This is a genomic window from Sediminispirochaeta bajacaliforniensis DSM 16054 (genome assembly GCF_000378205.1).
Classification (GTDB): domain Bacteria; phylum Spirochaetota; class Spirochaetia; order DSM-16054; family Sediminispirochaetaceae; genus Sediminispirochaeta; species Sediminispirochaeta bajacaliforniensis.
Window position 1 is genome coordinate 1 of record NZ_KB899424.1, and the last position, 57,671, is coordinate 57,671.

General features: G+C 49.5%; 48 protein-coding genes and 1 tRNA gene (1 of these 49 running past the window's edge). 17 read left to right on the forward strand and 32 right to left on the reverse strand.

The genetic code is table 11. The features are described 5' to 3' along the window. The first annotated feature begins 202 nt into the window (after nucleotides 1–202). Nucleotides 203–1,705: an asparagine synthase B gene (gene asnB, locus F459_RS0116745; protein ID WP_026295080.1), complete on the forward strand. Its 1,503-nt coding sequence runs from the start codon at nucleotides 203–205 to the stop codon at nucleotides 1,703–1,705. Here asnB and F459_RS0116750 read toward each other — a convergent pair whose 3' ends face one another. The 3 genes from F459_RS0116750 to F459_RS0116760 are packed head-to-tail and all read right to left on the reverse strand — an operon-like array spanning nucleotide 1,706 to nucleotide 3,723. Next, a complete protein-coding gene (locus F459_RS0116750; protein ID WP_020613866.1) occupies nucleotides 1,706–2,740 on the reverse strand; it encodes a sensor histidine kinase in 1,035 nt (344 codons plus the stop codon). It lies immediately after the preceding gene. Continuing rightward, the gene (locus tag F459_RS0116755) at nucleotides 2,737–3,351 is read right to left on the reverse strand and encodes a hypothetical protein (RefSeq protein WP_020613867.1); all 615 of its coding nucleotides are present in this window, start codon (nucleotides 3,349–3,351) and stop codon (nucleotides 2,737–2,739) included. The genes F459_RS0116750 and F459_RS0116755 overlap by 4 nt, the downstream gene beginning before the upstream one ends. Before the next feature lie 6 nt (nucleotides 3,352–3,357). Further along, entirely contained in the window at nucleotides 3,358–3,723 is a 366-nt protein-coding gene (locus tag F459_RS0116760; protein ID WP_013254896.1) for a response regulator, read from the reverse strand. Between the two features lie 93 nt (nucleotides 3,724–3,816). Here F459_RS0116760 and trhA point away from each other — a divergent pair, with 93 nt between their 5' ends. Both trhA and F459_RS23690 read left to right on the forward strand, forming a co-directional pair. Then, nucleotides 3,817–4,485 (forward strand): PAQR family membrane homeostasis protein TrhA, encoded by a 669-nt coding sequence (gene trhA, locus F459_RS0116765; RefSeq protein ID WP_020613868.1) that lies wholly within the window; start codon nucleotides 3,817–3,819, stop codon nucleotides 4,483–4,485. 90 nt (nucleotides 4,486–4,575) lie between these two features. Continuing rightward, entirely contained in the window at nucleotides 4,576–4,794 is a 219-nt protein-coding gene (locus F459_RS23690) for a hypothetical protein (protein ID WP_211214021.1), read from the forward strand. Between the two features lie 26 nt (nucleotides 4,795–4,820). On the opposite strand, the gene F459_RS0116780 is transcribed toward F459_RS23690, so the two are convergent. From F459_RS0116780 to F459_RS0116795, 4 genes are read right to left on the reverse strand one after another with little or no spacing between them, the layout of a single operon-like run. Continuing rightward, a complete protein-coding gene (locus tag F459_RS0116780) occupies nucleotides 4,821–5,468 on the reverse strand; it encodes an alanyl-tRNA editing protein (RefSeq protein WP_020613871.1) in 648 nt (215 codons plus the stop codon). A 12-nt stretch (nucleotides 5,469–5,480) separates the two neighbouring features. After that, entirely contained in the window at nucleotides 5,481–6,272 is a 792-nt protein-coding gene (locus tag F459_RS0116785; RefSeq protein WP_020613872.1) for an ABC transporter ATP-binding protein, read from the reverse strand. Next, nucleotides 6,269–7,165 (reverse strand): ABC transporter permease, encoded by an 897-nt coding sequence (locus F459_RS0116790; protein ID WP_020613873.1) that lies wholly within the window; start codon nucleotides 7,163–7,165, stop codon nucleotides 6,269–6,271. The genes F459_RS0116785 and F459_RS0116790 overlap by 4 nt, the downstream gene beginning before the upstream one ends. 21 nt (nucleotides 7,166–7,186) lie before the next feature. After that, entirely contained in the window at nucleotides 7,187–8,215 is a 1,029-nt protein-coding gene (locus F459_RS0116795) for an ABC transporter substrate-binding protein (protein ID WP_020613874.1), read from the reverse strand. A gap of 149 nt (nucleotides 8,216–8,364) precedes the next feature. Here F459_RS0116795 and F459_RS0116800 point away from each other — a divergent pair, with 149 nt between their 5' ends. Continuing rightward, nucleotides 8,365–9,075 (forward strand): HAD family hydrolase, encoded by a 711-nt coding sequence (locus F459_RS0116800; RefSeq protein ID WP_020613875.1) that lies wholly within the window; start codon nucleotides 8,365–8,367, stop codon nucleotides 9,073–9,075. An 87-nt stretch (nucleotides 9,076–9,162) separates the two neighbouring features. On the opposite strand, the gene F459_RS0116805 is transcribed toward F459_RS0116800, so the two are convergent. The 9 genes from F459_RS0116805 to rnhA all read right to left on the reverse strand — a co-directional run bounded on the left by F459_RS0116805 (nucleotide 9,163) and on the right by rnhA (nucleotide 23,588). Next, nucleotides 9,163–10,563, reverse strand: coding sequence for a glutamate synthase subunit beta (locus F459_RS0116805; RefSeq protein ID WP_020613876.1), 1,401 nt, complete (start codon nucleotides 10,561–10,563; stop codon nucleotides 9,163–9,165). A 1-nt stretch (nucleotide 10,564) separates the two neighbouring features. After that, complete coding sequence (gene gltB / locus F459_RS0116810; RefSeq protein WP_020613877.1) at nucleotides 10,565–15,094, reverse strand: glutamate synthase large subunit; 4,530 nt, start codon at nucleotides 15,092–15,094, stop codon at nucleotides 10,565–10,567. 240 nt (nucleotides 15,095–15,334) lie between these two features. Next, nucleotides 15,335–16,963 (reverse strand): DEAD/DEAH box helicase, encoded by a 1,629-nt coding sequence (locus F459_RS0116815; RefSeq protein ID WP_020613878.1) that lies wholly within the window; start codon nucleotides 16,961–16,963, stop codon nucleotides 15,335–15,337. A gap of 123 nt (nucleotides 16,964–17,086) precedes the next feature. Beyond that, nucleotides 17,087–17,560, reverse strand: a complete 474-nt coding sequence (locus tag F459_RS0116820) for a GNAT family N-acetyltransferase (protein WP_020613879.1) — start codon at nucleotides 17,558–17,560, stop codon at nucleotides 17,087–17,089. Nucleotides 17,561–17,675: 115 nt separating this feature from the next. Further along, nucleotides 17,676–17,957 (reverse strand): RNA recognition motif domain-containing protein, encoded by a 282-nt coding sequence (locus F459_RS0116825; RefSeq protein ID WP_020613880.1) that lies wholly within the window; start codon nucleotides 17,955–17,957, stop codon nucleotides 17,676–17,678. 276 nt (nucleotides 17,958–18,233) lie between these two features. After that, nucleotides 18,234–20,231: an excinuclease ABC subunit UvrB gene (gene uvrB / locus F459_RS0116830; RefSeq protein WP_020613881.1), complete on the reverse strand. Its 1,998-nt coding sequence runs from the start codon at nucleotides 20,229–20,231 to the stop codon at nucleotides 18,234–18,236. A gap of 5 nt (nucleotides 20,232–20,236) precedes the next feature. After that, entirely contained in the window at nucleotides 20,237–21,469 is a 1,233-nt protein-coding gene (locus tag F459_RS0116835; protein ID WP_020613882.1) for a S1C family serine protease, read from the reverse strand. A gap of 63 nt (nucleotides 21,470–21,532) precedes the next feature. Next, a complete protein-coding gene (locus F459_RS0116840) occupies nucleotides 21,533–23,068 on the reverse strand; it encodes a YifB family Mg chelatase-like AAA ATPase (RefSeq protein ID WP_020613883.1) in 1,536 nt (511 codons plus the stop codon). Between the two features lie 58 nt (nucleotides 23,069–23,126). Further along, nucleotides 23,127–23,588 (reverse strand): ribonuclease HI, encoded by a 462-nt coding sequence (rnhA, locus tag F459_RS0116845; RefSeq protein WP_020613884.1) that lies wholly within the window; start codon nucleotides 23,586–23,588, stop codon nucleotides 23,127–23,129. 84 nt (nucleotides 23,589–23,672) lie between these two features. Between rnhA and F459_RS0116850 the strand changes: the two genes are divergently transcribed. From F459_RS0116850 to F459_RS0116860, 3 genes are read left to right on the forward strand one after another with little or no spacing between them, the layout of a single operon-like run. Next, nucleotides 23,673–25,430, forward strand: a complete 1,758-nt coding sequence (locus tag F459_RS0116850; RefSeq protein ID WP_026295081.1) for an ATP-binding protein — start codon at nucleotides 23,673–23,675, stop codon at nucleotides 25,428–25,430. Between the two features lie 22 nt (nucleotides 25,431–25,452). Then, entirely contained in the window at nucleotides 25,453–26,484 is a 1,032-nt protein-coding gene (locus F459_RS0116855; protein WP_020613886.1) for an aldose epimerase family protein, read from the forward strand. A 42-nt stretch (nucleotides 26,485–26,526) separates the two neighbouring features. Further along, the gene (locus F459_RS0116860; RefSeq protein ID WP_020613887.1) at nucleotides 26,527–27,384 is read left to right on the forward strand and encodes an MBL fold metallo-hydrolase; all 858 of its coding nucleotides are present in this window, start codon (nucleotides 26,527–26,529) and stop codon (nucleotides 27,382–27,384) included. Here F459_RS0116860 and F459_RS0116865 read toward each other — a convergent pair. The 10 genes from F459_RS0116865 to F459_RS0116910 form a co-directional block, all read right to left on the reverse strand. Then, the gene (locus F459_RS0116865) at nucleotides 27,381–28,328 is read right to left on the reverse strand and encodes a SufB/SufD family protein (RefSeq protein ID WP_020613888.1); all 948 of its coding nucleotides are present in this window, start codon (nucleotides 28,326–28,328) and stop codon (nucleotides 27,381–27,383) included. The genes F459_RS0116860 and F459_RS0116865 overlap by 4 nt on opposite strands. Then, nucleotides 28,321–29,091 (reverse strand): ATP-binding cassette domain-containing protein, encoded by a 771-nt coding sequence (locus F459_RS0116870; RefSeq protein ID WP_033301968.1) that lies wholly within the window; start codon nucleotides 29,089–29,091, stop codon nucleotides 28,321–28,323. Before F459_RS0116870 ends, F459_RS0116865 begins: the two co-directional genes overlap by 8 nt. A 3-nt stretch (nucleotides 29,092–29,094) precedes the next feature. Further along, entirely contained in the window at nucleotides 29,095–29,661 is a 567-nt protein-coding gene (gene cyaB, locus F459_RS0116875) for a class IV adenylate cyclase (RefSeq protein WP_020613890.1), read from the reverse strand. Nucleotides 29,662–29,664: 3 nt separating this feature from the next. Beyond that, entirely contained in the window at nucleotides 29,665–30,438 is a 774-nt protein-coding gene (locus F459_RS0116880; RefSeq protein WP_020613891.1) for a hypothetical protein, read from the reverse strand. Between the two features lie 32 nt (nucleotides 30,439–30,470). Next, nucleotides 30,471–31,748: an MFS transporter gene (locus F459_RS0116885; RefSeq protein WP_020613892.1), complete on the reverse strand. Its 1,278-nt coding sequence runs from the start codon at nucleotides 31,746–31,748 to the stop codon at nucleotides 30,471–30,473. Nucleotides 31,749–31,898: 150 nt separating this feature from the next. Continuing rightward, the gene (locus F459_RS0116890) at nucleotides 31,899–32,354 is read right to left on the reverse strand and encodes an L-2-amino-thiazoline-4-carboxylic acid hydrolase (protein WP_020613893.1); all 456 of its coding nucleotides are present in this window, start codon (nucleotides 32,352–32,354) and stop codon (nucleotides 31,899–31,901) included. 146 nt (nucleotides 32,355–32,500) lie between these two features. Continuing rightward, nucleotides 32,501–33,214, reverse strand: coding sequence for an RNA polymerase sigma factor (locus F459_RS22515; protein ID WP_169517958.1), 714 nt, complete (start codon nucleotides 33,212–33,214; stop codon nucleotides 32,501–32,503). A gap of 145 nt (nucleotides 33,215–33,359) precedes the next feature. Further along, on the reverse strand, nucleotides 33,360–33,866 hold the full coding sequence (locus F459_RS0116900; RefSeq protein ID WP_245540210.1) for a hypothetical protein: 507 nt from the start codon (nucleotides 33,864–33,866) through the stop codon (nucleotides 33,360–33,362). Nucleotides 33,867–34,413: 547 nt separating this feature from the next. Beyond that, nucleotides 34,414–35,625, reverse strand: coding sequence for an MFS transporter (locus F459_RS0116905; protein WP_020613896.1), 1,212 nt, complete (start codon nucleotides 35,623–35,625; stop codon nucleotides 34,414–34,416). A gap of 125 nt (nucleotides 35,626–35,750) precedes the next feature. Continuing rightward, nucleotides 35,751–35,823, reverse strand: a tRNA-Met gene (locus tag F459_RS0116910). An 81-nt stretch (nucleotides 35,824–35,904) separates the two neighbouring features. Here F459_RS0116910 and F459_RS0116915 point away from each other — a divergent pair. After that, nucleotides 35,905–36,303: an acyl-CoA thioesterase gene (locus tag F459_RS0116915; RefSeq protein WP_020613897.1), complete on the forward strand. Its 399-nt coding sequence runs from the start codon at nucleotides 35,905–35,907 to the stop codon at nucleotides 36,301–36,303. A gap of 3 nt (nucleotides 36,304–36,306) precedes the next feature. Here F459_RS0116915 and F459_RS0116920 read toward each other — a convergent pair whose 3' ends face one another. Next, complete coding sequence (locus F459_RS0116920) at nucleotides 36,307–39,225, reverse strand: tetratricopeptide repeat protein (RefSeq protein ID WP_051086183.1); 2,919 nt, start codon at nucleotides 39,223–39,225, stop codon at nucleotides 36,307–36,309. A gap of 86 nt (nucleotides 39,226–39,311) precedes the next feature. Here F459_RS0116920 and F459_RS0116925 point away from each other — a divergent pair, with 86 nt between their 5' ends. Together F459_RS0116925 and F459_RS0116930 are read left to right on the forward strand one after the other, a co-directional pair. Continuing rightward, nucleotides 39,312–39,809, forward strand: coding sequence for an ATP-binding protein (locus F459_RS0116925; protein ID WP_245540211.1), 498 nt, complete (start codon nucleotides 39,312–39,314; stop codon nucleotides 39,807–39,809). Then, complete coding sequence (locus tag F459_RS0116930; RefSeq protein WP_020613900.1) at nucleotides 39,809–40,144, forward strand: PilZ domain-containing protein; 336 nt, start codon at nucleotides 39,809–39,811, stop codon at nucleotides 40,142–40,144. Before F459_RS0116925 ends, F459_RS0116930 begins: the two co-directional genes overlap by 1 nt. A 9-nt stretch (nucleotides 40,145–40,153) precedes the next feature. Here the strand turns inward: F459_RS0116930 and F459_RS0116935 are convergent, their stop codons facing one another. Further along, nucleotides 40,154–41,413 carry a PilZ domain-containing protein gene (locus F459_RS0116935; RefSeq protein WP_245540212.1) on the reverse strand — a complete coding sequence of 420 codons (1,260 nt, stop codon included), beginning with the start codon at nucleotides 41,411–41,413 and terminating at the stop codon, nucleotides 40,154–40,156. Further along, the gene (locus tag F459_RS0116940; protein ID WP_020613902.1) at nucleotides 41,346–41,960 is read right to left on the reverse strand and encodes a hypothetical protein; all 615 of its coding nucleotides are present in this window, start codon (nucleotides 41,958–41,960) and stop codon (nucleotides 41,346–41,348) included. The genes F459_RS0116935 and F459_RS0116940 overlap by 68 nt, the downstream gene beginning before the upstream one ends. A gap of 113 nt (nucleotides 41,961–42,073) precedes the next feature. Between F459_RS0116940 and F459_RS0116945 the strand changes: the two genes are divergently transcribed. From F459_RS0116945 to F459_RS0116960, 4 genes are read left to right on the forward strand one after another with little or no spacing between them, the layout of a single operon-like run. Further along, nucleotides 42,074–44,020: an aconitate hydratase gene (locus F459_RS0116945; RefSeq protein WP_020613903.1), complete on the forward strand. Its 1,947-nt coding sequence runs from the start codon at nucleotides 42,074–42,076 to the stop codon at nucleotides 44,018–44,020. After that, entirely contained in the window at nucleotides 44,020–45,297 is a 1,278-nt protein-coding gene (locus F459_RS0116950) for an HD domain-containing protein (RefSeq protein WP_020613904.1), read from the forward strand. Before F459_RS0116945 ends, F459_RS0116950 begins: the two co-directional genes overlap by 1 nt. Before the next feature lie 3 nt (nucleotides 45,298–45,300). Continuing rightward, complete coding sequence (locus F459_RS0116955) at nucleotides 45,301–46,095, forward strand: ATP-binding protein (protein WP_020613905.1); 795 nt, start codon at nucleotides 45,301–45,303, stop codon at nucleotides 46,093–46,095. 42 nt (nucleotides 46,096–46,137) lie between these two features. Then, complete coding sequence (locus F459_RS0116960; protein ID WP_013254932.1) at nucleotides 46,138–46,878, forward strand: late competence development ComFB family protein; 741 nt, start codon at nucleotides 46,138–46,140, stop codon at nucleotides 46,876–46,878. Between the two features lie 14 nt (nucleotides 46,879–46,892). On the opposite strand, the gene F459_RS0116965 is transcribed toward F459_RS0116960, so the two are convergent. From F459_RS0116965 to F459_RS0116975, 3 genes are read right to left on the reverse strand one after another with little or no spacing between them, the layout of a single operon-like run. Continuing rightward, the gene (locus tag F459_RS0116965) at nucleotides 46,893–47,183 is read right to left on the reverse strand and encodes a DUF503 domain-containing protein (RefSeq protein WP_020613906.1); all 291 of its coding nucleotides are present in this window, start codon (nucleotides 47,181–47,183) and stop codon (nucleotides 46,893–46,895) included. A 10-nt stretch (nucleotides 47,184–47,193) separates the two neighbouring features. Then, nucleotides 47,194–48,315, reverse strand: coding sequence for an ion transporter (locus F459_RS0116970; RefSeq protein WP_020613907.1), 1,122 nt, complete (start codon nucleotides 48,313–48,315; stop codon nucleotides 47,194–47,196). 2 nt (nucleotides 48,316–48,317) lie between these two features. Continuing rightward, on the reverse strand, nucleotides 48,318–49,235 hold the full coding sequence (locus tag F459_RS0116975) for a hypothetical protein (protein WP_020613908.1): 918 nt from the start codon (nucleotides 49,233–49,235) through the stop codon (nucleotides 48,318–48,320). Nucleotides 49,236–49,282: 47 nt separating this feature from the next. On the opposite strand from F459_RS0116975, the gene F459_RS0116980 reads away from it, so the two are divergent. The 3 genes from F459_RS0116980 to F459_RS0116990 all read left to right on the forward strand — a co-directional run. Then, nucleotides 49,283–54,121 carry a hypothetical protein gene (locus F459_RS0116980; protein WP_020613909.1) on the forward strand — a complete coding sequence of 1,613 codons (4,839 nt, stop codon included), beginning with the start codon at nucleotides 49,283–49,285 and terminating at the stop codon, nucleotides 54,119–54,121. Nucleotides 54,122–54,223: 102 nt separating this feature from the next. Beyond that, the gene (locus tag F459_RS0116985) at nucleotides 54,224–55,579 is read left to right on the forward strand and encodes a hypothetical protein (protein WP_020613910.1); all 1,356 of its coding nucleotides are present in this window, start codon (nucleotides 54,224–54,226) and stop codon (nucleotides 55,577–55,579) included. 14 nt (nucleotides 55,580–55,593) lie between these two features. Next, on the forward strand, nucleotides 55,594–57,671 hold the 5' portion of the coding sequence (locus tag F459_RS0116990; RefSeq protein WP_020613911.1) for a FecR domain-containing protein. 160 nt of this gene lie beyond the right edge of the window; only the first 2,078 of its 2,238 coding nucleotides appear in the window; the start codon lies at nucleotides 55,594–55,596; the stop codon falls past the right edge of the window.

The window sequence follows — 57,671 nt, forward strand, 5'->3', positions numbered from 1 at the left end:
TGAGGAGTCTGTATACCAGGCGGAGGTTTTTCCTACGGAACCAGCCCATGAATCGGAGTGGAAGGGAGCTGTGGGTCAGGTGTATTCCCACGGCCTTACGGTGGATGATTGACTATCTGCCTTCTTATGCATGGGCTTAAAGGTAAAGGAATCACCACGATTCCGGACAGTAGTAGTATACTATCGTAGTGAGGTGATTTTAATGTGTGGAATATGCGGCATATGGAATGCAGAAGAAAGACCAATGGTGGAAACAATGGTAGAGCGTATGCGCCATAGGGGGCCAGATGAAGACGGATTTTACGACTGCGAAAATGGCACGCTCGGCCATGCACGTCTTTCAATTATGGATCCGACAGGTGGACGCCAACCTATTTTTAACGAAGACAAAAGTTTAGCGGTCATTGCAAATGGAGAGATCTACAATTATCCGAAACTAAGGCAGAAACTTACCGGCAAGCATAGCTTCAAAACCAATAACGACAGCGAAGTGCTGCTGCATCTTTTCGAAGAAAAGGGTCCCGAAATGGTGAAACTGCTTGACGGAATGTTTGCCTTTTGCATCACCGATGGGAAGTCGATCTTCTTAGCTCGAGATCCCATCGGCATAAAACCTCTTTACTGGGGTCGGAAGAAAACGGGAAAAGTACTATTCACATCTGAGCAAAAAACAAGTGCAGGAGAGGATTGCCTCCTCTCAGAATTTCCTCCTGGTTGTACCTATTCCACGACAAGGGGGATGGAACGATATTTCACCCTGGCTTCAAAACAAGCCGAGCAGCTTCCCATTGAACAACATGTATCACTGCTGCGCAATGATATAGATAAAGCAGTACATAAGCGACTGATGAGCGATGTACCAGTGGGTTGTTTTTTATCCGGGGGACTCGATAGTAGCATCATATCGGCTGTAGTTGCCCAGGAAAAGCCGGATCTCCACACTTTTTCGGTTGGCCTTGAGGGAAGCAGCGATCTTGAAGCCGCTCAACTGGTTGCCTCACATATAGGATCGAAGCATCATCAATATATCATCACCAAAGAAGAAATCGTGGCTGAGCTGCCACGTATTATCTATCATCTGGAATCATTTGACCAGGACCTGGTACGAAGCTCTATTCCCACCTATTTCACCGCAAAGCTGGCCGCTCAAGAGGTCAAGGTGATTCTGACAGGGGAAGGAGCCGATGAACTTTTCGGAGGCTATACCTATTACAGGTCGATTGCCGATCATGCACAACTTCATAAGGAACTACTGCGGTCGATCAAAACGCTTCACAATATCAACCTACAACGGGTTGATCGTATTACCATGGCCCATTCTATCGAGGCAAGAGTTCCCTTTCTTGATTTGAAAGTAATCGAAACGGCACAGCGTATTCCCGTAGAGCTGAAATTGAATGGAACTCCCCCGGCCGAAAAGTGGATATTACGAAAAACATATGAAAAACTCTTACCAGAAAAAATCGTATGGAGACCAAAAGAACAATTCGACGAAGGGACGGGAATGACCGACCTTTTACCGCAACTGACATCCGAGCTTTTCTCGGATGAACAAGCAGGAAGGCTCATAAAAAAACATCCGGAGGCTCGGCTACGATCGAAAGAAGAGGCATATTACTTCCTCCTCTTCCAGGATCTTTTTCGTCACGATGAACAAATGGTGCGGCAGGTCGCCCGCTGGGGAGAACGTCCCGATCTTGAGTAATTAGGGATCTCCGGGAAAAAGGAGACGAAAACGGGTTCCCCTTTCTTTATTTCCTTCCCACCAGCAGTTACCCCCAATTTGTTTGGCCAAGCCGTTAATGACCACAACGCCGAAGGTATTACCATTTTGTACTTCGAAATCGCGGGGGAGCCCCTGACCGTCGTCATAAACAGAGAGTTCTATCTCATGTTCCGAGGGGGATAGGAGTTGGACGCCTATATTCCCTTTTTCCCCATCGGGAAATGCGTGTTTGAGCGCATTGGTAAACAGTTCGACGGCGATAAGACCAAGAGCAATGGCCCGGTCGGTTTTGATGGTAAGGGGAGCAAGGGAAAGATGAAGAGAAATCTGAGAGGTATTCGATAGTGTCGATTGGAAAAGATTTTCGATCAGCTCTTCCAGGTATTCCTTCAGATCAATGCTGCTGGTTACCTTCCCCTTATAGAGCTTTGTATAAAGCAGTGAAAGAGAATCAATCTTGGCACGCAGTTCATCGAGAATAGGTGCCAATTTTCTTTCCGTTTTTTTCAGATTTTCCGCATGTAGTCCAATAAGGCTCGACACAAGATTGAGATTATTTTTTACCCGATGATGGACCTCACGAATCAAGAGTTCCTTTTCTTTTATGCTACCATCAAGTTTTTTTAGCGTTTCGGTATGGGGAGTCACATCGATAACGGTAAAAAGTGCCAGAGGTTCCTCATCCTTGCCGGAAAGGGGGCTCACGATCGTCTGTTCGGTGCGCCATGTCCCATTCACCAGCCGAGAAGGAAAAAGATGTGGGTGAAACTGGCTGGAAAAAATCACAGGCACTCCATCGCTGAAGAGCGGTTCCAAACGAGACGCATAGACAGGATTTTTGAAACAGGGAAGTAAGATACGAAGGTCACGTCCAAGAGCATCTATGCGACTAATATCCGTCCACTGCTCCATAATGTGGTTCCAGAATCGAATTTGAAACCGACGATCAAGGATTAAAATAGCCTCGGGAAGGGCATCGAAGAGTTGAAATTGATTATCTCCTTCACCGGTCATTGTGTAAGCCTTCCAAATGAATCCACCAACTCTTGATAACTGGAAATCCCCAAGAAAAAGATGAGATCACCCTCAAGATCAAGGCTCTCTGCCCGAAAACGGGTTTTGGCAATGATCAAAATCGTAGCATCATCATCCTTTCTCATCTTATCGATAATTTGTTTGATATTTCCTTCAAGATAAGCGGGAATCGAATAATTGAGTTTCAAATGGAGCATATTACTCAGGGTCCCGACGACCCCGTTGATAACAACATTTCCTATCTCAAGAAGACTCCCTGTACGTAAACTTTCCATATCGATGCCGGTATCCGCCTCCCCGCCTCCCGTGGCAAGAACCACCAGCTTATCCACATCGCCTGCACGAAAAACAAGATTTACCGTACCGGCGAGAGCCCCGAGAAATTCCATATTAACAGCCGCAAGAAGTGGATCGTTGGGCCGTAAGAGGAAGTCGAGAAAATGTTCCTCCTCGACAATGGTGACGTCGGGAACATCAAGTGTGATATGCGACCCAAGCATCTTGTTAAGTATCTCTCCGCCTTTTCCCACCCCAATGTTTATCAACTCACGCAACAACTCAAGATGCTCTTCTTTAATGGAAATACTCACAACAGGCTACCTCGTCGACTGAAAAAGCATGGCAACAGCAGGAAGAAGGGTATCGGGATGGGGAGGCTTACTGACAAATCCGTTGGCTCCCGATCGTATGCAACGTTCCCGAGTAGTTTCCTGGATATCAGCAGAGAGGACAATCACAGGGAGGGAGGGAAAATGCTTTCGAAGTCTCAAAAGGACCGCTTCACCCGACTCCCCCGGCATAAGAAGATCCAGAAGAACCGCGTCCGGCTTTTTTTCTTCTATCAGAATCATGCCCTCGTTACCATCAGAAGCTTCCAACACCTCGTGATCGGCAGATTCAAGGACCTTCCGAATCATCATACGTGCCACAAAAGAGTCGTCGATTATCAATAACTTTGCCATGGAAGATCCCTTCTCGTACTTGCATCAAAATGTCGGTAAATACTATCATATTCCAAGTAATTAATTAAAGAGGCAGCCGAAGGAGAAAACCTTATGTCAGTAAACAGTTGGCTGGAACAGCACATAACGCTCCACGACCATGACAATCGTCGGGAAGAGACGGCGAATGCCCTCACCCATTTTCTCGGCGCTATTCTTTCCGTTGGGGCCATTATCTGGATTTTCCTGCGCATCCCCTACTTCTCCAGGAGATCCATGATTACCGGCGCTTTTGTCTATGTTGTCTCGATGTTTGTTCTCTACACGGCATCGGGACTCTACCACGCGCTTCCGAAAAATAATCTAAAGCGGATATGTAGGATCCTTGATCATGCAAATATCTACTTTCTCATTGCGGGAACCTATACGCCCATCTTTATTTTTCTTAATTCAAGGATCGGCTGGATTCTGCTTGCTTCCGTATGGATCATATCCGCTCTCGGTGTCCTTTTTACCCTGGTTTTCTGGGGGCGTTACGGAGCTTTACACGTTGTTTTTTATCTTGCCATGGGCTGGATGATTGTTTTCTTCTGGAAAGATATCATTCCCTTTCTTCCCAGCGGGCTTACCTCCTGGATTCTTGCCGGGGGTATTACCTACTCCGCTGGCGTTATTTTCTACGCCATGAAGAAGTTGCCATACTACCACGCAATTTGGCACCTTTTTGTTCTCGGCGGCAGTATCTTGTTTTTTATCGGATTTGCAGAAAAATTGTTTGGGTAGGATAATGTTGCGGATTGAGGAGTATATTGCCGATTGGCCTGACATAGAGTTTCCCAATTTCATTGCCTGGCTTGAGGAAAGCGAAAAACAGTGGGCAGGAAGAGAAGCTCTCAGATACCGAAGGGGCAGCGTGAAGCCGTCAGAGCGTTGGTAAAAAAAGAGGTTGAACAAATCAACAGGGGCCTTGAGTCCTACAAAAAGATATCCAACTTCATATTGAGAGACGAGCCCTTCGAAAAAACATCTTCACAAAAAATAAAACGCTACCTCTACCGCGAATATGAGATGGCAACGAATAACAACGGTTAGCCCATCACTATCGCACACAGCAAGGCCTATGAAACAGAAAGCTCGATTTCGATTCGTTCCTTACCCTTGCCGATATTTTTGCGACCGAGTCGTAACGGGCCGATTTCTCCTGTCCGTTTAAGATGGGTTCCGCCGCAGGGAAGAGAGCCGAAGCCGTCTATACGCCAAAAGCGCCTGGCCGCTGCTTTATCTGAGAAGTCACTTATAATGGGAGCATCTTCTGCCACAAGGGCTAAAGCCCGCTCTTCAATCTCGGGCAGCGTCTGACGGAGAACGCTATCGGCAACAAAGTCAAGCCGGCTTTTTTTTTCACTTATATGCGCTCCGATTTTTTCGATTCCCGGAAACATCTTCATAACAAGTACCAGCACGAGCTCCGCCGCCATATGCAGACGCATCAACTTATATCTACGTTCCCAATCGATACGGATGGTAACAGAATCTCCTTTTTTAAAAGAGGGGATCGTCTCAAGCGTATAGATAATCTCTTTTCCATCTATGCATGCATCATCAACCGAGAATCCGCCTATCGTGCCGTAATCACTCTCCTGCCCCCCAGAAAAGGCAAAAAAGATGCTTCGGTCAAGGGTCACCTTCGCCCCGTCGATTCCGGTAACCGTCGCATCGGCCTCGGTAAGGTAAGGATCACTCCAGAAAAGCTTCTCAACGGCCATCATCCACCCCTTTCAGGATAAAAGTACCCTATCACTGGCAAGATCATGATTACGTAATTCGTGAAATTTTGCCACCAGGCGATCCACGGTCAGGCTGCTTTTTTCTCTACCGTCTATATCGAAAATAATCTCGCCCCCGTCCATCATGAGCAGTCTGGTTCCATAGCGGATGGCATATTCCATATTATGAGTAATCATGATGGCCGTAAGTCCATATTCGGTAATAAACCGTTTGGTAAGCTCCAGCACCTTTGCCGCGTTCCGGGGGTCGAGAGCAGCGGTATGCTCGTCAAGCAGGACCAAAGAGGGTCTGCTGATGACCATCATCAGCAGCGTCAAGGCCTGGCGCTGCCCGCCAGACAAAAGACTCACGTTATTTTCCAGGCGATCTTCAAGTCCCATATCAAGAGCTTTAAGCTCTCGGCGAAAAAGCTCTCGCATCTTTTGGTTCAGGCTGATCTTCAAGCCCTTAAAGCCTTTACGGTAACTGATCATCATATTATCTTCCAGGCTCATGTTCCCTGCAGTACCCAAAAGGGGATTCTGGAAGATTCTGCCGATATAGCGTGCCCGCCGATACTCCGGAACCTTTGTTACCTCATTTCCGTTTACGGAAATAGTTCCACTGCTTGGGGCATAGCTTCCGGCAATAAGGTTTAGGAGGGTAGATTTCCCCGCACCATTCGATCCGATGACGGTAACAAAATCCCCTTCCCGTACGGTAAGATTGAGGTTTCTGACCGCCGTCGTCTCGTTTACCGTTCCTTCATTGAAAATCTTCGTCACCGACTCAAGATGGATCATACGCTTCCCCTCCTTCGCTTCTTATGCTTTAACTGTGAAAGGAACAATGAAAGGATGACCAAAAGTCCGGTAATCAATTTTAAATCGTTTGGAGTCAGATTGATGTAGTAGCCGTAATATCGTCCAAGATACATTAGTCCTTTAAACACAACGGCTCCCAACACCACTCGAATAAGCAACGGACCTATCTTATTGGAACTGATGAGGAACTCTCCAATCATGACAGACGCGAGGCCGGAGACGACAATGCCCTGTCCAAGGTTTACATCGGCAAAGCCTTGGAACTGGGCAGAAAGGCCACCGGCGACACCAACCAGTCCGTTGGAAAGACCCACCCCAATCATCTTCATCACCTCGGGGTTGACCCCCTGGCTTATCACCATTTGGGGATTATCTCCCATGGCGCCCATGGCAAGGCCCATATCCGTATGAAAAAAAAGATCAAGAAGGACAATACAAGCCACAACAACAAGGAGCAAAAAAAGAAGTACACCATATTCCCGTCCAATGCCTATGCGGTCACTCAATTTTTTTACCCAGGAAAAGGCTGTGGTAACGTGGAGAAGCGGCACATTTGCCTTTCCACCGAGAACCCTGATATTAACCGAATAAAGCATCGTCATCGTCAGAATTCCGGCAAGTAAATTGGGAACCTTCAGTTTGTTATGGATGACGGCCGTTGTGAGCCCAGCAATCACTCCTCCGCCGAGAGCCAGGAGCATAGCGACGGGAACCGGAGCTCCCGCCATAATCGAAGAGGCGGCGATTGCTGCCCCGAAGGGGAAGGTTCCGTCGACGGTGAGATCCGGAAAATCAAGAATTCGAAAAGTGATGAACACCCCCAAGGCGACGATACCGTAGATCAGGCCCTCGTGTAATATACCTTCAATCACAAATGATCCTTGCTACTTAGCCTATTTACGTTCAATCTCGCCGTTCTCTACTAGGACCGAGGCACGATCCAGTACACCCTGTGAGAATGTGATACCCACAGCATCTGCAACATCCTTGTTAAGAACGAGCTGATCCAAATCCTCCGGATCGGTCATAAACTGGGTCGGAATCTCGGCAGGATCGGCACCTTCCAGGATCTTTGCGATAAGCCGTCCCGTGGCACGGCCATGACGATAGTAGTCGAAACCGATGGCAGCAAGCACAGGGAAGGTTTCAGCCGATGTGGGATCGGCCGACATAACCGGTATCTGCTTTTCCAAGGCTGTCTCTGCAAGGGAGTTCAAGGCCGAGAACACGGTATTGTCGGTACTGACATAGATAGCATCCACCCTTCCGAGAATTGCCTGCGTAGCCTGTTTGACCTCCGATGAATTGGTAACCGTAGATTCGACGAATTCGATGCCCAAATCCTTGCAAACATCCCGAGCCATATCCGCCAGAACCACGGCATTTGCCTCACCTGAGGCATAGACGTGTCCAAGCCGTTTCAGATCCATGATACTGGCGAGAAACTCAATCTGTTCACGTACAGGGGTCATATCCGAATAACCAGTGATATATTCCCCACCGCGGTCGAGGGAGGGAACAAGACCAGCTCCCACCGGATCGGTAACCCCGGAAAAAACGATAGGAACCCCGGAGAGCGTCGAAACCAAGGCCTGACTCGTCGGAGTTGCAATACCGACCGCAAGATCAACCTTATCGGCCTTAAACTTAACCGCTATCTGCTTTGCCGTGTTGGGATCCCCATTCGCATTCTGCAAATCATAGACAACATTGTCGTATCCCAGCTGGGCTAACTCATCCTGTATTCCCTTCTCAATGGCATCAAGTGCGGGATGGGAAACAATCTTGGAAATACCGATGGTGATGCTTTGTTTTTCCGAAACGGGAACCGAGGAAACCTCCTCCGCTGTCTCCTTTGCACACCCTCCAAGTAGCGACAGCAGCATCAACAGGGATATGCCGGCAAAACCGATCTTTTTCATGCCTGTACTCCTTATTTTATAGACGTTTCTCTTAAAAGTAACAAAGTTACTTTATCCGAAGAGCTTCTTCCGGTCAAGCGCTTTCGGATGGTTTTCTTCCCCGCTTATTTTGTTTATCATGCAGTATGGGCAGAAGTGTGGAGGCACAGATGAAAACAAGTAGATCATTTCGAGCGGTACTTTTCGATATGGATGGAGTGCTTGTCGATTCCGAGCGGTACATTGCGGAAGCGGCAATAGAAATGTTTCGCCAAGGCTACGATACAGAGGTGGATCCCAAGACCTTTCTGCCCTTTGTCGGGACAGGAGAGGGCAATTTCATTACAGGAGTAGGGAAACTATATAATATCAGCCTCACCATGCCCCGAGATAAAGAAAAAACATATGAAATCTATGAAGAGCTCATACAGGGGCATCTACATGAGATCAACGGGGCCCGGGCCTTCGTTCAGGCCTGCAAAAAGGCCGGCCTTGCCGTTGCCATTGCTACAAGTGCCGATAAACGCAAAATGATGGCCAATCTTCGGGAGCTTGGTTTCCATCAGGAGGATTTCGATGCCACGGTGCATGGTGCGGAAGTGAAAAACAACAAACCGGATCCCGAAATTTACCTGAGAGCGGCACAAAAGGTGGGGATCGATCCAGGTGATTGCCTGGTTGTGGAAGATGCTGTCAGGGGAATAGAAGCAGGAAAGGCCGCAGGAGCACGCTGTCTCGGCCTTACCTCAAGTTTTGATGCCAAAGCCTTGTTGGCCGCCGGTGCCGATTATGTGGCGGCTGACCTTGCGGAAGCCCTAAAAACCCCTCCACCGAACCTTTTCCAATCCGAAGGAGGGGCTCCTACAGTAACCCGTACGTAGTGTCCGGAATCGTGGTGATCTTATGCCGTTTTACCAGAAAAATCCTTACATTTCCAGGATTCGGAACACTAAGTAACCCATAATTTCCTAACGAAGGTAGCGATCGACAACGTCGGAGACTCTGCGCCCCATATCGATCGCTTTTACCACAAGACTCGCCCCCTGCACCGCATCACCAGCGGCAAAAATGCCTTCCGTATTGGTAGCCAGACCATCATCAACGGCTATATTTCCCCGTTTATCAAGGCCTATGGCAAAATCCTTGATAAGACGAGAATGTTCGACATGGACAAAACCTGCTGCAATGAGCACCATGTCGAGCTCCAGGGTGAACTCGGTACCCGGCACTTCTTTCAACTGATCATCCAGATCACAGAAGATTCCCTTCTCGACATTCACTCCTGCCATTCCATACAGTTGCTTTGTCTTGATACTCCATCGCCTGTCGCTTCCCTCTTCATGGCTTGAAGAGGTGCGAAGGATTCTGGGATAGTCGGGCCACTGGGGGTTCCATGATTCGTGCCATTCCCTTGGTTTGGGCATAATTTCAAACTGGTATACCTTCTCCGCTCCCTGACGGTTGGCGGTTCCAACACAGTCTGCTCCGGTATCACCGCCTCCTATGACAAGCACCTTTTTACCCCTTGCGGAAATCAGTTCCCTGTCGCTTATTTCTCCGTGAAGATGCTTCGTCACGCTGGTAAGATAGTCGAGGGCAAAGTAGATACCTTCGTTATCGATGCCGGGGACCGGAAGCCTTCGAGGCTCCCTTGAGCCAAGGGCAAGAACCACCGCATCGTGTTTTCGTTTTAGATACCGGGCCGAAATATCGACTCCCACCGTCACTCCGGTCTCGAACTCAATACCCTCTTTTTGAAGGATCTCGAGCCTGCGATCGATGATACGTTTCTCAAGCTTAAATTCGGGAATGCCATAGCGCAAAAGCCCGCCGGGTTTCGAGGCCTGTTCATAAACAGTGACCTTGTGCCCCATCCTTCGCAGCTGCTGGGCGGCAGCTAAACCGGAAGGACCGGATCCGACCACCGCCACTTTTTTACCGCTTTCATGTCGTGGCGGTTGCGGGAGAACCCAGCCGTTTTCAAAGGCCATCTCGATAATCGCAAGCTCGATGGCGCGGATGGTAACCGGGGCATCATTAATAGAAAGCGTACAGGAACTTTCACAGGTTGCAGGACAAATCCTGCCCGTAAGCTCAGGGAAATTATTGGTAAGCTCGAGGCGGTCATAGGCCTCGCGCCATAGCCCACGATAGACCATATCGTTAAACTCAGGGATGATATTTCCGAGGGGACAGCCCAGAGCATGGCAAAAGGGGGTACCGCAGTCCATACAGCGGGCAGCTTGCTGACTCAACCTTCCATATTCGAGATTTTTCATCACCTCGTGGTAATCTTGAACTCGCTCGTTCATATCCCGATAACCGCCTAATTGGCGTTGATATTTTAGAAATCCAAGTAATTCTCCCATGTCAGCCTCCCACCTCTTCGGTGATAAAGGCACTCTCGGACTGGACCACCCTGTTTCGGTTGATCCGTTCGAGGGCCTTTTTGTAATCAATCGGGATAACCTTTACAAACAACGGCACAATTTCATCCCAGATTTCAAGAATTCTTGCACCGTTCCTGCTTCCCGTGTAACGGACGTGGCGTTCGATATAGTGCCTCATAAAGGCCTCGTCCTTTTCGTCGGTAATCTGCTCGACATCTACCATTTCCAGGTTACAGCGAGTGTCGAACAGTTGACTCTCATCAAGGACATAGGCGATACCGCCGCTCATCCCAGCTGCAAAATTGATGCCGGTTTCACCAAGAACGATAACAGCACCCCCGGTCATATATTCGCAGCCATGATCTCCGACCCCCTCGACAACGGCGACTGCACCGCTATTACGGACGGCAAAACGTTCACCAGCCCTCCCGTTTATGTAGGCCTCCCCGCCTGTCGCCCCGAAAAGGTTAACATTGCCGGTAATAATATTCCGCTGTGCGAGAAATTGTGATCCCTTCGGAGGAAACACCGCAAGCTTTCCACCGGAAAGCCCCTTACCGAAATAGTCGTTGGCCTCACCCTCCAGGGAAAGGCTTATTCCACGGGCCAGAAAGGCTCCGAAGCTTTGCCCGGCCGACCCCTGCAGATGTACTTTTATGGTATCTTCAGGAAGCCCTTCAAGCCCATATCGACTTGAGACTTCACTGCTGAGCATCGCCCCGATTGTTCGGTTACTGTTTCTCACCTTATAGCTCAGTTCAACCGGCTCTTTTTTCTCGATTGCCGGCTTGGCCTCCTGGATCATGTGCCAGTCAAAGGATTTGGTAAAGTCGGTCTTTATGTAGCCAAGACATCGCCGAGGTGCGTCAGAATTCGGATCCGATCCCTCGAGAATCTTTGAAAGATCAAGCCCCGTCATTTTGTAGTGATCTACCGCATGGGTCACATCCAGGAGATCACTTCGTCCGACCATCTCTTCAAAGCGTCTAAAGCCTAAACTCGCCATGATCTCTCTCACCTCTCTGGCAACAAAGAGCATAAAGTTCATTAAATGTTCCGGCTTTCCCTGAAAACGACAGCGCAACCGCTCGTCCTGGGTTGCAATCCCCACAGGGCAGCTGTTGAGATGGCATTTACGCATCAAGATACAACCGAGACTCACCAGGGTAACCGTACCGAAACCGAACTCTTCGGCCCCCAGCATAGCGGCAACGACGATATCGCGTCCGGTCCGCAACTGACCGTCCACCTGGACCCGGATATTTTCCCTGAGCTTATTCTGCACAAGGACCTGTTGTGTCTCGGCAAGGCCCAACTCCCAGTATGAGCCAGCATGGTAGAGTGAAGAGAGAGGAGAAGCACCGGTTCCCCCCTCTCCGCTGCTGATAAGCACCATATCGGCCTTTCCCTTTGCAACCCCTGCCGCGATGGTTCCCACGCCGACCTCCGAAACCAGCTTGACCGAAACCCTTGCCTTTGGATTTGCATGCTTCAGGTCATAGATAAGCTGCGCAAGATCCTCGATCGAATAGATATCGTGATGGGGCGGAGGAGAGATCAACATCACTCCCGGCGTCGAATGGCGAACCCTGGCGATAATATCATCAACCTTGTGACCGGGAAGTTGGCCGCCTTCACCTGGTTTTGCGCCCTGAGCCATCTTGATCTGGAGCTCTTTCGCGTTAACCAGGTATTCCCCGGTTACACCGAAACGACCCGAGGCGATCTGCTTAACCGTGCTTACGGCGCTGTCTCCACCGGGAAGAGGTTTGTAGCGATGGTTATCCTCGCCTCCTTCCCCCGAATTGCTCATGGCCCCGAGACGGTTCATGGCAATGGCAATGGTGGTATGGGCCTCTTCACTCAAGGAACCGAACGACATGGCAGCGGAGGCAAAACGCTTTACGATCTCCTCCGCCGATTCCACCTCTTCCAGGGGGATAGCCTCCCGTTCTTTAAAGGTGAATAAGCCCCGCAGGCTACAGAGGTTTTTTTCGATATTATTAATCTCGCTGGAATACTCCTTGAAGGTTTCATAATTAGCTTCCCTCACCGCCTTTTGCAGCTTGACAATGGCAAGGGGAGTAAAACGATGACGGGTGGAATTCTTTCTGTAGTTGTACAGTCCTCCGGAATCGAGATGATCGAGCTGCTTTTCATCAAACCGATAGCCCGATAGGTGGCGCTGGACCGTCTCCCTCTCGATCTCGGCAAGGCCGATTCCCTCTATGTTCGAAGGGGTATGGGGAAAATATTCCTTCATGAGATCGCTGTTGAGCCCCAAAGCCTCATAGATCTGGGAACCGCGGTAGCTTCTGAGGGTTGAAATTCCCATCTTCGACATGACCTTAAGCAGCCCCTTTTTAACTGCTGTGATGTAGTTCTCAGCAGCCTGTTCGACAGTGATTTCCTCCGGGATATAGCCCCTGCGCTTCAGGTCCATCAGGGCCTCGAAGACCATGTAGGGATTCACTCCGCTTGCGCCGTAACCGACGAGGGTCGCCACATGATGGACCTCTCTCGCCTCTCCTGTTTCTATGATGATACCGGAGAGATGTCGTTTACCCTGTCTGACGAGGTATTGCTGTACCGCTCCCATGGCCAAGAGTGCGGGAATCGGCACCATCTCCTGACTCATCCCACGGTCGCTGAGGATGATGAGGGATGCTCCTTCGTCGATTTTCTCTTCAACCTGTCGGCAAAGCTGGTCCAGGGCAGGTTTTAGAGCCCCACCGGCCTCACAACAGGGGAAAAGCATCGGTACACTTTCTACATGGAAATCGCCGATCTGGCTATTGCGCAGGCGATGTAAATCGTCGTTGGTAAGTACGGGATGGGCCAACTTTAACTGGCGGCAATGCTCGGGGGACTCGGCAAGAAGATTGCGTTCCCGTCCGACAAAGCTCATGAGACTCATGACAAGATTTTCCCGATAGGCATCAATCGGCGGATTCGTGACCTGAGCAAACATCTGCTTAAAATAATCGTACAAGAGTTGCGGTCGATCGGAGAGTACCGCAAGGGCGGCATCGTTTCCCATCGATCCTATAGGTTCCTGAGCATTGACCGTCATAGGCGTAATGATCTTCACCACATCCTCAAGGGTGTAGCCGAAAGCCCGCAAACGACTTAAAAGAGTATCTTCGTCCAGAGGAACGGGGCTCGGAAGTCCCAAAAGCCCTTTGAGTTCAATTTTATTTTTCTCAAGCCACCTCCGGTAGGGTTTACCCCTGCTGACAGAGGCCTTAAGCACATTATCCTTGAAGATCCGTTTCTTCTCCGTATCAACGAGGAACATCTTGCCGGGGGCGAGGCGCCCTTTTTCGATAATTTGTTCCGGGGGAAACTCAAGGACCCCCGCTTCCGAGGCAAGAACGACCTTTCCGCTCTTGGTGGTTACATACCGTCCTGGTCTGAGGCCGTTTCTATCGAGGGTCGCACCGATACGTATCCCATCGGTAAAGACAATTGCGGCAGGCCCGTCCCAGGGCTCCATGATTGCCGCATGGTATTCGTAGAAGGCCCGCTTATCTTCGGATATGTGGTAGCGGGTCCCGAAGGCCTCGGGGACCATCATCATCATGGCGTGGTCCATATCCCGGCCCCCTTCCACCAGCAGCTCGAATACGTTATCGAAGACGGCCGAATCGCTTGTTGCTGGATTTACAATCGGAGAAAGTTTTGTGATCTCATCGCCGAAAAGCGGCGATGAGATCGAAGTTTCCCTTGCCATCATATTGTTCATGTTTCTTCGAAGAGTGTTGATCTCTCCGTTATGGGCAATATAGCGGAAAGGCTGGGCAAGGGCCCAGGAGGGAAAGGTATTGGTACTGTAGCGCTGGTGGACCAGTGAAATTGCACTTGTAAAAAGGGGGTCAAGGACATCCGGGTAAAAACCGGTAAACTGCGTCGACACAAACATTCCCTTGTAAACGATGGTCCGGGAAGAAAGTGAGGGAATATAGAAATCATCAATCTCCATACCCAGGTCGGACGCCCTTTTTTCCATCAATTTACGACAGATATAAAGTCTTCGTTCAAGTTCAAGCCCCTTCAGATCAGAAAAAGAAAAGAAGGCTTGTTCTATGGCAGGCAGGCTTGCAAGAGCGGTCTCACCAAGGGCATCGGTATTGATGGGCACCTCTCGCCAACCGAGGAAGGATCCTCCTTCATCTTCTATCGTCGACTCGACGATCTTTTTCCCTTTTTCATAATAGTCGGCGGACAGGCCGGAGAGGAAAAAAACTCCTACTCCATATTCACCGGCGGGAGGAAGGGTGAAAGAGACCTTGGAACGAAAAAAATCATCGGGGATCTGGGTCAGCATACCGGCACCGTCTCCGGTCTTCATGTCGCCGCCGACAGCTCCTCGGTGCTCCAGATTAATCAGAATCTGGATACTGTCCTCTACGATATCGTGGGCCCTTGTGCCGTCTATATTGGCAATAAACCCCACACCACAGGCATCATGTTCAAATTGCGGATCATATAAGCCTTGCTCAGGTTGCATACATTCCTCCCATCGAGTTCTTAACATCATCCGGTATTTAAGTATTTATTTACAAAAATTGCAATATAACCCCTTTTTAGGTGTATATTTATACTTTTCATTGCATATAAACAGTAAACACCCCCTCAATGGAGGAAGTTGGCAATTTGCTGCGGCAAATTTTATTTTCTCGTAAAAAAGGGAGAAAAGATGTTTCTTTATGAAAAAACAGAAAAATGCACTTTTTTTAATGAAGAGGAATCACACTGTTCGGTGTTTTCTCCTCTTACCGTCCTCAAAAGATTTTGCTCTGGTAACAAGGGGCTTTTTCCCTTTACTTTTAAAACCGGCCACTATCTTTTCTGCAAGAAAAAAAGGAACCGTCACGAAAGAAAAATTTTCCATGATTTGAATATCACCGATCTGCTTCGGACGAACCGGGGATCGACTCGTCAACAGGTCAATGAGCTGCCGGGGAGTGATGCGGTCTTTTTTTCCGAGAGCTACAAATAGTCGAGCAGTGCCGTGATGATCGACCTGACTTCTGTCCCCGCCTCTAACCTCAGAAATCTCTCCATAGCTATCAGGATTCAAATTATCGTTAAAAGAAAGGGAAAGAAGGGCTGCAAGGATCTGACTTGGTGATTTACCACTCTCCTCCAGCCACCGTTTTGCCCAATCGTAATAACTTTGATCGATCTCCTTTGTAAAGATAGCACCGAGATCTTCGTCTATTTTCTTCCGCTTTGCATCGATAATATCCGCTACCTTCGGTAGTTGCGACTTCTTGATGTCGGTTTTGGTGATCTTTCGGATAAACATGAGGCGTTTATACTCGCTGGGAGTAATAAAGGTTATCGCCGTTCCCTCATTTCCAGCCCTTCCCGTCCTGCCGATTCGATGAACATACGCATCAGGATCCTGGGGAAGGGAATAGTTGATGACATGGGTAAGGTTATTTACATCGATACCTCTGGCGGCGACATCGGTGGCCACGAGAATATTGATGTTCTGTCGCTTGAATTTTCCAAGGGTGCGCTCCCGCTGGGCCTGAGAAATATCCCCGTGCAGGGGTGCAGCATCGTAACCGCGATCAAGCAAGTGGTTTACAACGGTATCGACATCATTCTTGGTTCGACAAAACACAAGGCCGTAAAAGCGATCTTCAATATCGATAATTCTGCAGAGGGCCTCAAACTTATCTGAAGCCTTCACCTCGAAATAGATCTGCTCGGTAAGGTTTGTCGTCAATTGTTCCTTTTCTACAGCGATCAGCTCGTAGCCTTCCATATAATCATTGGCAAGCTTTTTGATCTTATCGGGCATCGTCGCTGAAAAGAGCAAGGTCCGTTTGTCGGGATTCGTATGTTTCAGGATCTCTTCCATCTCATCGATAAAGCCCATATTGAGCATTTCGTCCGCCTCATCGAGAATCAAGTGAGAGATAGCCGTTAGGTTAAGGGTTTTTCGATTCAGATGATCGATAATACGGCCTGGAGTGCCGACAACGATCTGGACCCCCTGTTTGAGCCTCCGAAGCTGTTGATCAATGGACTGCCCCCCGTAAATGGGAACAATACGTACTTTTTTTGAGCCTCGGAAGGAGTTGATCTCCTCCGAGACCTGAATCGCCAATTCTCTGGTCGGTACCAAGACAAGCGCCTGAACCGTCCTGGAAACAGGATCAACCAAATCGAGAAGAGGAAGGCCGAAGGCAGCAGTCTTTCCGGTTCCGGTCTGGGCCTGGGCTATGATGTTAGCGTCAGAATGAAGCATGACGGGAATGGTACGGGCCTGAATCGTGGTAGGTTCTTCAAAACCTTTTTTTACAATTGCATCAAGGGTTTCTTGGGAAAGCCCAAGATTCTGAAAAGTGGTTATATTACTCATATATGCTCGCTTCGCGGTGGATTGTTCAATATTGGTCGAACTATCTATAGTCTACACAAAAAAGGAAAACAATGATACAGCAGTACGGAAGGCATCCGTTTACGCTTTGCTCTACTTGCTTTGCTAAGGGCTTCCCACATCCTTCTGATACCAGCGATCGGCATAGCTATTGTCGTTATATCGGGGAATGGGCCTGTAGCCCCTACGCTCGTACATTGTAGAGGCAGCCTTTAAGAGAGCATTGGTATCCAGGCGAAATTGCCGAAGCCCCCGCTCTCCGGCAGCCATCTCAAGGCGGTCGAGAATCCGGGAGGCAATTCCAAGTCCACGGGCAGAATGATCGACCCACATTCGCTTGATCTCCCCATAGTCAGGTAAAAAACGGATTGCACCGCAGCCCACGGCTTGCCCGTTCCTGCGCGCGACAAGAAGCATACCATGGGGCAAACGCATTTCATCGGGCTCCATGGTCGAGGAGACGGAGGGGTCAAAACCGATAGTGAATAATTCGGCAAGCTCCTTGTAATACTGTGAGAGACAATGATGTGCATCAGGATCGTTGGGGTCGGAAATTTCAATGGAGACCAATTCATTCATAATGCTTTACTATATGCATAGTATAATAAAAGAGACAAGAAGCTATCCTTAGCTTAAAACGAAAAAGGGCTTTCCGTTCGGAAAGCCCTGAAACATTCAAATTGACCCGGAGGAATCAGTCACGGTGAAAATCACGCCGTGGTCGGCGTTCCCGCTCCATAGCCTCGTTAACCCGGAGTCTGCGTCCATCGAGCTCATACCCGTCAAGGGCTGAAATTGCAGCTTCGGCGGCATCATCCTGCTCCATCTCCACAAAGCCGAAGCCTCTTGAACGTTTGGTTTCACGATCAATGACGATCTTCGCGCTTACTACCTGCCCGTACTGTCCGAAAAGATCTTCCAGTCCCGGTTCCGTTGAGGAATAACTAAGATTCCCAACATAAAGTTTCTTGGCCATACCATTCCTTTCCGGGAAAATGTCCCGGTACATAGTGAAATTCGGCTTGTGACGTCTTTGCTCACGAGAGTTTGCAGAATCGATTTAGGGAGATTTCGAAAAACAAAAAACGGCGGATACCGCAGAAGCAGCAGGCTAAATCGGCAACTTTAAACTATCACAAGAACATCGCTCGTCAAAAGCGCTCTTTAAAAAGGTTACAACGAGGCAGCAAAAAAATCAACTATTTTTTCTGGATACGGATTCAATTGCGGGACAGATACCATATTTCTACGTTTACTTTTTTCCGAGCTCCTTCAGACGTCCAATCTCATCGCGAACAACGGCGGCCTGCTCGAATTCGAGATTCTTTGCATGCTCAAGCATCATCTCCTCAAGGTGGCGGATCAATCGTTTTCGTTCGGCAGGAATAAGGATATTATAACCAGCCTTGACCATCTCGATGGTCTCTGTTTCGCCCTTCTTTGCCTCTTCTTTCTTTCGTACAAGAATATCCTGTACTGCCTTCTTAATAGTGGTGGGAGTGATGCCGTGCTCTTCATTATAGGCCTCCTGAATTGCCCGACGCCGTTCGGTCTCGCCTATCGCTTCTTTCATTGCGTCGGAAATTCTATCGGCATACATGACGACCTTTCCATGTTCGTTCCGTGCAGCCCGACCAATTGTCTGTATGAGACTGGTTGCCGACCGCAAAAAACCGATCTTATCGGCATCGAGAATCGCAATAAGCGAGACTTCCGGCAAATCAAGCCCTTCCCGCAAGAGGTTAATGCCGATAAGTACATCGAAGGTTCCCAAACGCAGGTCCCGCAGGATCTCAACCCGTTCGATGGTCTCAATCTCCGAATGGAGGTACCGTACCTTAAGGCCGAGTCCTGAAAGATAGTCCGTCAGATCCTCCGACATCTTCTTGGTAAGGGTCGTTACCAATGTCCGTTCATTGCATTCGACACGCTTGCGGATTTCGGCATATAAATCCTCAATCTGCCCCTTTGTCGGGCGAACCTCCAACTCAGGATCCAAGAGCCCTGTGGGACGAATGATCTGCTCTACGAGCCTCTCCGAGCGCCGCTTTTCGAGCTTTCCCGGGGTGGCCGATACATAGATGACACGGTCTGTCAGTTCCTCAAATTCGGCATAGAAAAGAGGGCGATTATCGAGAGCAGAAGGAAGCCTGAAACCGTGCTCGACCAGATTCATTTTTCGTGAACGGTCTCCCTCGTACATGGCCCCTACCTGAGGCAGGGTGACATGGCTTTCATCGATGAAGGTAAGAAACTTCTCCGGGAAATAATCGAGAAGCACGGCAGGCCTCTGCCCTTCGCCTCGTCCGGAAAGGGGTGCCGAATAGTTTTCTATGCCGGAACAGTAGCCCATCTCCTGAAGCATCTCCAAATCGTACTCGGTTCGTCCCCTAAGGCGTTGCGCCTCAAGAAGCTTTCCCCGATGTTCAAAATATTCCAGCTGATCCTTCAGCTCTCTGCGAATACGCTCAAGGGCGCTGTGTACCTGCTCTTCCGGCATCACAAAGTGCTTAGCGGGATAGATCTGAACAGAACCGAGCTCCTCGATGGTCTCACCGGTCAGGGGATGAATTCGTCTGATACGGGCCACTTCATCCCAATCAAGCTCCATGCGAAAGGCTTCCTGGAGATAGGCAGGAAACACCTCTAGGACATCGCCCCGAATGCGGAAGGTACCCCGTTCAAGAACGGCATCGTTTCTGTCGTACTGGAGACGAATCAGGTCCCTGGCAAAGGAGGCGATATTCAGGGTTTCACCCACGCAAGCTTTCACTCGCATGTCGCGATAAGCAACGGGACTGCCAAGACCGTAGATACAACTCACCGTAGAAACGACTATGACATCGCCACGCTCCATAAGACTACTTGTGGCCGATAATCGGAGACGATCGATCTCCTCATTTATTGAAGAATCTTTTTCGATATAAAGATCTTTGGATGGAACATATGCCTCGGGCTGATAGTAATCATAGTAACTAACAAAATATTCGACGGCATTATTCGGAAAAAAGCCTTGTAGCTCACGATACAGCTGAGCCGCAAGGGTCTTGTTATGGCTTAGGACCAAGGTGGGAAGCTGAGCCCTCTGGATAATATTGGCCATGGTGAAGGTCTTTCCCGAGCCGGTGACCCCTTTAAGGGTCTGGTAGCGAAGTCCGTTTGAAAGTCCATCAGCCAGAGCATCAATTGCAGCCCCCTGGTCTCCTGCCGGGGCATAATCTGAAACAAGTTTAAAACCGTCACTCTCCATTTTACTTACCAATCAAAACCATCGGGGCGTTCACTCAAAACCAAGGAAATACGTTTTTTGTTTTTTCCCCGGAAGAATTCTACTTCCACACTATCTCCTGGACGATTATCTTCCAAGGCGGAGAAGAGATCACTAAGCGTCGCCGTCTTCATCCCATCCACTTCGGTGATGATATCCCCGCCGAAATAGATGATCGATTGTCCGTATCTCACCCCTTTATCGGGATCTCCCCCTTTGATACCCACCTTCTCGGCATTTCCACCCTTAATCACACGGGAAACCAATAAGCCCTTGGAGATAGGCAGGTTTGCATAACGAACGATACTGGGATCAAGCTGAACAGGCACGATTTCGATCCAGCCGCGGTTCACCTTTCCACTCGCAATCAGCTCCGGAACCACACGTCGGGCGGTATCCACGGGTACGGCAAAACCGATTCCCACCGATCCACCCGAAGGGGAATAGATCATGGTGTTGATACCGACCATTCTCCCTGATGAATCAAGAAGGGGCCCCCCTGAATTACCGGGATTGATGGATGCGTCGGTCTGAATCATATCACGGATAACAAGGTTCTGTCGGGTTCTGACGGGCCTGCCGAGGCCCGAGATAATCCCTGTCGTAAGGGTACGATCATAACCAAATGGGTTTCCGATGGCCAGAACTTTTTGTCCGACCTTCAGCTGGGAAGAATCACCGAAGGCAATAGTCACCAACTCCTTATCACCCGGATCGAACTTCAGAACGGCAAGGTCGTTCTCCTGGTCCTTACCTATAACCTCGCCTTCGTACTGTGAACCATCATAGAGGTTTACAAAAACCTTATAGGCATTCTCAACGACATGGTAATTTGTGAGGATATAACCTCGACGGTCGATGATGGAACCGGAACCGGTACCCCCATCCTGAGGAACAGGTTCGAGAAACCAATTTAGGCTAAGGGTCTCGGTGGTAATGTTCACAACCCCCTTATTCATCGATTCATAGACCTGAATGTTTATCCGCTCATCCTCACTATAGGATGTATTACCGGTCGAGGTCTCCATAAGCCCCTGAGTCTGCGGTGTCGAGCTGGTTTCAAGAACGAAAGGGAGGGGCTCACTCTTAACGTTGGTCGCTTGAACCTCGTCGTCTCCCTTCGGCAGCTTGACCAAACCAAATCCGATCAAAATACATATCAACAGCAACATGCCGCCAATGCTAAAAAAGAGTAACTGGCCTCTGCTGTAGAGTTTCATGGAGCGCTCCTTACGAGTATCTTCCCTCTACTATAAACAGCCGAAGCCCTTTCTGCCAATAGTTCAAAGCCTGCACCAGAAAAGATCGCGGTCGCCGAAACGTCGGAAAGCCACGGCCTCACACAAGGCCTCGGCATCTATCTTCTCCTTGCCGTCAAGGTCCGCAATGGTTCTTCCGACTCGTAAAAGCGAGGCCGAAGCCCTACTGCTGAAGGCAAAACGCTCCACGGCTTGAGAAAAAAGGAGTCCGGCTTCCCTGTCCAGCACACAATAACGGTGTAGCTTTGCATCCGGCAGAAAGCCGTTCAGTACACCTTCCTCACGGTTTCGCCTCTCTTCCCTGTCACGGGCAAGTCGAACTCGTTCCCGAACAACACCTGAACCTTCTCCCGGTGGACCGAGAAACAGTTCGGGGGCAAGGGGCGAACATGGTACTCTGATATCGATTCGGTCCATCAGGGCAGCACCCGCCTTCCTCCAGTAGCGTGCAATCTCTTTTTCGGTACAGCCGCAGCCGCCGTCCGGTCTGCCGAGTCTTCCGCAGGGACAAACATTGGTGGCAAGAATGAGCTGAAACCGTGTAGGAAACCAATAACTACTCCCGCTTCGTGATATGTCGACCCGTCCACGTTCTATGGGCTCACGTAGACTTTGCAGAAGGCTTTCACGAAATTCCAAAGCCTCGTCGAGGAAAAGCACCCCTTCATGTGCCAAGGCCACCTCTCCCGGCCGGTTTTCCTTTTCTCCGCCGATGAGCCCCTCCCGTGTAGCACTATGATGAGGACGCCTGACAGGCGGACGGACCATCAGCGTACCTGATACATTGGAAAAGGGATCGAGGGAATGAATACGGGTTACCTCAAGGGATCGCTCCAGATCGAGATCAGGGAGAATTGAAGGATAGCGGTCGATCGACATGGTTTTACCGCTGCCCGGAGGGCCGAAAAGCAGGAGATGATGTCTCCCTGCAGCGGCTATCTCCAAGGCACGGCGAAGGAGCGAAGAACCCTTAATATCGGAAAAATCTCCGATGCACGCCTCTTCGGAAGGATATTCCCCATGGTCCCCTGGCTGGAAGAGAAAGCGTTTCGTATCGGAAAGAAGGTCGGAAAGTTCCGACAGATATTCGATACCGGCCACCTTGAGCGCCGAAGAGGCGGCCTCCCGTACATTGGATGAAGGAACCAGGATATGCGTGATGCCCGCCGACTTTGCCGCTGCCATGGCGGCCAGCGTTCCCCGAATCGATCGTACTCTGCCCGAAAGCTCCAGTTCACCAAGAATCAGCATTCGCCCGGAAGCAAGGGCCGTTCCGGGCCGTACCTGTCCGGAAGCAAGCAGCAGAGAAATGGCAATGGGAAGGTCGAAAGATGCTCCCCCCTTTTTTAGCCCTGCAGGCGCAAGATTGATCAGGATACGATCCAACGGGAAGGTAAAACCGCTGTTGCGTATCCCTGCCCGGACCCGCTGCCGTGCCTCCCTCACCGCATTATCGGGAAGACCCACGACCTCGATGCCGGGTATCCCCCTTCGCAGATCTACCTCGACATGAACCAAACTCCCCTCATAGCCGTGACCGGCGTATGCAAAAATATCCATCACAACCTCCGCACCTAATAGTACGGAAGAAACGACACGGTTTGTTCTACCCGCTTTTTTACTTTCCTTCTCTGATCGCCTGCTGAACCAAGGCATCACACGCCTCGTTCAGCTCGTTACCGTCATGACCTCGTACCCAACGCCAGGTAACCGTGAGCCTATCATCCAGCTGCTTGAGCCGTTCCCACAATTCACGGTTCTTTACCGCCGAGCCCGAAGCGGTTTTCCACCCCTTCTTAATCCATCCGCTGATCCAGCTGGTGATCCCGTTACGTACATACTGACTATCGGTATGTAGTTCCACAGAAGATTTTTGCAGCGACGTGCTGGAAAGAATGGTTTCCAGAGCGGTAATGACCGCCGTTAATTCCATGCGATTATTGGTTGTGGCCGCTTCAAAACCCCGCTTCTCAATCCGATTATCGGAGGAGAGAATAATACACGCCCAGCCCCCCGGCCCGGGGTTCCCATGGCAACCACCGTCCGTATAGACAATTACAGCTTTTTCTTTTTCGTTCATCGCCCCACTCTACCCGGATACGTGCATCACAGCAAGCGTTTGGGAAAGTTGATTGACTCCCCCCTTGTCCATTCCGTATACTACATGCCGATGGCTGAACAACTAATCGTAAAAAACCTGGAGTTCATAAAGGTTCTTCCTTCCTGGGCCCAGGAACTTTCCTATAAATACCTCTCCAAAACAACGAACCTTTATATCGTACACGGTAATATCAGGGACTTTCTCCCCAACAAAATGATCGAGGGTGAGTTTATTTTCGTCAGGATTCAGGAATTCGTATCCGAGGTCCTTTTCGGCAATAGAGATATTATCGCCTATTACGATCGTTCCTCTGGTATCAATTTCTGTACCCCTGAGATGCGGGATCAGTACATCAAGGTGATGCGTCGTCAATATCCGGATCTGGAACCAGAGGCCTTGATCAGCAGGGATCCCATCAAAGCCTTTGATCTCCTTGAGAAATATTTCCTGCTCAATATCCCCAATAAAAAGCGCATCGTTCTCATCATAGATTACGCCGAAACAATCATCCCCTCTACCGACCTTTCCAGAATGGATGATGAAGACCGCTACTGCCTTGTTACCTTAAATCGGTGGAGCCACGATCCGATTTTTACCCAAGGGGATGTATCGGTCATCCTGCTTACCGAAAATCTGGCGGACCTCAGCCCGCGTCTTGTCGGGACACCCACAACGGTAAAGGTAAACATTCCTATTCCCGATGAAACGGTCAGGCGAAAGTTCCTTGAATTTCTGGATCGCAGGGACGAGCTGATGCTCGAACATCGGCTAAATCCCGAACGAGTGGCAAAGATCACCAGCGGCCTCAACTTGATGAACCTCAACCAACTGGCTGCAGAAAGCTATCAGGAAGATAAACCCATTACCCTTGAATATCTGCGGGTGAAGAAAAAGGAGATTATCGAAAACGAGGGAGCCGGGCTTTTAGAGTTTATCGAATCGGAACATGATCTTTCCATGGTTTCCGGCCACGATTTTGTAAAAAAGCGATTTAAGAGCGCGGCAAGGGCCATTAAGCAGGGCCGATTCGATGTTCTGCCCATGGGGTACCTCATTGCAGGGCCGGTAGGGACCGGAAAGTCCTTCATGGTCACAGCCTTTGCCGGAGAGATCGGTATTCCCATCGTTCGATTTCAGAATTTTCGTTCAAAATGGCAGGGAGTAACCGAATCGAACCTTGAAAAGGCCCTCAACATTCTAAAGGCAATGAGCCCTGTGGGGGTGATGATCGACGAAGCAGACGCCTTTCTCGGGGATCGTAATCAAGAGGGGGACAGCGGCACCAGTAACCGTATCTTTGCTCAGATTGCAAGTTTTATGGGAAATACCGAATATCGCGGTAAAATCATTTGGTTCTTGATCACCTGCCGCCCCGATCTCCTCCCCATCGATTTGAAACGTCAGGGACGGGCGGAAGAGCACCTTGCCCTTTTTTATCCGGAAACCGCGATAGAAAAAGAGGAACTCTTTTCCACCCTAATCAGAAAGCTGAAAATGAAGGTAAAGGAGTTTCCCATCAGCGATTTACTCAAGCGCCATAGATTCGAATCCTCCGGAGCCGATCTTGAATCGATCCTGATCCGCGCAAAATTTAATGCCGCTATGGAAGGGCATGTCATTGTCACAAGGGAAGATATGGAACAGGCCTTTGAGGATTTTATTCCCCCTGCCTATCCCCACGAGATTGAGCTACAGAATTTGGTCGCCGTTTTGGAATGTACAAGCAGAGAGATGGTGCCAAAACGCTTTCAGAATTTGGATCGAACGAAATTGGTAAACCAGATTCGGGATCTTAAAGAACTTCTTGGAGAGCGGGAATGATAACAAAACGAGGAGAAAGCACATGAAGCTTGAACGAAATCCATTCGGCATTACCTCAGACGGTAAGGCCGTCGATTCCATCACCATGGAAAACGGTAACGGTATTCGATGTACCTTTATCACCTATGGTGCATCCCTTACCAGCTTTCGCATGCCGGACAGATCCGGACATATCGACGAACTTACCCTTGGTTTTGATAATCTTGCATCCTACGAGGGAAATCATCCCTATTACGGTGCGACGGTGGGGCGTTTTGCCAACCGCATCGCAAAGGGAAGCTTTTCCATCGACGGGATAGACTACAAGGTAGATATCAACGAACCCCCGAATCATCTCCACGGCGGGAAAGAGGGGTTCAGCAGGAAGATATGGGAGATGTTTCCGATCAGGCGCGAAAAGGAAGCCGGCGCTACCTTTACCCTCACCAGTGAAGATGGCGATGCAGGATTTCCCGGGACCGTCGATGTCTCGCTGACCGTGCTGCTCACCGAAGGGAATGAACTGATTTTTTCCTATACCGCCGTCAGCGATAAACCGACCCCGATCAACCTTACCAATCACAGCTACTGGAACCTTGCAGGTTCATGCAGCAGGCCCATTTACGATCATATCCTCACGCTCCACAGCGATGCCTTTCTCGAGCCGGATGAAGAGCTGATACCAACGGGCCGGAAAATCAATGTGGCTAACACTCCCTTTGACTTTCGTAGTCCAAAAGCCATCGGTCGGGATATAGAGGCGGCCGGCGGCTACGATCACTGTTTCATTCTTAGTCATGAACATGCCCTTTCCATTCCCGCAGCAGAGGTAAAAGATGAAAAAAGCGGCAGAAGCATGACCGTGCTGACCATCAACCCGGGGGTCCAGTTTTATACCGGTAACATGCTTTCAGGTCAGCTCACTCGGGATGGGATCGCAGCCCCCCACTCCGCCTTCTGCCTTGAAACCCAGGAGTTTCCGGACGCCATGAATCACGACAATTTCCCCATGGCTATCTTACGTCCCGGGGAGCGCTACGAACGAAAAACCATGTATCTGTTCTCGGTAGAATAGAAAAAGCTTATATAGTGAAGATAAAGGACCGAAAAAGAAATTATGAATACTCGCCCCTTCCAAGCGCCGCTGAGCCTTTCCAACGATGGAGCCCTGTCTCTCTTCTTCGTGGGTGTCGGCAGTGCCTTTAGTAAAGTCAACTATCAAACCAATATACTGATCATCAAAGGAAGGGAACATCTGCTTATCGATTGCGGAACACGGTGCGGTTACGCTTTCACAGAATTGGGCTCAAACCTTGCCGATATCGATACAATGCTTATCACCCATTCCCATGCCGATCACATAGGAGGCTTGGAAGAGGCGCTTTTAATGGCTCGATACGTGAGGAAGCGAAAAATTAGCCTTATTCTCCCGGTCCCCTACCGTCGAACATTATGGAACTATAGCCTAAAGGGAGGAGTGGCTTTCAACGAACGTCATAACGGCAAAGAGCTTCGTTTTTCGGATGTCGCAAGACTTTTGACTCCCAAACCGATGGATATGTTAGGCAGACAAGCCTACCACTATCGCTTTGGTTCCATTGACCTCAAACTCCTCCGTACCATGCATATCCCCGATAACGCCGAAAGTTGGAAGGATAGTTTCTGGAGCACGGCAGTGGTGATCGACGATCGCATCTTTTTCAGCGGGGATACCCGTTTCGACCCGAAGCTGGTAGAAGAGGTCGAAACGACCTTTGAGCCGGAGATTATATTCCATGACTGTCAATTTTTTACCGGCGGCGTCCACGCGGGGATCGACGAGCTTGCAATCTTACCTGCGGCGGTAAAAAAGAAAATGCTACTTGTCCATTACGGAGATGATTGGGAAAAGCAAACCACTCGGGTAAGGGAGCTGGGCTTTGCTGGACTTACTCGACAGTGGCTTTTTTACGATTTCCCGGAAAAGAAGCATTAACTCAGCATCCCTTCAATAATCATCTCAACCGCCTGCTCTTCGGAAAGGCCCCGGCTCATAAGGGTCTGAAGCTGCTTCGAATCGACCGAACCTATTGCAGCCTCGTGGGTAACATGGGCCTTGGGGTCTTCCACCTGGACAACAGGAACGGCCTTTGCCCTGGCCCTGTCCTGCACAATTTCGTTGCAATCCACATGGCCGGTTGCATAGGGAGCAGAGGCGCGCAGATCGTTGAATATTTCGGCAACGGCGTCCCCTCTCAAAGCGATATGAGAAGCAAGCAAGCCCTTTGAATAGGCTCCTGCAAGATGCCCTGCCTCCCGTATCCTGATTTTGTCATTACCCTTGCCGCTAATCCGAGAGATGAGTTCCATTGTAGCCTTGGGACCGCACTCCACCTCGTAATCGATATCGATGGAACCGACCCGCCCCTTGATAAGCTCGAATTCCGACGAGAAAAAGGCCCCCTCCTTCAACTCAACCTGAGCCTTCGGAACAACCGTAAGCCCTCCTTCGGGGCTGTGGATGTGTCGCTCAAAATAACGATAGCTTGCATTCTTTTCAAGAACGATCTTTGCATCCATCAGATGAGTCACGTCACGTGCGTTTGGAAAGGTGCAGTGAGCAACAAATTCCGCTTTCGCCCCCTCCTCTATCAGGACATCCATCTCAATTCGCTGCATACCCTGTTCAGGAAGGATACCGAAGCAGAAATAAACGGGCTTCTCGAGTTCGACCCCGGCAGCGAGGCGTATGATAACCGAAACGCCATCTTCCCGCTCCTCGGATTCAACGGAAAGCCCCGGCAAGGTGTGGGTCCCAAGGACCTTGTTTCCATGAATTTCCACATGGGCCGTATCTTCGCCGAATTGATGCTTATGCATATTAATTGAAGCAAGAAGCCTTTCCAAAGCCTCGTTACGATTGCTTGTACCATCATCCATTCTCACGGCGTAACCTCTCATCCCATACGGGATTATTTTTGTGCACACAAGGGACACAATGCCCCGTAAAATAACCGCTCATTCTTTCTACACGCCCCTTGTCCACTACCTGACCATTACACAGCAAAAACGAGTGATCAGCCCTTTTCAGGACTTCGGGAGAATGGGTTATCAGGATAACCGTCGTTCCCCAGTTGCGGAGCTTTTCCAGCACATCAAAAATGTAGTTGATTGCCTCGATATCGACACCTGAATCGGGTTCATCCATAAGAACCACATCAGGGCGCATCGCCACGATGGAAGCCAGTTCGATGCGCTTGCGCTCACCACCACTGAGGGTTTTATCTACATTTCTGACAAGATAACGGTCGGGGTCGAGACCGACAAGCTTCAGCATCTCTCCAGAATCAACGGAACTGCCTTTTGCCTCGGCGGCACTGCGAATAAAACTGTCTACTCCGATGCCTTGAAAACGGGCAGGCTCCTGCCAGGCAAGGGTGATGCCACGACGAGCGCGCTTATCAACCGGCAGCTTTTCGATACGTTCACCCCGGTGAAAAATGGCTCCGGTGTGCCCCAGATAATCAGGTAAGCCCATAATGGTATGGGCAAGAGTACTTTTCCCGGCTCCGTTCGGGCCAACCACCGCGTGGATATGCCCCTCCCAGAAACTCATGCTCACCGAATCCAGTATCTTATGCCCATCCAGGATGAGCGTTACATCCTCCAGCCGAATCACCGTATCCGGCTCTTTGTCCTCCATCACTTATCTCCCCTCGAGCAGAAGCTCAATATAATAGCGCTTTTCAAATTCCGTTTCCGCAATCCCCAAGCGGTCAAAGATGGATCGAATGTTGTCCGCCGCCTTTTGCGGAGGTAAGGAATCCATAGTTTCGGGAAGAACAACTTCGATCTCGATAAAGTAACCGAGGCCACTTACTTCACACAATTCGATATGCGCGGAATCAAGATAGTAGCTGTATCCTTTTTTTTCTTTAGTAATATAGTGAGAATATCCGAAGAAAAAAAGCATATCCTCAAAAGAGGACGCAGGATCGACGTTGAATTCGACCTCGCGGTTTATTTCAACCTTTCCACGGAAAGATTTCTCTTTTCGGGTGACCACGGCTGGAGAATTTTCCAAGGATTTCGGATCGAGATAACGTATACGAATGAGTTGATCACTGTCATGCATCCCCTTGGAGGGAGCATAGTAATAGTCCAGCTTATGAAACGCAGCGTCAAAACGAGCCTCTCGTCGAAGGAAGTCCTCTATTCTATGCCGTTCTTCCTCACTTCGAACCCAAGCCTTTGCCTCAACCTCGAAGGACAAGCCCTACTCCTTCCAAGGAAAGATCATTCCCTTAAGGCTACGATGCCCGACCAGCTCACGTTCTTCGACAAGCAAAGCATCCCAGGGAATCTTTCGGCGGTCGGCTTCGGCTTCCTCCTCAAGATAATCGTACTTTTTCATCAGAACCCTCAAGGCCCCCTGCCTTGCGAGGAGCACAGAAGAGAGCCCCGGCATGAGAAGAGCCGTCAAACAACTAAAAAGCATGGTAAAAAGCGCATGAAATGCCATAAAAATAGTAAAACCCGTATTATCGAAAAAAAGAATAAAACACTTTTTCAGAATAGTTTTCATGTCGCCGGGAAGTTGCACAAGGAGAGGGAAAAACCACTGTCCGGCAAGCCACCAAGCGATAGAAATCCAAAAGATGAGGCTCAGGGCAGCAAGGCCTACCACACCACCGAGCTGATAATAAAAAGGTACGATTATGGTAAGCAGGAATATATGGACAGCATTGATAAGTCCGAAGAAAAATGATTTTGGAAAGGCCTTTCCTATTGCCTTGAAAAGCCCTCGCAAATCGGGGCGTTTATAAGCGGCCATCTCGCCGGCGAGATGGGCAACACCCCCGTTGTAAAGAGTTAAAAGAATGACAGCCAACAAAGAGACAAGCATAGTAACTTGCCACCCTTCTCCCAAAAGCATCGGCAGGTATGCGGCAGCGGCAATAATGATAATCAGCCCCAGATTAAGGACAATGAGTGAAAGAAGATTGTCCCACCCGTCAAAAAACGCTTTCTTGATAAAAAAACCGGTCATACGTACTATCCTATCCTTCTGAAGCAGAAGCTTCAAGCTGATTGCCGGTCAACTTTACCGAAGCGTAATGCAGGATAGGCAAGCCCGGATATGAGTCCGAGAAACAGCATTGCATATCCGATTCCCAATCTGTCGGCCGCAAGGCCGAAGAGCGGCGAAAAAATCGCCACCAGAATCGTTTTCAACTGACTCTCCCCCGAAAGCCCGGTAGCCATCACCGAATTCTTTATTCGATCGCTAAGCAGTCCCAGACTTGCCGGGCGCCGTACGTTTTCGAGCAGGTAATAGAAAATAAATACGATGATTGCGGCGACTTTCAGGCCAAGCAAAAGGAATATGCCGACCAATAGCATGGCCCCTACCGAACAGAGGAAGGTGGCATTTAGTCCACCATATTTTTGAGAAAAACGATTATGAAATCTGCCTGATCGACTGCTGGCCACACTCGTGAGAAGATACAAAACCATGTAGACGATTCCGGAAATCAGTGCAACCCGCTGATTCCCCTCCAAAAAAGCAAAGACAGGAAGCGCCAAAGCAAGGGCCTTTAGAATCGGCTGAACATAGTCCTTCACGGTTTTGAAGGAAGCATCAAAAAGACTTGAATTCAGAAGGGCCTGTCTGACCATGGGATCTCGGAACATGGAGGAAAAATCCCTCACGGTTTGTTTCATCATTTCAACTCTGCCCCGGGACCTGCGATCGGCGCACTCTTCATCACTATCGCAGGAAAAATCCAGCTCTTTCGGGTAGGTCAAAATCAAGCCCATTGCTGCTATGTAGGGAACAATACTCCAGAGAAACACGATCCGGTAGCTACCGGAAAAGAACACCAGCAATGCGGCAATCAAAGCGGAAAGTGCAGAACCCTTCTGAGACCAGCCTCGCGTATGACCATAATACTCTACCTTTTGTTCGGCCATCCCGTTGCGCTTTAGGTACTCCATAATCATCGCCTTATGGGTTCCTGAACGGAAACTCTCACCAAGGGCAAAGGCAATCATAGCGATAGCATAGAATGAAAAGCCGGGGAAAAGATAGAAAATTGTAAAGCTGATAATATAGCTAAGGAAAGCACAAATCATTGCAGTTCTGCGGCCAAGGGTATCGGCAACAATACCGGTTGGAATTTCCGTAATATTTGTTGCAAGCTCGCGAACAGAATAAAGAACTCCTATTTGAAAAAAACTGATTCCCATTTCCCGGAAAAAGAGAACAAGAAATGGATCGAAAAACTGAAGATTTTTCAGGAAGCCATACAAAGAAAACTTCCAAAACTGGAGGTCTTTCTTTATTTGAGAAGAAGCCATCCTGTCCCCTCCTTGTAAACAGCAAAAAGCCCCCTTCCTTGTAAAAGGGGCCATTGGTAGTGGATATGATATATCACTGCATAATATAACGGTTTTCTAACCTTTACAAGGATTCCTGGAATGCTATTCGCACGGGGCTATGGTAAGAATTCAAGGCTTTACTTCCTGCACGATTTCAACCGAGCAGCAGTTGTCGCCCTTCCACAAGGTCTTTTTTGTGGTGATCCTGGCAGTAGGATCGATGGCGTGAGCCATTTGATACATCGGTTCAAGGCAGTACATGTTGCAGGGATCGGAGGTCCCCATACTGCGGCAGATGCCGACGAACTTACATGTTTTGCTCTCAATGGTGGTGGTGCTTTCTTTTTTTGATACTTCCCAGTCGGCACATTCAAACATGGCTGCCGAAAAGAGAAAGGGTTCTTCCACCTTGGTGAATTGGAAGGCCTCTTTCATGCGCTGAGCGTTCAACTCACCGAATTGGTGTTTGATCTCCGCCGCCTTTTCCTTGATGCCTGTGTCATCCAAAATCTTCTGATGCATGCCGAACTCACCCAAAAACGCGGTTTGTAAAAAATTGATTCTGCTTTTATCATCAATCTCCATAGTCTTCTCCTTTACATGGTTTATTGTTATGTGGAGACGAAAAGGGAAAAGGTGACCGACAAAATTCAGAAAAGACAGACAGGAAATAGCTAAGTGGCAGGCTGGAATGTATTACTTATCATTTTCGAAGTAAAACCAGGTAGAAATTATGGTTTTTCGGCAACATCGGTGGTGAGCAACGCAAGCCAGTAATTCTTTGAGGGTAGCAGACCTCCTATCGCTTGAATCCGGCCGGTCTCTTTGATAACTGCGTGCACCTTGTCGTATTCCGCGGATAAATCCACGTCATCCACGGCCTGTCGAATGGTACAGGTGCACGAATCTTCATGATTGACCAGCCGACATTGCTGTGTGAGATAGGCTTCCATCTTTTTATTGGCCCTGGATACCCGTTTTCGCAAGGTAGCGACCTCAACCCCGAAAATGCGGCTTAGTTCCGAGTACGGCAAGGGAATAACATCGCGAAATAAGTAAAGCAGGCGGTCTTCCGGGTTCAGGCAATGGAGCATTGCAGTCAGGCAGTGATCACAACTCTCCTTAACCCAGGCCTCTTTTTCAGGGTCGGCATTACCGGGGATATCGATAGGATTCTCAGCGTAGTATGCATTCAGCTCGTCTCTACCGTAGACACCTTCTTTGTTCGCATGGCGAAGAATAGTCCGTCTGGCAACCGTGTACACCCAGGTGCTCACCGCTGAGTCACCCCGAAAACTCTTCCAGCTACGAACGATCTCAACCCATGCCTCCTGCGCAGCTTCTTCCGCCACGGCGCGGTTAGAGATCATGCGTCGACTTAAGGAAGAGACCTTCGGGCCAAAATCTATAGCTATCCGTTCAAGGTTGGGACGTAGTATATCCATGGAGCAAAGTCTACCGATCATAAGCGTCCCCGACAAGATAGAGCGGTCCTCTGCGATTGGATGATATTTTCCTGTTATGAGATGTTTCGAGAGCGAATAACCACGATTTGCATAAATGCAAATCGTGGTTGTATGAAAACTGATCTTAGTTGCGACGATTATGAATTCGATATGCGTCACTTACCAACAGAATTGATATGATCTGCTGTCCCATCAGTACATAGTACTCCTGCCTCATCATCAATAAAGCAGCGCAAATATTACCGACCGATAGCCAGATATAACCTGCCGATTTGGATTTTGCAAGAAAATACGTACCGAAAAGGAAACCGGATGCTATTCCAATTTCCATGACTTGATTGAGAGTTATTAAGCCGCCAAAGTCGTAAAGACTAAGGAACAAACCGGTAGCGATCATGCATTGGGCAAGATGGTTCAACCCCCGACACAAACCCAATGTACCGTTCCCTCGCCGTACAATGATATATCCCATAAGAATAGAAGGAACACCACTTGTCTCAACGGCAGCGGCTATCCAGTTATGTTCCGATATGAAAATAAGAACCCAGAAAGGAACTCCTATTAGATAAAACATCCAGGCGGCCATACGCCACTTTTGTTGATTTCGAGGGCCTTTTGTACGTTCGGCCATAGCAAAAAATACTTTGTTGAGAAGATAAAATAGGCCGCCCGCAAATTGCAGAAATAGATTAACCATATATTGAACCTCTATGCGTCGAATAAACTAATAGCGATAAATCGACAGTGCTGCCGAAGCGCTACAGGACTTGAAAAGAGAATGCGAATTTGAGTTTATTCGGAGGCGGCGGAGAGGTAGAAAAAGATATAGGGCAAAAAGAAAGAGGCTTGGCAAGTTTCAGGGAGATACTATTGAATAGAACTGTTTTGGCCATTATATACTCCCAAAATCCCAAGCAAAAACCAACAATAGAATGTACCTTTTCGTTTGTGCGTTGTCAATCCAGGTTCTTTCCGGTACCTTTGGAAAAGATGTATGCTAAGTTTCCATAAAAAGATAGGAAAAATTACCTATATGATATATACTATGAATTCATAAGCCATGGAAGCGTAGCTTATCTATCCTCTGGAATAAACGCTCCATAGTTGCTCCTATCAAGCCGGCAGAACGTTGTTTTGCCGGCTTTTTTGCTTAAACGCACAGGCTTTGATAGAGAATCCTATTCTTCTTTTTTTATTCGTAAGAAGATACAACTGGAAAGTCCAAATACGATACCTGACAAAATCCATATCCCCGAAATTTTTATTATTCCTACTAACAAACTATACGCCAGAGAACCGATAATCCCACCAAACTGCATCATCAGAGACGAAAGCGACAACAGTGATGATCGTTTTTCATCTGGAATTACCGAATTCAAAACCGTTCCCTCTGGTATACTTAACATTCCATTTACCATGAAAAGCAATAAATATATTGAGGCAAAAGAAAATAACCTTGCTTGAAATGATAGAACAATTATCAAGACACCTGTTATTATCCTGCCCAGGAACAGCAATACATTGGGCTTATCACTTTTTTTCCTTAAAATCAAATTTATTATGCCGACACCTACCAACGAAGCCAAAAAATATCCGCTATTTATTACTCCGAAGATCCATGTCTTTGTTTCACCTTTTAAAATCCAGCTCATTTTAGGCTGCCAGTATAATTCTATGGCATTAAAACAGAAGCCCCAAATCATAGTTCCGAATATCAATAAGATAATTTTTCTGCTATTCGCTACTGTGCGCAAAGATTCTTTTACATACTTACTCAATCGTTTGTTCGTCTTTGTTGTATCGGCCGGTTCTTTTACCACTAGTAGCGTACATATAAATATGAGGAAAAGTATCAGAATCTGTGCCGTAAGATTACCATTATATCTATTTTGACCTGGAAAATACTTTTCCCAGACCATAGGTATTACGCCACCTGTCAAAGCCCCCATAGATAGTCCTAAAATTTCCCCCGCATTTAATATGCTAAGAAACTTATGAAGGCTCTCTTTTCCATGATCTTTGATGTATTTGTTTATGAACAAAGCCTCAATTGACCCCGATGAAAAGGCCCTTGAAACTCCATACATCGCAAACCCAACAAAAAGAGTAACAATACTATTCGAAAAAAAGACAATGGTATAACCGACAATAGCTATGATAAGCGAAAACTGATAAACCGTTTTTTGCCCTACTATGTCAGAAATAATACCACTTGGAAACTCAAATATAACGATGAATATAGAATAGAGAGCGGTAATCAATCCTAATGTATCGACACCACTGCCTTTCGACAACATCATCAGCGACATGACAGAAGTACCAATACCCACTGAAAACCAATGAAAAAATCGATTTAAAAAAGGTATGATAGACGCTTTCTCGATTGACATGCTCTTATATATTTACTTTTTTACCAACCAATGTCCACCATGCATATGAATCAACCCCAACACTTGCATGGCAATCTAACCATTCTAAATATTCATGCTCACTAAAATTATCAATACGTACATTTTAGTGGCGAAGGGATTTGAACCCCTGACCGAACGGATATGAGCCGTTTGCTCTACCAACTGAGCTACGCCACCATGTTGAACGACGCACACTATACCAATCACCCTTTTTTATGTCAATATCTTTATGATTTTTTACCGGAAGGAGTACTTCATATGACACACTCATACACATTGACCGTCCGGAGTTACGAATGCGATATGCATCGCCATGTAAACAACGCGGTCTACCTCAATTATCTGGAAGCGGCTCGAATGGGTTTCTTGAACGACGTCGACTTTGATTATGAAGCATTTCTCGACGCGGGATACGCTCTTTTTGTCGTCAATATTAATGCCCCTGCATTCCTCAACGATATACTGACGGTGCAGACAAGCCCTATAAAACGAAAACGCTTATCCGGCACATTCCTCCAGGAAGTGAAGAGGAAAGAGGCCTTACTGGCGAGGGCGGAAGTGACCTGGGCTTGCGTCAATCACTCAGGCAAACCCGTCCCGTTGCCGGAAGAATTTTCCGGACCTTGGATTGATCCCGAACCTGTGACGGTGGCGTAAATCTCAGATCAGTTTAGCAGCCCGGCCTTGGGCCGTCAGCTTGGCATTCCAGTAATTTCGTTTTAGGTAATCCTGACGGTCCACAGGAACCTCTATGCGGCTGCTGATTCCCTGAACGGAACGTAGTGCCTTTGACAGCTGTGTAAGGCGGTCGAGACCTTCTTGTGTCCCCCCTTGGCCGCTATCCGACATTGTCAGTGTCTGAAAGAAGAGGTAGAGATGGCTGTAAGGATCGTTGTCCGCCAGTTTCTCTTCACGGGTGATCCTTGACAGCTCCTGTTTCGCCTCCTCAATCCGTCCGATTCTGGAAAGGATAAGTCCACGCCATGCCCTTGCCATTTGATAAAGCACCCCATGTCCACCGGGAACGGCAAAAGCAAGATCCTCAACACAGGCGAAGCCGGACTCCCAGTTCCACGGCAGGGGGCGGGAAAAGAGCTTGAGCCGATCTTTCTCAAGTCGGCAAGAGGATTCAATGGCCTCGAAGGCCTGATCGTACCGTTCATCGAGAAAAGCCGCTTCGGATAGAAAAAAGAGATGCTCCGGATTATCGACAGAAGGGGATAAACGTTTTATTGCGGATTCGATTTTTCCCTGATAGGTTTGACACCTTGCTATCCATCCTTCAACCATTTCGAAATACCCCTCTTCCGGATACAGAAGCGCATTGTTCAGGCAAATGAAAAATCGATTTAAGGCCTCTTCGTAACGACCAAGCGCAAACAAAACACGGGCGCAAAGGAAATCGGCATAGAGTTCCCATTGCCGTTTGCCACTGTTACGCGCAAGAACGGCACCTCTTTCGGCTTCCCGAAGGGCAGCACTCATGTTACCACCGAGAAATACCGCAAGGGCGCTCCACAGAGCGACCTCCTCCGAATGATCCTCCTCATCGGGAGAAAACCCCACTTCACCCGCAATGTTGAAATAGTCTTTTGCCTCATCGATCCTACCCATTGCAAGGATGACACGCCCGAGCAGAAGATTCGCCACCGCTTCTCCTGGAGTTCCGGGTAGATCCTGCAGCTCAAGGAGGGCCGCTTTGGCAGGCTCCATCGCCTTTCGATATGCATGAACGGCAAGTAGATACTCTCCTAATGCCAGACGACGCAGATTACGGACCTTCCAATCCCGAGGTTCGGGGCGTTCGTTAAAAAGGGAGATAATCTCTTTCGCAAGAGAATCTCGCCCTTCTTGAATCGCCGACAGCAGGTAGAGTGCCTGCAAATGATCGCTGAGTTCCCCCTCTCCCGGCGAAAGCCGATGCAAGCTCTTTGTGGCCTCTTCAAAAAAAGGGGTGGCAAGCGAAAGGCGGCCGGAACACACCAGGCGGCCAAGGCGATCGAGAAGCCACGATGCGCTCTGGTCTGCAGGCTGCTCCTCCAACATGATACTGTTGTTTCGATAAGCATTCCTGCCAGAGCCCTCCGTATCCTTGCTGAGATAGACGGTAAAGAAAGACGCAAGCTTTTCACCTTCGCCCCCCAGCTCCCGCTTCAGGTAATCCCTCAACTCGGGAAAAACCGGCCGCAGCAGTTCCGATTCGGCCAAAAGCCCCAAATCGATAAGATCGGTAGCGATGGTACGGAATTCTCCCGGCTCAACTGAATCAATTCCGAAAAGCGCCCGTAGCTGCTCTGCAGAATAGAGCCCCCCGGTGATAAAGGTAAGATAAAGCAATTTTTGGTGAAAGACAGGCAACTCACGGATAAGTCGTTTTGTGGCGGCAAGACCGGAAAACCCCCTTGAGCCCCTGCGCAGCAACAAACCCATATGGTAGAGGCTTATCGCCGTTTCCTCTTTTTCAACGTCCAAACCGACAAGGAGCTCCTCATCTACCATCCGAGTCAACTCTTTCTGATGCCACAGTTGAAAAGCCATCTTGTTAACCGCATAGTCGGAAAACTCGGCCGGGAGCTCCCCCTCCCTACTCGAAATCACGGCAAGCAAGCCCTCTTTGCCCTGGTGTAGGCCGAAACACCGGGAAAGCGAACGAACCGTTTCCCTCCTGTATCTATCAAGCCCCTCTATGAACAAAATAGGCGGAAGCAACGCCGCTTTCATCTCTGCAACGTATGCTTCAAGATAGAGGGCGAAAATCAACTCGGCATCCTCTCTTCTCACCGTTTCGGGATCACGTTCAAGTAGGTGAAAAAGGGAATTCCAGCAAACCATGGAACCGGGAGAAAGCATGGACGCAATGCCTTTCCATCCCCGTCTGACCATTGCCTCCAGAAGGGGAACACCGACGCCGGTGAATCCTTCTGGAGGTTCTATCCGAAGAAACGGGAGGTCCTCTTTTCGAAATGCAATATGCCGTCGCAGATAGTCCAAAGCATGAATTTTCCCACTTCCCGGAGGTCCCCAAAGAAAAAGGATCCCCGTCTTTTCACCGTTCAGAAAGGGGGTAAAGCTATCAAGAAGCCCATCCATTGAGCAGTGGCCATCGAGAAACGTCAAAATCGAATCATGGTTGTCGGTGGAATCCTTTCGGCTACCGGTTACAAGAAACCCTTGTTCCTCTTTGCTTAACTCGGCAAATGGAGAGAAAAGCTCGGCAGCACCAGGCTCCATCCAGAAGGAACCATCAGGCTTTACGGTAAAAAGATAGCGCCAAAGCTTTGCTTCGAGCTCTTCATCATCTCCGAACTCCTCCTTCACAACAACAAAATTAAGGCCCCGAAGTTTTCTCGCCTTTGCCTCAAGCATGCTCCAGCCATGGAGAAGCTTTTCAAAGAGTCCCCCAAGCTCGCGCTTCCCAGGAGAAAAGCGATAGAGCAAAACCGAACCGAAGTTCCGAGGGGCTTCGATAGCCCAAGCGAGAAAAAGGTGATTAAGGGAGGAGCATAGCTCATTGATAAGCTCCGGCTCTATCACTTTTAATTGTTCCAGACCATTGATTTCTATCAATACATCTACCATTATTGTTATTGTAACGTTATAGAGGAAAATGGCAAAGCAGAATTCATATGTCTTACATCAGCTATAAAGGAAAAAAGTATCGACAAGTGAAGTTTACGTTTTCGACCAAGGCTCCGTTTGAGAAAATTCTGGAAACCCTTAATCAGATCAGTTTTAACGGTTCTTTCAGAAGTGATGAACAGGCAATCTATGCCATTTTGGAGTTGGTAAGCAACTCCCTGCGTGCTCATAGAGAAAAAGCGGTTAAAGAGAAAATCGTCTTGAAAATTCAGGGAGAAAGAGAACGCACCTTTGTCCGCCTGAGAGACCTTGGCGGTGGTTTCGATATCTCAAAACTTCCCTATGATATTACCCAGCCCGTCAATGAAATCGACACCATTAGCGATGCATTTGAAGCATATCGACAAAAGAACAATTATCGTCGTTTCGGAATGGGAATCTTGTTGGCCAGAAAGGTATTTCCAGGTTTCAGACTTACCTTCGACGAGCAAAACGGCACCATTGCCGGTACCATCGTCGATCTTTCCGATAAGGTTTTCGATACGGTAGGCCCCAGGGCCCCGGCCGGTGGAGCATTATCGTGATGGAACGACGGACCGACCCGCGTAACCGTAGCTATGCAAAGGCCTTTCTCCCGGATCACAACGCCATCGGGTATATTCGTGATATTTCAACCGGCGGTTTCAGAATTGAAGCCTTGGGTGATCCCGGTATTCCTGAAAAGGTGGAAGTGACCGCTGTCTTTATTCCGAACGAGGAGATGCGCTTTCCACCCTTCACCCTGCGGGGACGGGTGGAGTGGCGCCATGAAAATCCCCCGACAACCAGCCTTGGTATCGCCGTCACTCGCTATGTCAGTCCGGGAAGTGCCCGCCTGTTCCGTCGTTTTCGAAAGATATGGAAACGGCTCGCAACATAGGCTTCCGTATCAGAGGACTACTTCCGGAGGCTTTGCCCCCCCTTCCCAGAGGCGGTCGTCCCGCTCGGTAAAAGAACGGCCGTACACAGCCTCAAAGAGATAGCGAAAATCTTCCGGCTTCATTTCCATAAATTGTAAACCGTAATAGGCCCTGTTTTCTTCATGATATTTTCTCATTACCCTGCAGGCTATTTGCATGGGGCGACCCGACAGGGTCAACCGAATGGAAAGATCACTGTACATTCCGATCTGGGAAGCAAGCTCGGCAGAGGAATGGGTAAAGAGAAGCCCAGATGCACTGATATTGACAATCTGAGGCTCATAGGATTCCACTTGTCGCTTTCCACCTGCAAAGTAGCCGTTTTGCTGCAGAGAATGGACAAGAATCGAAGCGAATTCACTGCAGATGTCGAAGACCTGGAGAGTAAAAGGTATCCCTCTGCCAATACCCGTTTGCAAAAGGATCACCCCGATCACATATTCGCGGTAGCATATCGGCATGACAAGCTCGGAAAGAATACCCTCGTGCCCCAAATCCCGGAGCCAACTTTTAAGCTCCTCCCGCTTTTTGCCGCAGAAGAGATCGCTATCCCCGAGCGGAAGCTCTTCATCCACAACCATACGCCGCCCTTCCGCCTCCTCGAGGGAAGGAAAGGATCGTGAGGTGTCGGGTAAAAAAAGCGCATTTCCTCCTGAGGCAACCACAAGCTCTTCAAATATTTCTGGCTTTTTTTCCCGAAACATTCGAATCTTGGCAACCTCCGCATATTGAGCGATGACATGATTGAACTGTTCGAGAAGTCCCTGAATTGAAGAGGCATCAAAGACAGAAGAAAAAATCATCTCCTCTTGATCAACCTGTGTGAACTGGGATGTCCGGGGAAAATCGAGCTCAATGCGGCTGCTTGCAATATCGAAACTAAGATGGATATTGCCCTCTGGAGGAGGCACACGCTCGAATTTCCTTTGAAGATTCTTCACAACCGTATTCGGAATCGAAATAAGGAGCTCTTCTCCACTTTCGAGGATGCTTCCTTCAAAGGTCATGGTGTGGTCGAAAAAATTAAAAAAGAGACGAACCGGCTCTCCTTTTATGAAAACTGGCTCGGAAGGAGAAAGCTGCTGTAATCGAAGTGTAGAAAGATCGACAAGGGAAAGAACCTTTGCCGAGGCCCGTTTCCGCTCACCGTGAACGGCAATCTCAATCTGCTGTTCCTCCATTTTCACGAGAACGAACTCCCGTTCTATTCTCCCCAGCGTATTGCCCATATCCACTCCTTTCAAAAGGATCAAATAGGAAAAAATCTGCCGCAGCAATTTTCCATCCCTTTGCATAGTGTCTAAAAAAGAGGGTACCTACCCTGCTGCCGCCTTTTCCATCGAAAAACCGCAAGCGAACCGAAGCCTTTTCTTCTGCCGCAAAAAGGGAAAAACGACCGACACGCAGCTCCGTAATGGAGCGGGGCTTTTCCTCCCCATCCTCGGCAACCCTGTGAGCTCGTTCATAGGCCTGCCGTATTTCCTGATCGATAAGCGGTGAATCACTATTGGTGTCGGCAAAGAAACGGTATAGTTCCTGAACCACCTCCTCGAAACCACCCTGGTCCTGTTCCGGTCGGTAAAGAGTCCCGATTTCAGGATCCTCGGGATAGAGAGGAGATGCCTCCTGGCGTAAGAGGTAGAGAAAAGGCGATTGTTCTTCGTCACTATTGCCGCCGATAACAACAACATCATCCTGCTTCTGTGAAAACAGAAAGCGTGTCGGTACTATCAGAAAAAAGGTGACAAGATACAGAATAAGCATCTTTTTGCCCATACCCTTTTGTATATCACCCCACCTCCTTTGTCAAACGCTGGACATCGCTCGGTCAGTCAGGATACACTTGTTATGGTATATTATAGTGCGAACGTCTTTTTCGGAGGATAGCGATGACCTACACCGCAGCGGAAAAAATTCTAAAAACACATCACAGAGAAGGTGATTTTCTTAAAGGCAAGGAGATCGGCATTACCATCGACCAAACCCTTACCCAGGACGCTACAGGAACCATGGTCTATTTACAGTACGAGGCCATGAAAATTCCACGGGTAAAAACGGAATTGTCGGTCTCTTATGTCGATCACAACACGCTGCAAAATGACTATCGTAATATGGATGATCACCGCTTTCTTCAGTCGGCCGCCGCAAAATTCGGCATCTACTTCTCCCGTCCAGGCAATGGGATCTGCCACCAGGTTCATCTCGAACGTTTCGGTAGGCCTGGAAAGACCCTTCTTGGAAGCGACAGTCACACCCCAACCGGCGGAGGATTGGGGATGATTGCAATCGGGGCGGGAGGCCTTGATGTTGCCGTTGCAATGGCCGGAGCACCTTTTTATCTCACCTATCCCGAGATCATCGGCGTTAAGCTGACCGGCAAACTGGGAAGGATGTGCAGTGCAAAGGATGTCATCCTCACCGTACTAAAGCTTGAGACGGTAAAAGGCGGGGTTGGTAAAATTTATGAATACTTTGGTCCGGGCGTAAAAAGCCTGACCGTACCGGAAAGGGCAACCATTACAAACATGGGTGCGGAACTTGGTGCGACCACAAGCCTCTTTCCCTCCGATGAGGTTACAAAGGCCTTTCTTGAGCTGCAGGGACGGGGCGATCAATGGGAAGAGGTGAAAGCCGACGAGGGAGCCGTGTACGACAAGATTATCGAGATTGATCTCTCAAAGGTGGAGCCTATGGCCGCTTGTCCTCACATGCCCGATATCGTTGTTCCGGTTTCCGAACTGGCAGGTAAGCCCCTTCAGCAGGTAGCCATAGGTTCCTGCACAAACAGTAGTCTCGACGACCTCGGCGTGGCCGCCGACATTCTCGCCGGAAAAACGATTGCCCGGGGAGTGAGCCTCGGTATCAGTCCGGGAAGTAAACAAACCCTTTCGGCGGCGATGAAAAACGGTATCATCGAAAAGCTGGTGGATGCAGGAGCCAGAATACTCGAAAGTGCCTGCGGGCCCTGTATCGGCATGGGGTTCGCCCCCTCTTCGGGAGGTGTCTCCCTTCGTACCTTCAACAGAAATTTCAAGGGACGCAGCGGTACGGCCGATGCCCAGGTCTATCTGGTCAGTCCGGAAACAGCGGCAGCATCGGCTCTTATGGGTGCTATCACCGATCCCAGGGGTATAAAAGGGGTGGAGCGAAAAGATTACCTTGTCTACACCGAGATAAAAGACAATATGATTATTCCGCCTTTCGACGAAAAAGAAGCGGCAAAGGTGGAGATTGTACGCGGACCGAATATCAAGCCCTGCCCCACGGCAAAGGCAGTGGCAGATAATCTGACGGCAAAAGTTCTACTGAAGACCGAAGACAACATAACAACCGATCATATCATGCCTGCCGGATCTAAGATTCTTCCCCTCAGATCCAATATCCCAGAAATCTCGAAGCATGTGTTTGAAGCAGTCGATCCCGACTTCCCCGAAAAGGCCCTTGCCGCCGGTGAGGGCATCATCATTGGCGGAGAAAACTACGGTCAGGGTTCCAGCAGAGAGCATGCGGCCCTTGCCCCCATGTATCTGGGAATAAAAGCGGTCATTGTCAAAAGCTTCGCACGAATTCATAAGGCAAACCTCATTAATTTCGGTATTTTGCCTCTAACCTTTTCCAATCCCTCAGACTACGACAACATAGAAGAGGGAGTAAGCCTTTCGTTCGAAAAGCTTCCGGAACAGCTGAAAGCAGGTAAAGAGGTGACCGCAACCCTTGTCGGGGGACCCGGCGACGGCACAAGCATGGTCTTCCTCCACGATATGGAGGAACGTCTCCTCAATGTAGTTCTGGCCGGAGGACTGTTGAACTTTACCCGGCAAGGCAATGGGCGATAATGGCAGACTACCTTAGTTCGGCCTTTGAGCTCCCCGTCAGGGATCCGGTCTGGGGTAATATCGGTTTAACACCCGAATTTAAGCGGCTGACCGATGAGACGGCATTTCAGCATCTTGCAGGAATCAGGCAACTGGGGCCCAGTTATCTTGTCTACCCCGGAGCCGTCCATACCAGGCTCGCCCACAGTCTCGGAGTGTTTCATCTGGCAAGACGTCTGCTTTTGACTTTTGCCGGTCATGAGGAGGAGTTGATTCTTGACCGCGATGAAATAACCATTTTTCTTGCAGCGGCCCTCCTTCATGACCTCGGCCATTTTCCCTTTGCCCACTCCTTCAAGGATCTTCCTTTAAAGAAACATGAGGAGATTACCGCTGAAATTATCAGCTCTTCCCGTCTTGCCGGGGTCATACGGCGGGAACTTGGGATTGATCCCGAGCTTGTCGCCGCAGTCATCGACCACGATCTGCCTGTTCCGGCAGAAAAAATCGGAGAGCGGATACGTCTTTTTCGAAGACTCTTATCCGGAGTGCTCGATCCCGACAAACTCGACTATCTCAACCGTGATGCTTTTTTTTGCGGTGTCCCCTACGGCAATCAGGATGTGGACAACATCCTTGACTGTACCCGTATTCTTCCCTCTGGAAAGGTAGGAGTAGATGCATGCGGAACAGTGGCGGTGGAAAACCTTCTCTTTTCTAAATATCTCATGTACAGAACCGTCTATTGGCACAAGACGGTCCGTATCGCCACTGCCATGATAAAACAGGCGGTCATGATGGCCCTGACCGACGGGAAGATAAAACCGGAGGCTCTCTACGGACTTGATGACGATGCCTTCTGCCGTATGGCAGGCGAAACAGACTACCCACCCCTTGAACTTGTAGCATCGGTACGCCGGCGGCATCTTTATAAGATGGTGACGGAGTTTGACGAAGAAGAAGGCGAGCTTCTCATCAATTCGCTTTCAGCCTCTCCTGAAGAGCGACTCGAAGCCTCTATCCAAGCCTCTTCCCGCCTCTCTTCTCTCCTTGGCCGAGATGTTTCCCCCGAACAAATTATCATCGACATTCCGGAGCCGATAAGCTTCGAAACCGACATGGATGTCCTGCAAGGCGGCAGGGAAATCGACTTTGTTTCTTCCGGAACGCTTTTTACCACCGAGGTGGTCGGCCAATTTGCCAGAAGCCTACGAAAACTGCGAATATGTGCCGAACCATCCCTCGCCGAAAGGCTTTCGGTCATGCGACAAGATAAAATCATGGAGCTGTTCCTGTAAGGTATGAGAGTAAACGACGCTGCGGCATTGGCGGAGAGGCTTTCCGTCGAAATGGTGATGGGGGGAAATATCCCCCCCTGGATCATGCGTTTTACAAAGGCTGCAGGTAAGGCAATCAACCACTACTCCATGATACAAGAGGGAGAAACCGTCATTCTCGGAATCAGCGGGGGAAAAGATTCCCTGGCACTGGCACTGGCACTTTCGCTCAGGTTAAAATGGCTGCCGATCAGCTACAAGCTTCATGGTCTGCATATCGACTGGGAGGAGTATCCCGTTCCCGATCAGAAATTAACAGCCTTACGCCGCTATTTCGATCTGCTTGGAATTCCGCTGGAAACGGTTCGTGCGAGTATGTTTCCCGAATCCTTCGATGGGAAATTCAACTGTTATCTCTGCAGTAGAAACAGACGTCGCATTTTTTTCGAGAAAGCGAGGGAATTGGGTGTCCGAAAGATTGCCCTCGGACATCACCTTGACGATATTGTGGAAACCACGATGATCAATCTTTTTTTCAGGGGACAGTTCGACAGCATGCAACCCGTTCAGGATTTTTTCGGGGGAGATCTATTCGTGATCAGGCCTATGTGTGAGGTGCGTGAATCGATCATACACAGACTTACCTCTGCCCTCGATCTTCCGGTGGTGAAACCCGACTGTCCCTATCACGAAACAAATATTCGTGCACGTTTGAAGCCGATCGTTCGGGAACTATCCCATATCGATCGCTATGCAAGGGAACATGTCTATAATGCCCTCAATTTCCCCACCGATCTCATGAAAAGCTTGCAACGGTGAGGCTTCTTCAATAGAGTTACTGTTGAGGCAAAGGAGAAGATGATGCAGGTATTTAATGTGATGGAAGAGCTCGTTCTTGAAATGGTGCATGAAATTTTCGAGGAAAAGCGAGGTAAAGGCTTCCCACTTGTCGACTGTGAACAATGCAGACTCGATGTAGCATGCTATGTTCTCAATCGGATAGAACCTGAATACCTCATCTCAGGCCGGGGCGTCGTCCACGTTCAGAACGAATTACGGCAAAATTTTCAAAAACGGGCGGATATTGTATCCCTTGTCAACGAAGGGATACGGATCATCACTCAGAATCAGCGCCCTTATTATGAGGCACATGAAGATGAATCGGCTAAAGAGGAAGGAATCTCCAGGGGCCCTTATTTTAATTTTCCGGCGATCATCGGTACGATCCTCAATGGAAAAACCTTCGAACCTGCGGAAAACCTCAATGTCTTTCTTTTCCAGGACGGTAAGCCTGTTTCCATGATCGACAGGAGCTGGCCCAATCCATATTTCATCGTCCGGAGCACAAGAGGTAGCTTCAGTTTCTGGCCCAGGCCGATCAAGGCGTCCCGAGAAAACGAAAAGAAAAACGTCAATCTCGAAATCAGGGCCGAAGCGGAAGGATTTCAGCCGATCAGACACTTTATCGATATTCAACTCACTGCCGTCCAAGCCTACTGTACTACCTTCTCCATGGAAAGGAGCCTGAAGGTAGGCAACCTCTATTTTTTCACAAAGGCCAGCGAGGAGGAACAACGGGAACTTGGGGTCGAAGACCTATAAGAGGTTACGGCAGATTAATCGAAGTGCTCACTATGCACGCCGTAATGCTGAATACGGCCGGGAATTTCATCTTCAAGAAAAAGCATTACCTTATTCATAACACGCTCTCCATGTTCCCGGCTGTTTGTCACAAAGGCCCCTCCGATCTGTCCGAAGCGAAGGCTGTCGTGTAGATCGACCTCAGCAGCGGATATGCGGAATTTATTCCCTAATCGCGCGACCACCGACTTGATAACCCGCCGCTTCTCTTTGAGGCTGGTTGTCTCAGGCAGTTCGAAAAGGCACTGCATCATTGTCACAATCATTATTGTTCCCTCACTTCAGTCCATTCAAATCCCCGAGAGATTCCAGTGTGAGGGCACTGTGTTCCCGGCTTTCGGGAGTGCGCTCTCGAATCTTCATCGGCAGATAGGTTTCATTGTAAAGACGGGATAGTATGAAAAGGTCATCCCCGCTGTAGCGGGATGGAATACGAACCTCCAGATTGTAATCCGGCTCTTCATAGCCTCGACGCATGACATGAACGGGATCAGTCACCGTTACGGCGAAATGAGGGCCGTAAAGAAAGAGTAATGCGATGAGAAGCAACACTACTATGGAGAAAACCAGCAATTGCTGGGCAGCAGAGGCGGCTCTTGCATCCCGAATGTCAAAAAAGAAGGCATGAGAGCCCTTTTCTGCAACCCGGTAATCTTCCACATCGAAATGGCGTCGATAGTAATCATTGTTAAAACGGGTATAGAGGGTTAGATCCTTATCGGTATCACGGACCAGCAGCAAATCGCTCTTCATATGAAAAAGATCTTCGAAATATCGTTCCGCTTTCACGTTTTCATCCACAGCGTCAAGAAAGCGGTTCTGTTCAGCCTCTGCCACCCCGGTCGGTGTGGGAATATGCAAAACCGAAACAAAAAAACCATAGACGAGAGCAGCAAAAACAACGGTCGAAACGGCCAGAGTCGACAGCCGTGTCAGATGACGCTGTGCCATGGAGCTGTCGACATATTTTATGTTTCGAAAGAGTTTCAAGACCCGAAGGAAACGCAACACCCTTGCAAGGCGAATGGCTTTCACCGCTTTCAGCATGTTAAGCGCACCGCCACCGGCAAGAAAGAGCGATCCGCCGAGGCTTAGCACATACACCCGCGGTCCGCTGTCGAAAAGCAAAAGAGGAAGGGCAGCAAGAAAGTCCACCCACCCTCGCCGGCGGAAGAAATAGTCGCCCCCCTCTTTTCGACCAAGCGCAGTGAACCACCTTACCAGGAATTCGATGGTAAAAAGCAGATCAAAGGCAAAGCCTGCGCAGGCAAGATAACCCCTCACCTGGGCAGGCCAGTAGGCTATAAGGGCAATCTCTTCAAAAAAGGTTTGAATAAGTACAAGAAAAATCGCCACGGTCAGAAAGGTATCTAATGCTCCTCGTTTCTCTTCTTTCATTGTTACCATCCGTTTTCAGCGGCGAGCCGGTATAGCTCATCCGTCATCTTCACATCATATCCAAAAAGCCGGTGGTTCCGTCGGGCAATGCCGAACCAACTACGTTCCTGCCCCACCGCCCCACGATCGACCTTGAGCCCGGGATGAAAATCGCATGCCAGCATACTGAAAAGGGCGGAAAGCCGGGCGGTAGCCGGAATATCATTTCTTTCGTCGAAAGAGACATTGCTGTAAACCGCACTCTCAAGAAGCTCAGCAGGTAAAAAAGGAAGCTCTTTTTCCAAGGCCTGTATCACCTTTTGAGCAAATTGAAAGGGAATAAGCCCGGCCACCTCATGTTGTCCCGGAAGCCTTGCAACCTGGAAAAGGAATACGGCAGGCCGTAAAAGGATAGAGGTTCGAATGAGATTCTTCACCTCTTCCTGGCTCATCGCAAGCTTTTGAACCTTTTCAAGCTCAAAGCGGATATAACCCCTTCCGTCGTATATAAGGTCGAGATAGCGATGCGCGAGATGAAGCTGTATGGCACTGTAGGGGCCGGTAAGAGCCTTTCGGGCCAAAGGATGAGCAATCAGCCTCATCATAAAAGAGAAAAGACGAGTTTCCCGATCATCGGAACGCCCCGTGGGCCGGGGAAAAAAGGAGAGAAAATGGAAATTGATGGTTCGGGAAAAAAACTCCTTCAACCCCGAAACCACCGATTCGGAGGTAGAGGCATAAAGTGCCTGCATAAGTAGTTTATAGATCTGATTCCAGGACTGTCCAGGAAAAAAGTCGGGAGAAGAAAGGGTCGGATAGAGCCGCCCGGCATTGATCCGCAGAAAGGAAATAATCTGCTCTTCCTTTTGGAGCGGAGCATAGGCTTTCAAAGAGGGATTGGCCAGCAGATGCCGCACAAACTGACTCGCTTTCTGATCCATGGCTCTTATTGTACACGAAATCTCAGCGCTGCGCTATAATGTGATATATGTCGCATCAGCGAAGAACCCTTCACATCTGCATGCTGTTTTTTTGCGTTGTTCTCCGCGTCTCGGCGGCAGACGAGGTTCCGCTTCCTTCGGAAGAGGTTCCCGCCACCCTCTTTGCATCGATTCCTGAAGAAGATATCGACCTCTATGTCTCAGGAACCTGGCAGGCCGAAGTTTCGGCGGGATTCGCCCTCACATGGAGTACCCTCTCCCCGGTCATGCAAACAACAACGATCTCCGATATCGACAGTGGATTTCGTTTCGACCAGTATCCGGATATCATTATTTCTCTATGGATACGAGACCGCTGGTTTTTCGATCTCTCCTTCAAAGAGGGCAACGACGTCAATTCTATTGTAGCGGGCTATCAGGGGAAAGAGGGAGAGCTTGTGCAGGAGGTACGGGTCGGTAATATCGATATCGGTTCCTTCGAATCAAGCTTTTTCACCCTTCCGGAAGCGGGGATAGATTCCCTCGGTCTCTGGGCTCGGCTGACCCCTGAGCACTCCGAACACAGCTTCGCCCTTCGCTACGACCCCGCCGCATACCAGCGTGTTACCTTCAGAGGGATGAACGAGGTAAAACAGGAGCAGTTCGACCTGGACGATTATTCGACAAACAGGGTCTTCGTTCTTCCCGACGACGATGTTGAGGATGTGGTGCTCTATATCCAGGATGAAGACGGAGCGTTTCAGGAAGCCGGCACCGATGATGCGGTGGTGGATACCGAAAACGGGATTGTCTACCTGAAAGAGGCCCCCACCGGCAGGGTGGCGGTCTACTACAAAAAAGGGGGAAAGGAAGTCGGAGATAGCGGCCTTGGCACCGATGCCCTCTGCGGTATCAATGCCGACGGCCTTTTTGATCCCAAGGCAACGCCGGTCGACTTTTCTTTTAGCGGAACCTATACAGGATTGGGAATAACTCTTTCCGAATTTCGATACGACGAACAGATTGACGGTCATGATGTCCTACTCCTCTACCGCCCCGGCCTCTGGTCCCCCTTTCTCCACCGCGGCATCTACGAACTTTCCACGACCCCACAGGAGAATGAACTCTATGCGGCCCTCATGAGCGGCAGCGACGAGTACGATGGTATGACCCTTGAGGCCGAGCAGCTTAGCTATGGAGAAGAGGACTTCGGTAAGCTGATACGTATCGTGGATGAGGATCGGGAGCTTTCGGATATGCGATCATTGTATCGTCGTTATCCTCTGGCACGGGCTATCATCGAGGCAGGCTACAATAGCGATATCTACGGCCCGAAGCGGGGAATAAGCGGAGATGCAGCCCCCTGGTTGCTTCAAATTGAACACCTTTCGGAGGTTTCTGCCTTTCAACTCGAAGAGGGGGTTCTTGGGGATTCGGTATCGGTGACAAAAAACGGTAAAGAGCAGTCCCGCTTTACCGTAGACTACGACACAGGAGTGCTTACTCCGCTTTTTACCGTAAACGATGACGATCTGATCGTTGTTACCTACCGTACAAGAAGCGGAGGGGATCTTGGAGACCTGATCTTCGCCACCCAAAACAGCTTTACCCTTACCGACAGGCTGAGCCTGGGCCTGGATGCGGGGTTTCGCTGGAACATTGCCGGTCAATCTTACACCACCGAATCCGATCAGGCCCCGGGATTCATTGCCGCCGGTACGAGCCTCTTTTACGATAACAAGGACGAGGAAGATTACGCCCTGAGCTTCAGCGTGGAAGCGGGGCTCTCGTTGAATAATCCAGACACCACCGGATTTTTCCGGCTTCTGGGTATGAACGATGCGGGAGTCGATGTTCCCATCAGTAACAAGCGCCTTTTTCCAGCCGCCGCCGACGATGCAAATAGCAGCCCCAGTTTTCCTGAAAACGATCGCGGGAAACTCTTTTACTACGACTTCTACAGCTACCCCACGGTGGGAAGCGCCGTCCTTAAACGATATGACTGGAGCGTTCCCTCGGACCAGAGATACCCCTACGACGAAGATGAGGGGGAAGACCGGGTTGGACCTTCCATAGCGGCGACGGGCAGCGAGACCGACGGCAACGCCCTGGTCTTTACCTACGAGCTTGACGCCGGAGAGTGGGTCGGCGGCCGCATACCTTTGAGCACCGGCGGGAACGCCCTGGATCTCTCTTCTGCGACCAGAATCGATCTATTGGTCCGTCCCCGCCAGGATATCAGCGACCTAAACATCTATCTCCGAGTCGGAGACCTCATCGAAGATCTTGACGGGGACGGCCTGCTCGATGAGGAATCGGGTTCCCTCTCTTCCGGTTTCTCCTTCGATCCCGACGGTATCGACCGTCCTGTCGGAGGCGACAACGGCAAGACCGACAGCGAGGATCTCAACGGCGACGGTGAGCTAAGCTGGACAAGCGGAGAGGATGACGATCTGGTGTGGAAATCACAGGCCCTTGATGTCGATGGAACCAGCAACAGCTGGCAGCGGATCAGCATCGACCTCTCGGCGGCAGAGCGGGCCAAGCTTCAATCGGTTACCGCTATGGACATCATGATCGTCAATGAAGGATCAGTGGATGATACGACAGGCACCATCCTGGTTGCCGACCCCATCTTTGTCGGCACCAGCTTCTCCGTGAACCCGGATGATTCCACAAGCCAGACGGTGACGGCAAGCGAGGCCCTTGAAACACGGGCCGGGGCAAGTTCGGCATCTACAAGCCTTGCCGAGGCCTTCCCCGATGAGACCGATATTTTCACAGACGGAGAGACCCAGCGCTGCGCCCTTTTTACCTGGGATGCCGGCACTGCCGGCGGCACATGGAGCGCATCCACCCTCACCCCCACTGCCGATCTTGGAAACTACCAGGCACTGCAATTTTTTCTCAGAACCCCCGATCCTGCCCCTGATAACATAACGGTCTCTCTAAGCTCCACCGAAGGGAAAGGCGTTACCGCAACCTTTGTTCCAATCGAAAGCGATGCATGGCAGCTTATCACCATCAATCTCGACAAAAAAAGGATAAAAAGCAGCGAAGGAACCATATCAGATCAAGAGGTTTCCGTTAACAATCGGGACGCCGCCGTATCCTATTTCAAGATGGAGGTCGAGACTTCTTCCGAAGACACTTCCGGAGAGCTTTGGCTCGATGAGCTGCATCTGACAGATGCCCTCATGTCCCTGGAATCCACGGTTAAGAGCTCCGTTGCCTACCACAAGCAGGGGACCTATTTTTCTTTAAAAGGGAAACCGGTATTATCCGAGTTTGATTTCGCCTCCGAATCAACCTGGAACGGTGATTACGGGACCGCCGCAGGTAGTGATTCCACCCACTCCTTTTATTCATCATCTGCACTCAGCAGCGCTCTTTTTAACGGAAATGTCTATGGTGATTTCGCCTTCTCGGCCGAAGCCTACGAGTTTCTTCCCTCCTTTACCGCAGGCTACGCCATGCCCGTTGCATCGGGAAGGATCAAGGCAGCCGAAGAGTATGCCGAAGACCACGCCGCAGAGGGGATCACCTTCAGCCATTCGGCCGAAATTACCTTTGCTCCCTGGATTGCCAACCCGGAACGCATACTTTCTCTGGAGAGCAGTTTTTCAAAACCAAAGACAAAGGTCAAACAACAGTGGGCCATAGGCATGGGAGCCGGCAGAAATGAGACTCATAATGCCTTTTCCCTTTCACTCTCAAACGCACTTACAGGGAGCGACGAAGAGGAACATGAAACCTTTTCAGAGCGGATGTCGGAAAGTACCGAAGGCCTGTTGCTTCCCCAAATGGACCAGGTTACACGCCGAAACTCGAAATTGGATCTTATGCAGATGTTCCCCCTTCCCCTTGGTTTTCTCACGGTGGAGGCAGACGGAAGCACCACCGCGCGCAGTTCCTCATCCAAGCGGCTTGATGCCGACCATCTGTTGAGTACAACCTGGGATCTGCCTATGGAGAAAAAAAGAAACCTGCGATTTCGTCTCTACCATGAATTGGAGGCAAAAGTAAGCATAGAGGATATAACATCCACTCCGTCCACACCGCTACATTCGCTGATTCTCGATGCAAAGGGCTTCTCCACCGGTATCGGTTCCATCTATGCCCTGCTCTCCTCAGACCCCTTATCGGTGTTTGGAACGGGGCCTTTTACGGGAGAGGAAGAAAAGCTTTTAACCGCATCCTATACCCCGGCAGCCTCATGTTCCTTTAGCCGCAATCCGGGGAGCGCCCTCAGCGACCTCATTGTCCCGGCAACATTCGACATCACCCGCTCCACCACCTATGAAAAAAGCTATGATGAGATTGGCAGAAGCGGAGTAACATCGATTTCGTGGACAAGCTCTGCGATTAATCTCTTCGGCCGTTTAGGCAGCTACCCTCTTGCCGATTGGTACAGGACCGATGCATTTGCTTCCTCCGCCAGGTTCGACATTGAGGATAGCGGGGCCCTCGACGCTCTTCATGTCGCATCATTTCTTCTTCAGATCAATGAGAAGTATTCGCTTAAGGGCGAAAACGACTTTAGCGCAAGCTTCGACGACGGAGCCACTCTGGATACCCTGAAAAATGAAACAACGTTGACGCTGATCAGTAGAAAGGGAGAACCGAGGCGCTTGCCGATTCCCCATTACCTCAGAGGGGACAGCCCGGTACGCCTCATCCATGAGCTTTCCTTTGGCAACGATCTTCTCTTCGATAATGAAGAGAATGAACAAGATCTTACCCTTTCACTTTCTCATGAAACGACCCTCGATCTCTCCTCCCGGGGAGAGATCAATGCACATCTTACCGGGCTTTTCATGCGTGAGGCCTATGCATCCGGAAGTGATTCCGTCACATACTATACCATAGGTTTCGAAGCAGGCCTCGGCTTCACTCTCTCCTTTTAATAGATCATAGATTACAGACACGCTGTTGTTTTATGGGTATGAGGGATATACTATAAAAGGTAAAGGATGTAAAAAATATTAAGTTTGTAAAAGGAGGGGCGTATGCGCAAACCACTTCCCTATGTAATTATAGGCTTTGCACTCTTAGCCGTTTTTCCTCTTGCCGCGCAGAGCGATGAAAACCAAGATATAATACAAGAAGGGGAACATCCGGCGTTTCATTTCCAGACCACCATAGCGTTGGGGGCTAAAACCTTTAACGAAGAGGACGGCGAAGTTACCTACAGTATGATCAGTTTTACTCCAGACCTCTCCTTCGGTAAAGTAGGCATCGGTTTGGACCTCACTCTGCATTATCAGAGTGCCGACGGCTTTGAGGTACGGGAAGAAGATTGGGTTCCAAAAGATGGAAAGAGCTTCCTCGATCTGTACCTCCCCATCTTTCGTTATGTCCGCTACGGAGAGAAAGGTGATGATCTATATGCGAAAATCGGAACCATCGAAGACGGAACCCTTGGCAACGGCTTTATCATGCGCAACTACTCCAACGCCCTCTTCCTTCCCGAGCAGAGGATCGTAGGTATTGCCCTCGATCTTGACGGGCGGCTCTTCAATTTTCCCTACATCGGTCTGGAAACCTTTACCGGTAACCTTGCCCGTTTCGATGTTTTCGGTACCCGCCTCTATGCACGGCCCCTTGCAGCCACGGAACTGCCGCTTCTCAATAACCTGCAGATCGGAGTGAGCTATGCCGCAGATTTCGATCCCGAAGCAAACTATGACTTTACCGTCTATACCGACAGTGGTACGGTTTCCATGTTCGATGTCGATTTTCAGCAGCCGCTGCTTACCGGGGACCTCGCAACCCTTGTCTTATTCGGTGATGTGGCCCTCCAGACGGGCGACGACGATCCTCATAGTGGTGCAATGACGGGTTTCGGAGGCAAGCTTTGGGGCTTTCTCCAATATGGTTTCAGCCTGCTTTTCCTCGGTGACAACTTCGTGCCCTTCTATTTCGACGCCACCTATGATCTCTACCGCGAAGCAAAATACGCGATCTACTCGGGAGAGTTGGAGAGCGACGGCTACAATGGCTGGATGACCGTCGTCGGTTTCTCTTTTCTTGGCGATATGCTGGCATTTTCAACCACCGTCGACGGTTCATTTGCCCCCGACAACAGCACCGAAGATACTAAACTCCTTACCTATCCCCATCTCCGCGGGACGCTAAGTGTGGGAGAGGGATTACTACCCGGCTTCTTTTTCGACGCCTTTTACGACAAGCGGTATATCAACAGTTTTGATGATTTTGGCGATCCGGAAAACGCCACTATAGGTGCCGAGGTCAACTATAAAACGGGACCGGCGGTTATTACCCTCGGTTACAATCTACGATACGTACCTGAAGACGGATCCTGGGAGACCAGCAGCAGTCTGACGAGTTCCATCAGTTTTTAGGTAAGGAGGTAACTATGCGAAAAGCTGTCGCGATCCGGATCATACCGGTAATCCTACTTTTACTATTTCTTTCATCCACGGCTTTCGGTCAGTATGGAGAGCCTAAAGCAATTATTGCGTATGCTGCCGACGAATTCGAACTCGAAGTCGTCGATGCCGGCGGAAATATCCTTACCAATGTCACTATCGGTACTCAGCTTTCAGAGGGAGACACCATACGGACCAATGGAACGGTGGCGGAGCTTTCTCTTGATCCCAACGGATCCATTATCAAGCTTGCCCCCAATACGGTATTTACTATTAACCAGTTCCAACGTTCGGATGATACCGTAAACGATTTTCATATGGTGGCAGGAAAGCTGAGAACAATTGCTGCCCGGGGTTCTCTTACCAATCGATACAGACTCAGCACACCCTCCGCCGTCTGCGGTGTCAGGGGGACCGACTTTGGGCTAATCTCGATTCCGGGATCCGAAGAAAGGGCCTTCGTCGTCGACGGATTGATCGATTATACCAACAATATGGGGCAAACCATCAGCCTCGCTTCAGGAGAGATTGCGGACGCCCTTGCCGCCACCTTCGAAGCGATTCAAGCCTCTCAGCAACAGATGCAGGATTTGCTCAGCGATATGGTTTTCGAACAGCTCGATCCGAACCTCGTTCCGGGCCATACTCCCCAGGTCCAAGAACAGCCCCCGGCAGAAGAGGCACCTGCCGAAGAGCCTCAGGCAGAGACCCCTCCCCCCGAAGAGAATAAGCAGCAGCCCCCGGCAGAAGAAACGATAACAACGGCGAAAACAGCACCTGTGCTGCCTGAAACAGCCTCTGCCGCTGGATCGGGCAAGGCGAAAGGAGATGGGGCCCTTGGAAAATTGGGAAACATCCTCGGACTTCAGATCGGGACCGTAACCATCGATGGCCTGACCTATTCGAAGGCCGTGCTGCAGCCTGTCTTCGAGATTGGAAAGCTGAAAGCGGCCCTCTACCTTCCCATCATCTACACCAACGATCTCTTTGATTCCGATGACTGGTATCGCCCCAGGGGAAATAACGAATGGTCCTTCGGTGCCGACCATGATTGGGAGGGCGATCCCCTCGATGCCGCAGGTGATCTTTTTTCCGACATCTTCCTGAAAATCCGTTATGTCGAATACGGAGATAACAGGAATCCCTTTTACCTGAGACTTGGCAATCTACGAACCATGACCATCGGACACGGCATACTTATGAAGGATTATGCCAACGATTTCGACTTTCCTGCCATTCGGCGAATTGGTTTCAATACAGGTATTCAAGGGAATAAGATCGGTCTGGAAGCGGTCGTCAACGATCTTAGCAAACCGGAAATCTTCGGAGGCAGAATGGTATTGCGTCCTTTTGGAATGGCCTTTCCCCTCGGCTTCGGTTTTTCAGGGATTATCGATATCGATCCCGACAGCATGACAGATCCCCTCACGGCCCCGACGGATATGCCGAGCGATATCATGCTCTCTGCCGCAGCTGTCGATATGGAATTACCGGTTATCCAAAAGAGTGCTTTGTCCATTATTCTTTACGGCGATATGGCGGCGATGGTACCTATCATCGACGGAAATTTCGAATTTGATGCCGTATGGGATGATGGTGCCTCTTCGATTAGCGGCCTCCGGAATTACGGAGTGGACAGCGGTCTCTTCGGTAACATTATCTTTCTCGATTACCGTCTCTCCTATCGTTATTACGATGGAGTATTCCATCCGACACTTTTCGGGCCGAATTACGAAAGGCTTCGTGGTATCTATGCCGTCGAGGCATACAACTACCTCCAGGATCCATCCTCTTCCGACTATGACAGAAGCGTCATGGGAATATACGGAGAAGCCGGAGCAACCCTTTTTCAGGCGTTTAGGATAGAAGCAAGCTATTTCGGACCATGGAGCCCCGACGGAGGGGAAGTTGAAGAAGATGAAATGAGCCTGACTTTGAGCATACTACCGGAGGTGATTCCCGTTCTCGGGATCTACGGCTCTGTTACCTATTCGAGAACGAAATTCTTCCCGCTTCTGGCAGGAAGTAGTGATGAGGATCTTTCACTCTTCGATGCATACGCAGC

Excerpts from the sequence above, each read along its gene's own strand:
- asnB (WP_026295080.1), top strand. The coding sequence starts at position 203 with ATGTGTGGAATATGCGGCATATGGAATGCAGAAGAAAGACCAATGGTG.
- F459_RS0116750 (WP_020613866.1), bottom strand. The coding sequence starts at position 2,740 with ATGACCGGTGAAGGAGATAATCAATTTCAACTCTTCGATGCCCTTCCC.
- F459_RS0116760 (WP_013254896.1), bottom strand. The coding sequence starts at position 3,723 with ATGGCAAAGTTATTGATAATCGACGACTCTTTTGTGGCACGTATGATG.
- trhA (WP_020613868.1), top strand. The coding sequence starts at position 3,817 with ATGTCAGTAAACAGTTGGCTGGAACAGCACATAACGCTCCACGACCAT.
- F459_RS0116780 (WP_020613871.1), bottom strand. The coding sequence starts at position 5,468 with ATGGCCGTTGAGAAGCTTTTCTGGAGTGATCCTTACCTTACCGAGGCC.
- F459_RS0116785 (WP_020613872.1), bottom strand. The coding sequence starts at position 6,272 with ATGATCCATCTTGAGTCGGTGACGAAGATTTTCAATGAAGGAACGGTA.
- F459_RS0116795 (WP_020613874.1), bottom strand. The coding sequence starts at position 8,215 with ATGAAAAAGATCGGTTTTGCCGGCATATCCCTGTTGATGCTGCTGTCG.
- F459_RS0116800 (WP_020613875.1), top strand. The coding sequence starts at position 8,365 with ATGAAAACAAGTAGATCATTTCGAGCGGTACTTTTCGATATGGATGGA.
- F459_RS0116805 (WP_020613876.1), bottom strand. The coding sequence starts at position 10,563 with ATGGGAGAATTACTTGGATTTCTAAAATATCAACGCCAATTAGGCGGT.
- gltB (WP_020613877.1), bottom strand. The coding sequence starts at position 15,094 with ATGCAACCTGAGCAAGGCTTATATGATCCGCAATTTGAACATGATGCC.
- F459_RS0116815 (WP_020613878.1), bottom strand. The coding sequence starts at position 16,963 with ATGAGTAATATAACCACTTTTCAGAATCTTGGGCTTTCCCAAGAAACC.
- F459_RS0116820 (WP_020613879.1), bottom strand. The coding sequence starts at position 17,560 with ATGAATGAATTGGTCTCCATTGAAATTTCCGACCCCAACGATCCTGAT.
- F459_RS0116825 (WP_020613880.1), bottom strand. The coding sequence starts at position 17,957 with ATGGCCAAGAAACTTTATGTTGGGAATCTTAGTTATTCCTCAACGGAA.
- uvrB (WP_020613881.1), bottom strand. The coding sequence starts at position 20,231 with ATGGAGAGTGACGGTTTTAAACTTGTTTCAGATTATGCCCCGGCAGGA.
- F459_RS0116835 (WP_020613882.1), bottom strand. The coding sequence starts at position 21,469 with ATGAAACTCTACAGCAGAGGCCAGTTACTCTTTTTTAGCATTGGCGGC.
- F459_RS0116840 (WP_020613883.1), bottom strand. The coding sequence starts at position 23,068 with ATGGATATTTTTGCATACGCCGGTCACGGCTATGAGGGGAGTTTGGTT.
- rnhA (WP_020613884.1), bottom strand. The coding sequence starts at position 23,588 with ATGAACGAAAAAGAAAAAGCTGTAATTGTCTATACGGACGGTGGTTGC.
- F459_RS0116850 (WP_026295081.1), top strand. The coding sequence starts at position 23,673 with ATGCCGATGGCTGAACAACTAATCGTAAAAAACCTGGAGTTCATAAAG.
- F459_RS0116855 (WP_020613886.1), top strand. The coding sequence starts at position 25,453 with ATGAAGCTTGAACGAAATCCATTCGGCATTACCTCAGACGGTAAGGCC.
- F459_RS0116860 (WP_020613887.1), top strand. The coding sequence starts at position 26,527 with ATGAATACTCGCCCCTTCCAAGCGCCGCTGAGCCTTTCCAACGATGGA.
- F459_RS0116865 (WP_020613888.1), bottom strand. The coding sequence starts at position 28,328 with ATGGATGATGGTACAAGCAATCGTAACGAGGCTTTGGAAAGGCTTCTT.
- F459_RS0116870 (WP_033301968.1), bottom strand. The coding sequence starts at position 29,091 with ATGGAGGACAAAGAGCCGGATACGGTGATTCGGCTGGAGGATGTAACG.
- F459_RS0116880 (WP_020613891.1), bottom strand. The coding sequence starts at position 30,438 with ATGACCGGTTTTTTTATCAAGAAAGCGTTTTTTGACGGGTGGGACAAT.
- F459_RS0116885 (WP_020613892.1), bottom strand. The coding sequence starts at position 31,748 with ATGGCTTCTTCTCAAATAAAGAAAGACCTCCAGTTTTGGAAGTTTTCT.
- F459_RS0116890 (WP_020613893.1), bottom strand. The coding sequence starts at position 32,354 with ATGGAGATTGATGATAAAAGCAGAATCAATTTTTTACAAACCGCGTTT.
- F459_RS22515 (WP_169517958.1), bottom strand. The coding sequence starts at position 33,214 with ATGGATATACTACGTCCCAACCTTGAACGGATAGCTATAGATTTTGGC.
- F459_RS0116900 (WP_245540210.1), bottom strand. The coding sequence starts at position 33,866 with ATGGCCGAACGTACAAAAGGCCCTCGAAATCAACAAAAGTGGCGTATG.
- F459_RS0116905 (WP_020613896.1), bottom strand. The coding sequence starts at position 35,625 with ATGTCAATCGAGAAAGCGTCTATCATACCTTTTTTAAATCGATTTTTT.
- F459_RS0116915 (WP_020613897.1), top strand. The coding sequence starts at position 35,905 with ATGACACACTCATACACATTGACCGTCCGGAGTTACGAATGCGATATG.
- F459_RS0116920 (WP_051086183.1), bottom strand. The coding sequence starts at position 39,225 with ATGGTAGATGTATTGATAGAAATCAATGGTCTGGAACAATTAAAAGTG.
- F459_RS0116930 (WP_020613900.1), top strand. The coding sequence starts at position 39,809 with ATGGAACGACGGACCGACCCGCGTAACCGTAGCTATGCAAAGGCCTTT.
- F459_RS0116935 (WP_245540212.1), bottom strand. The coding sequence starts at position 41,413 with ATGGGCAATACGCTGGGGAGAATAGAACGGGAGTTCGTTCTCGTGAAA.
- F459_RS0116940 (WP_020613902.1), bottom strand. The coding sequence starts at position 41,960 with ATGGGCAAAAAGATGCTTATTCTGTATCTTGTCACCTTTTTTCTGATA.
- F459_RS0116945 (WP_020613903.1), top strand. The coding sequence starts at position 42,074 with ATGACCTACACCGCAGCGGAAAAAATTCTAAAAACACATCACAGAGAA.
- F459_RS0116950 (WP_020613904.1), top strand. The coding sequence starts at position 44,020 with ATGGCAGACTACCTTAGTTCGGCCTTTGAGCTCCCCGTCAGGGATCCG.
- F459_RS0116955 (WP_020613905.1), top strand. The coding sequence starts at position 45,301 with ATGAGAGTAAACGACGCTGCGGCATTGGCGGAGAGGCTTTCCGTCGAA.
- F459_RS0116960 (WP_013254932.1), top strand. The coding sequence starts at position 46,138 with ATGCAGGTATTTAATGTGATGGAAGAGCTCGTTCTTGAAATGGTGCAT.
- F459_RS0116965 (WP_020613906.1), bottom strand. The coding sequence starts at position 47,183 with ATGATTGTGACAATGATGCAGTGCCTTTTCGAACTGCCTGAGACAACC.
- F459_RS0116970 (WP_020613907.1), bottom strand. The coding sequence starts at position 48,315 with ATGAAAGAAGAGAAACGAGGAGCATTAGATACCTTTCTGACCGTGGCG.
- F459_RS0116975 (WP_020613908.1), bottom strand. The coding sequence starts at position 49,235 with ATGGATCAGAAAGCGAGTCAGTTTGTGCGGCATCTGCTGGCCAATCCC.
- F459_RS0116980 (WP_020613909.1), top strand. The coding sequence starts at position 49,283 with ATGTCGCATCAGCGAAGAACCCTTCACATCTGCATGCTGTTTTTTTGC.
- F459_RS0116985 (WP_020613910.1), top strand. The coding sequence starts at position 54,224 with ATGCGCAAACCACTTCCCTATGTAATTATAGGCTTTGCACTCTTAGCC.